General features: G+C 64.9%; 54 protein-coding genes (1 of these 54 running past the window's edge). 28 read left to right on the forward strand and 26 right to left on the reverse strand.

The features are described 5' to 3' along the window. Positions 1-32: 32 nt before the first annotated feature. Positions 33-1094: a 4-hydroxyphenylpyruvate dioxygenase gene (gene hppD / locus SP6_RS04655; RefSeq protein WP_007403220.1), complete on the reverse strand. Its 1062-nt coding sequence runs from the start codon at positions 1092-1094 to the stop codon at positions 33-35. A 63-nt stretch (positions 1095-1157) separates the two neighbouring features. Between hppD and SP6_RS04660 the strand changes: the two genes are divergently transcribed. Next, a complete protein-coding gene (locus tag SP6_RS04660; RefSeq protein WP_007403439.1) occupies positions 1158-1628 on the forward strand; it encodes a MarR family winged helix-turn-helix transcriptional regulator in 471 nt (156 codons plus the stop codon). Here SP6_RS04660 and SP6_RS04665 read toward each other — a convergent pair. The 4 genes from SP6_RS04665 to SP6_RS04680 are packed head-to-tail and all read right to left on the reverse strand — an operon-like array spanning position 1607 to position 5994. Continuing rightward, positions 1607-2614 (reverse strand): glycosyltransferase family 4 protein, encoded by a 1008-nt coding sequence (locus tag SP6_RS04665; protein ID WP_007403339.1) that lies wholly within the window; start codon positions 2612-2614, stop codon positions 1607-1609. The two genes, SP6_RS04660 and SP6_RS04665, sit on opposite strands and share 22 nt — an antisense overlap. Then, positions 2611-4206, reverse strand: a complete 1596-nt coding sequence (locus SP6_RS04670) for an alpha-amylase family glycosyl hydrolase (RefSeq protein WP_007403618.1) — start codon at positions 4204-4206, stop codon at positions 2611-2613. The genes SP6_RS04665 and SP6_RS04670 overlap by 4 nt, the downstream gene beginning before the upstream one ends. Further along, complete coding sequence (locus SP6_RS04675) at positions 4203-5318, reverse strand: glycoside hydrolase family 130 protein (RefSeq protein WP_037567687.1); 1116 nt, start codon at positions 5316-5318, stop codon at positions 4203-4205. The genes SP6_RS04670 and SP6_RS04675 overlap by 4 nt, the downstream gene beginning before the upstream one ends. A gap of 37 nt (positions 5319-5355) precedes the next feature. Then, positions 5356-5994, reverse strand: a complete 639-nt coding sequence (locus tag SP6_RS04680) for a TetR/AcrR family transcriptional regulator (protein WP_042468616.1) — start codon at positions 5992-5994, stop codon at positions 5356-5358. Positions 5995-6123: 129 nt separating this feature from the next. On the opposite strand from SP6_RS04680, the gene SP6_RS04685 reads away from it, so the two are divergent. From SP6_RS04685 to mtnP, 4 genes are all read left to right on the forward strand, one after another. After that, positions 6124-7332 (forward strand): efflux RND transporter periplasmic adaptor subunit, encoded by a 1209-nt coding sequence (locus SP6_RS04685; RefSeq protein WP_007403209.1) that lies wholly within the window; start codon positions 6124-6126, stop codon positions 7330-7332. A 19-nt stretch (positions 7333-7351) separates the two neighbouring features. After that, positions 7352-10579: a multidrug efflux RND transporter permease subunit gene (locus tag SP6_RS04690; RefSeq protein ID WP_007403231.1), complete on the forward strand. Its 3228-nt coding sequence runs from the start codon at positions 7352-7354 to the stop codon at positions 10577-10579. Further along, positions 10572-12032, forward strand: a complete 1461-nt coding sequence (locus SP6_RS04695; protein ID WP_007403302.1) for an efflux transporter outer membrane subunit — start codon at positions 10572-10574, stop codon at positions 12030-12032. Before SP6_RS04690 ends, SP6_RS04695 begins: the two co-directional genes overlap by 8 nt. A 114-nt stretch (positions 12033-12146) precedes the next feature. Continuing rightward, a complete protein-coding gene (gene mtnP / locus SP6_RS04700) occupies positions 12147-13034 on the forward strand; it encodes an S-methyl-5'-thioadenosine phosphorylase (protein ID WP_007403206.1) in 888 nt (295 codons plus the stop codon). Between the two features lie 3 nt (positions 13035-13037). Here the strand turns inward: mtnP and SP6_RS04705 are convergent, their stop codons facing one another. The 4 genes from SP6_RS04705 to SP6_RS04715 form a co-directional block, all read right to left on the reverse strand. Then, positions 13038-14330, reverse strand: a complete 1293-nt coding sequence (locus tag SP6_RS04705) for an MFS transporter (RefSeq protein WP_007403371.1) — start codon at positions 14328-14330, stop codon at positions 13038-13040. A 35-nt stretch (positions 14331-14365) separates the two neighbouring features. Further along, entirely contained in the window at positions 14366-15487 is a 1122-nt protein-coding gene (locus SP6_RS04710; protein WP_369397419.1) for an alginate export family protein, read from the reverse strand. A gap of 9 nt (positions 15488-15496) precedes the next feature. After that, entirely contained in the window at positions 15497-15853 is a 357-nt protein-coding gene (locus SP6_RS21440) for a hypothetical protein (RefSeq protein ID WP_232253980.1), read from the reverse strand. A gap of 109 nt (positions 15854-15962) precedes the next feature. Beyond that, complete coding sequence (locus SP6_RS04715; protein WP_007403546.1) at positions 15963-17285, reverse strand: dicarboxylate/amino acid:cation symporter; 1323 nt, start codon at positions 17283-17285, stop codon at positions 15963-15965. Positions 17286-17491: 206 nt separating this feature from the next. Between SP6_RS04715 and SP6_RS04720 the strand changes: the two genes are divergently transcribed. The 3 genes from SP6_RS04720 (at position 17492) to SP6_RS21210 (ending at position 20920) form a co-directional block, all read left to right on the forward strand. Further along, positions 17492-19282, forward strand: coding sequence for a sensor histidine kinase (locus SP6_RS04720; protein ID WP_042468682.1), 1791 nt, complete (start codon positions 17492-17494; stop codon positions 19280-19282). Beyond that, a complete protein-coding gene (locus tag SP6_RS04725) occupies positions 19279-20622 on the forward strand; it encodes a sigma-54-dependent transcriptional regulator (RefSeq protein WP_007403287.1) in 1344 nt (447 codons plus the stop codon). Before SP6_RS04720 ends, SP6_RS04725 begins: the two co-directional genes overlap by 4 nt. A gap of 130 nt (positions 20623-20752) precedes the next feature. Further along, on the forward strand, positions 20753-20920 hold the full coding sequence (locus SP6_RS21210; protein WP_007403246.1) for a hypothetical protein: 168 nt from the start codon (positions 20753-20755) through the stop codon (positions 20918-20920). 18 nt (positions 20921-20938) lie between these two features. On the opposite strand, the gene SP6_RS04730 is transcribed toward SP6_RS21210, so the two are convergent. Then, positions 20939-22249, reverse strand: a complete 1311-nt coding sequence (locus SP6_RS04730; protein ID WP_007403503.1) for an MFS transporter — start codon at positions 22247-22249, stop codon at positions 20939-20941. A 114-nt stretch (positions 22250-22363) separates the two neighbouring features. Here SP6_RS04730 and pgsA point away from each other — a divergent pair, with 114 nt between their 5' ends. From pgsA to SP6_RS04745, 3 genes are read left to right on the forward strand one after another with little or no spacing between them, the layout of a single operon-like run. Then, the gene (pgsA, locus tag SP6_RS04735; protein ID WP_007403249.1) at positions 22364-22918 is read left to right on the forward strand and encodes a CDP-diacylglycerol--glycerol-3-phosphate 3-phosphatidyltransferase; all 555 of its coding nucleotides are present in this window, start codon (positions 22364-22366) and stop codon (positions 22916-22918) included. Continuing rightward, positions 22919-23176, forward strand: coding sequence for a molybdopterin converting factor subunit 1 (moaD, locus tag SP6_RS04740; RefSeq protein WP_007403245.1), 258 nt, complete (start codon positions 22919-22921; stop codon positions 23174-23176). Beyond that, on the forward strand, positions 23173-23628 hold the full coding sequence (locus tag SP6_RS04745) for a molybdenum cofactor biosynthesis protein MoaE (protein WP_007403432.1): 456 nt from the start codon (positions 23173-23175) through the stop codon (positions 23626-23628). Before moaD ends, SP6_RS04745 begins: the two co-directional genes overlap by 4 nt. Positions 23629-23676: 48 nt before the next feature. Here SP6_RS04745 and SP6_RS04750 read toward each other — a convergent pair whose 3' ends face one another. The 3 genes from SP6_RS04750 to SP6_RS04760 all read right to left on the reverse strand — a co-directional run bounded on the left by SP6_RS04750 (position 23677) and on the right by SP6_RS04760 (position 25996). Continuing rightward, entirely contained in the window at positions 23677-24276 is a 600-nt protein-coding gene (locus SP6_RS04750) for a fasciclin domain-containing protein (RefSeq protein ID WP_007403611.1), read from the reverse strand. Between the two features lie 110 nt (positions 24277-24386). Continuing rightward, on the reverse strand, positions 24387-25022 hold the full coding sequence (locus SP6_RS04755) for a fasciclin domain-containing protein (RefSeq protein ID WP_113667472.1): 636 nt from the start codon (positions 25020-25022) through the stop codon (positions 24387-24389). Between the two features lie 71 nt (positions 25023-25093). Continuing rightward, a complete protein-coding gene (locus SP6_RS04760; protein WP_007403424.1) occupies positions 25094-25996 on the reverse strand; it encodes a hydrogen peroxide-inducible genes activator in 903 nt (300 codons plus the stop codon). Positions 25997-26154: 158 nt separating this feature from the next. On the opposite strand from SP6_RS04760, the gene SP6_RS04765 reads away from it, so the two are divergent. Both SP6_RS04765 and ahpD read left to right on the forward strand, forming a co-directional pair. Continuing rightward, complete coding sequence (locus SP6_RS04765; RefSeq protein WP_007403328.1) at positions 26155-26700, forward strand: peroxiredoxin; 546 nt, start codon at positions 26155-26157, stop codon at positions 26698-26700. 118 nt (positions 26701-26818) lie between these two features. Beyond that, entirely contained in the window at positions 26819-27340 is a 522-nt protein-coding gene (gene ahpD / locus SP6_RS04770; RefSeq protein WP_007403632.1) for an alkylhydroperoxidase, AhpD family, read from the forward strand. 50 nt (positions 27341-27390) lie between these two features. Here the strand turns inward: ahpD and SP6_RS04775 are convergent, their stop codons facing one another. Next, positions 27391-28152, reverse strand: coding sequence for a sulfite exporter TauE/SafE family protein (locus SP6_RS04775; protein WP_007403352.1), 762 nt, complete (start codon positions 28150-28152; stop codon positions 27391-27393). Between the two features lie 167 nt (positions 28153-28319). Between SP6_RS04775 and epsC the strand changes: the two genes are divergently transcribed. Together epsC and SP6_RS04785 are read left to right on the forward strand one after the other, a co-directional pair. After that, positions 28320-29003, forward strand: coding sequence for a serine O-acetyltransferase EpsC (gene epsC / locus SP6_RS04780; RefSeq protein WP_037567678.1), 684 nt, complete (start codon positions 28320-28322; stop codon positions 29001-29003). Further along, entirely contained in the window at positions 29003-29335 is a 333-nt protein-coding gene (locus tag SP6_RS04785; RefSeq protein ID WP_007403532.1) for a DUF2794 domain-containing protein, read from the forward strand. The genes epsC and SP6_RS04785 overlap by 1 nt, the downstream gene beginning before the upstream one ends. A gap of 84 nt (positions 29336-29419) precedes the next feature. Here the strand turns inward: SP6_RS04785 and SP6_RS04790 are convergent, their stop codons facing one another. The 8 genes from SP6_RS04790 to SP6_RS04825 all read right to left on the reverse strand — a co-directional run bounded on the left by SP6_RS04790 (position 29420) and on the right by SP6_RS04825 (position 37088). Further along, a complete protein-coding gene (locus SP6_RS04790) occupies positions 29420-29782 on the reverse strand; it encodes a hypothetical protein (RefSeq protein WP_007403387.1) in 363 nt (120 codons plus the stop codon). 137 nt (positions 29783-29919) lie between these two features. Further along, positions 29920-30612 carry a phosphate regulon transcriptional regulator PhoB gene (gene phoB, locus SP6_RS04795; protein WP_007403353.1) on the reverse strand — a complete coding sequence of 231 codons (693 nt, stop codon included), beginning with the start codon at positions 30610-30612 and terminating at the stop codon, positions 29920-29922. Positions 30613-30625: 13 nt separating this feature from the next. Beyond that, complete coding sequence (phoU, locus tag SP6_RS04800) at positions 30626-31309, reverse strand: phosphate signaling complex protein PhoU (protein WP_007403517.1); 684 nt, start codon at positions 31307-31309, stop codon at positions 30626-30628. An 11-nt stretch (positions 31310-31320) separates the two neighbouring features. Then, on the reverse strand, positions 31321-32082 hold the full coding sequence (gene pstB, locus SP6_RS04805; RefSeq protein ID WP_037567542.1) for a phosphate ABC transporter ATP-binding protein PstB: 762 nt from the start codon (positions 32080-32082) through the stop codon (positions 31321-31323). Continuing rightward, positions 32079-33293 (reverse strand): phosphate ABC transporter permease PstA, encoded by a 1215-nt coding sequence (gene pstA / locus SP6_RS04810; RefSeq protein ID WP_007403634.1) that lies wholly within the window; start codon positions 33291-33293, stop codon positions 32079-32081. Before pstA ends, pstB begins: the two co-directional genes overlap by 4 nt. Before the next feature lie 61 nt (positions 33294-33354). Then, positions 33355-34731: a phosphate ABC transporter permease subunit PstC gene (gene pstC / locus SP6_RS04815; RefSeq protein ID WP_007403376.1), complete on the reverse strand. Its 1377-nt coding sequence runs from the start codon at positions 34729-34731 to the stop codon at positions 33355-33357. Further along, positions 34728-35774 (reverse strand): substrate-binding domain-containing protein, encoded by a 1047-nt coding sequence (locus SP6_RS04820; RefSeq protein WP_007403293.1) that lies wholly within the window; start codon positions 35772-35774, stop codon positions 34728-34730. Before SP6_RS04820 ends, pstC begins: the two co-directional genes overlap by 4 nt. 72 nt (positions 35775-35846) lie before the next feature. Then, a complete protein-coding gene (locus SP6_RS04825) occupies positions 35847-37088 on the reverse strand; it encodes a sensor histidine kinase (RefSeq protein WP_007403526.1) in 1242 nt (413 codons plus the stop codon). Between the two features lie 112 nt (positions 37089-37200). Between SP6_RS04825 and SP6_RS04830 the strand changes: the two genes are divergently transcribed. Genes SP6_RS04830 through SP6_RS04845 form a run of 4 tightly spaced genes read left to right on the forward strand, consistent with a single transcriptional unit; the run spans position 37201 to position 39772 of the window. Then, positions 37201-37635, forward strand: a complete 435-nt coding sequence (locus tag SP6_RS04830; protein ID WP_037567672.1) for a hypothetical protein — start codon at positions 37201-37203, stop codon at positions 37633-37635. Between the two features lie 3 nt (positions 37636-37638). Further along, positions 37639-37917: an HPr-rel-A system PqqD family peptide chaperone gene (locus SP6_RS04835; protein ID WP_007403224.1), complete on the forward strand. Its 279-nt coding sequence runs from the start codon at positions 37639-37641 to the stop codon at positions 37915-37917. An 8-nt stretch (positions 37918-37925) separates the two neighbouring features. After that, on the forward strand, positions 37926-38759 hold the full coding sequence (locus SP6_RS04840) for an HprK-related kinase A (protein WP_007403489.1): 834 nt from the start codon (positions 37926-37928) through the stop codon (positions 38757-38759). After that, positions 38756-39772 carry a nucleotidyltransferase domain-containing protein gene (locus SP6_RS04845; protein WP_082052427.1) on the forward strand — a complete coding sequence of 339 codons (1017 nt, stop codon included), beginning with the start codon at positions 38756-38758 and terminating at the stop codon, positions 39770-39772. The genes SP6_RS04840 and SP6_RS04845 overlap by 4 nt, the downstream gene beginning before the upstream one ends. On the opposite strand, the gene SP6_RS04850 is transcribed toward SP6_RS04845, so the two are convergent. After that, entirely contained in the window at positions 39732-40424 is a 693-nt protein-coding gene (locus tag SP6_RS04850; RefSeq protein WP_007403337.1) for an HAD-IA family hydrolase, read from the reverse strand. The two genes, SP6_RS04845 and SP6_RS04850, sit on opposite strands and share 41 nt — an antisense overlap. 62 nt (positions 40425-40486) lie before the next feature. On the opposite strand from SP6_RS04850, the gene glmU reads away from it, so the two are divergent. The 3 genes from glmU to SP6_RS04865 all read left to right on the forward strand — a co-directional run bounded on the left by glmU (position 40487) and on the right by SP6_RS04865 (position 45599). Beyond that, positions 40487-41851, forward strand: a complete 1365-nt coding sequence (gene glmU / locus SP6_RS04855; protein WP_037567670.1) for a bifunctional UDP-N-acetylglucosamine diphosphorylase/glucosamine-1-phosphate N-acetyltransferase GlmU — start codon at positions 40487-40489, stop codon at positions 41849-41851. A 6-nt stretch (positions 41852-41857) separates the two neighbouring features. Further along, the gene (glmS, locus tag SP6_RS04860) at positions 41858-43681 is read left to right on the forward strand and encodes a glutamine--fructose-6-phosphate transaminase (isomerizing) (RefSeq protein WP_007403370.1); all 1824 of its coding nucleotides are present in this window, start codon (positions 41858-41860) and stop codon (positions 43679-43681) included. 76 nt (positions 43682-43757) lie between these two features. Beyond that, positions 43758-45599: a two-component system response regulator gene (locus SP6_RS04865; RefSeq protein ID WP_007403615.1), complete on the forward strand. Its 1842-nt coding sequence runs from the start codon at positions 43758-43760 to the stop codon at positions 45597-45599. Positions 45600-45632: 33 nt separating this feature from the next. Here the strand turns inward: SP6_RS04865 and dinB are convergent, their stop codons facing one another. Further along, the gene (gene dinB, locus SP6_RS04870; protein ID WP_007403520.1) at positions 45633-46745 is read right to left on the reverse strand and encodes a DNA polymerase IV; all 1113 of its coding nucleotides are present in this window, start codon (positions 46743-46745) and stop codon (positions 45633-45635) included. Between the two features lie 246 nt (positions 46746-46991). Here dinB and SP6_RS19995 point away from each other — a divergent pair, with 246 nt between their 5' ends. Then, positions 46992-50039: a ligand-binding sensor domain-containing diguanylate cyclase gene (locus SP6_RS19995; RefSeq protein WP_053003278.1), complete on the forward strand. Its 3048-nt coding sequence runs from the start codon at positions 46992-46994 to the stop codon at positions 50037-50039. 72 nt (positions 50040-50111) lie between these two features. Next, complete coding sequence (locus SP6_RS04880) at positions 50112-50294, forward strand: DUF5818 domain-containing protein (protein WP_007403405.1); 183 nt, start codon at positions 50112-50114, stop codon at positions 50292-50294. A gap of 15 nt (positions 50295-50309) precedes the next feature. Here the strand turns inward: SP6_RS04880 and SP6_RS04885 are convergent, their stop codons facing one another. Together SP6_RS04885 and SP6_RS04890 are read right to left on the reverse strand one after the other, a co-directional pair. Continuing rightward, positions 50310-51248 (reverse strand): DUF808 domain-containing protein, encoded by a 939-nt coding sequence (locus SP6_RS04885; protein WP_042468625.1) that lies wholly within the window; start codon positions 51246-51248, stop codon positions 50310-50312. 79 nt (positions 51249-51327) lie between these two features. Continuing rightward, complete coding sequence (locus SP6_RS04890; protein ID WP_007403386.1) at positions 51328-52200, reverse strand: LysR family transcriptional regulator; 873 nt, start codon at positions 52198-52200, stop codon at positions 51328-51330. Positions 52201-52299: 99 nt separating this feature from the next. Here SP6_RS04890 and SP6_RS04895 point away from each other — a divergent pair, with 99 nt between their 5' ends. The 4 genes in view from SP6_RS04895 to SP6_RS04910 are tightly spaced (at most 9 nt apart) and all read left to right on the forward strand, a layout consistent with a single transcriptional unit that may run on beyond the window. Continuing rightward, the gene (locus SP6_RS04895) at positions 52300-54405 is read left to right on the forward strand and encodes a malate synthase G (RefSeq protein ID WP_007403407.1); all 2106 of its coding nucleotides are present in this window, start codon (positions 52300-52302) and stop codon (positions 54403-54405) included. Beyond that, positions 54405-54974 carry a gamma carbonic anhydrase family protein gene (locus SP6_RS04900; protein WP_007403608.1) on the forward strand — a complete coding sequence of 190 codons (570 nt, stop codon included), beginning with the start codon at positions 54405-54407 and terminating at the stop codon, positions 54972-54974. The genes SP6_RS04895 and SP6_RS04900 overlap by 1 nt, the downstream gene beginning before the upstream one ends. Positions 54975-54983: 9 nt before the next feature. Next, on the forward strand, positions 54984-55694 hold the full coding sequence (locus SP6_RS04905) for a response regulator (protein WP_007403360.1): 711 nt from the start codon (positions 54984-54986) through the stop codon (positions 55692-55694). Beyond that, positions 55691-56456 carry the 5' portion of an ATP-binding protein gene (locus SP6_RS04910; protein ID WP_042468627.1) on the forward strand. It continues 560 nt past the right edge of the window, so 766 of the gene's 1326 nt are visible here — the first part of the coding sequence; it begins with the start codon at positions 55691-55693; the stop codon falls past the right edge of the window. The genes SP6_RS04905 and SP6_RS04910 overlap by 4 nt, the downstream gene beginning before the upstream one ends.

A 56456-nucleotide genomic window follows, 5' to 3' on the forward strand; every position in this document is an offset into this window, starting at 1 on the left:
GGGGAGGAATAGCTTCCGACCGAACGTGTCGATCAGGCGTCGACCGTGATCACGCCGCGTCGGATTTGATCCAGCTCGATGCTTTCGAACAGGGCTTGGAAATTGCCGTTGCCAAAGCCTTCATTGCCCTTGCGCTGGATGATCTCGAAGAAGATCGGGCCGACCATATTCTCGGTGAAGATCTGGAGCAGGATGCCCTCTTCGCCGACATTGCCGTCGATCAGGATACGGTTGCGCTTCAACCGATCCAGATCCTCGCCATGGCCCGGCACGCGCTTGTCGACCAGTTCGTAATAGGTCTCGATCGTATCCTGCAACCGCACGCCGCGCGCGCGCAGCTTTTCGACCGTCTCGTAAATATTTTCGGTGGTCAGTGCGAGGTGCTGGATGCCTTCGCCATTATATTCGCGAATGAATTCCTCGATCTGGCTCTTCTCGTCCTGGCTCTCGTTAAGGGGGATGCGGATCGCCTTATCGGGGGCGATCATCGCCTGGCTGAACAGGCCGGTCGCCTTGCCCTTGATGTCGAAATACTTCTGCTCCTCGAAGCCGAACAGCTTGGAATAGAAGCCCGACCAGGTCCGCATCTCGCCGCGACGGACATTGTGCGTGAGGTGGTCGAGCAGATCGAGCCCGACATTATTCTCGGCCTCGGCCTGCTGCCAGCCTTGGACCTCGTTCCAGTCGGCAAAAAGGTCGCCGCCCGCCTTGACGAGATAGAGATAACTGCCGCCAATCCCTTCGATGGCCTTGGCATCGGGTGTCAGGCAACCGCGCGTCGCATCGACGGGGCTCGCGCCGCCCATGACCGCGTGATCGAACGCCTCCGCCGGGTCGGCGACGTAAAAGCCCATGCCGCTGGCCGATGGGCCGTGCTCGGCACGGAAATCGGCAGCTTGGCCTTCGGCCTCGGCATTCAGGAGCAGCGTGATACGCCCCTGCTTGTAACGGGTGATGGCTTTCTCGGGATGACGATGGGTGGGGACGAAGCCCATCGCGTCGAACTGTCGGGCTAGCATATCGGGTTCGGGGGTGGTGAACTCGCAAAAGGCGAAGCCGTCCAGGCCCAGCGGATTGTTCGGGGTGGTTGCCATGACGTCCAACTCCTGATCCAGTAACGTTGGTGACTAAATCGCAGACCGGAGAATTGGTGTCAAATGTTACGATCTCGCGAATTGCGGCTTGATGCCTTCCTTCCCTACCGTCTGTCGATTACCTCGAATTTGGTTAGCGACCATATCGCCAGCGCCTATCAAAAGCTTTTCGGGCTTACGATTCCGGAGTGGCGGCTGATCGCGATCGTCGCGGAGGAGGGGGCGGTCGCCCAATCGGCGGCGTGCGAGCGAAGCCGGATGGATAAGGTCACGGTCTCCCGCGCGGCGATCGCCATGGTCGGCCGCGGGCTGATGGCGCGCACGGCGCATGAGGGCGACCGGCGCTCCCATCTGCTTGTCCTGACCGAAGCTGGCCGAGAATTATACGCAGATGTGTCTCCCAAGGCATTAGAACTGGAAGAACAATTGTTCGAGGGTTTCAAGCCGGAGGAGCTGGAGGCCTTTGTCGCGATGCTCCGCCGGATCGATGCCGTTGCGCTGTCGCTCCGCGATCAGCCCAAGATCGAGCGATAAAGCGCGAAATACTCGTCGGCCATCCGATCGACGGAGAAGCGGGTTGCGGCGGCTTTGCGACAGGCGGCACGGTCGATTTCGCCGATACGCTCTATCGCCGCTATGGCCTCATCCACATTGTCGACCAGAAAGCCGGTGACGCCGTCGTCGATCAGCTCCGCCATCGATCCCCGCCGGATCGCGATGACGGGGGTGCCGCATGCCATCGCCTCGACCACCGACAGGCCGAAAGGTTCGTCGAAATTGATGAGGTGGAGCAAGGCGCGGGCCCGACCCAGCGTCGCCGTCCGTTCCGCACCACCGACAGGGCCGCGATAGACGATGCGATCGCCATCGACATAGGGCGCGACCTCTCGCTCCCAATAACCCTGGTCCTGGACGATCCCGGCCATGATCAGCCGCCGTCCGCTGGCCTGCGCGGCCGTGATGGCCTCGGCCGCACCTTTGTCGGGATGGATGCGACCAAAAAAGAGGAGATTATCATGACCTTCTGAATCAAAAGGAAATTGTTCGATCGGGATGCCGTGATGGATCGTGGCCGCATAGCGAAGACGCGGATGGCGGTCGGCATCGGAGATCGCCACATAATGAACCCGATCCTGATAGGGTTCGTACATCGGCATGATCCGTTCCGACGAAAAGCCGTGGATGGTCGTCACCATCGGCGTATCGACCAGCCGGGAAAAGGCGTGGGCCGGAAAATCTGCCTGGTTATGGATCAGATCGAATTCGCCGGCACGTTCGAAGACGGTGGCGAGATGCCGCATCTCCCAGACCTTGGCATCGACCGATGGGTCTTCCGAATAGGCGGCCGGCACCGGACCGGCCAGCGTGGCATTGGTGATGCTGTCCTGCGTTGCGAACAGGGTGACATCGACGCCGCGTGCCACCAACGCTTCGGTCAGCAGGCTGGTGACCAACTCCCAGGGGCCATAGGCGCGGGGCGGGGTCCGCCACGCGATCGGGGCAATCATCGCGATCTTCATGCGGCGGCGTCGACTTTCAGGATCAGCCCCTCATCGGGACGCAGGATGGAAGGAGCGGTGTCAGCCAATGGCCCCGGCAGGGTGGAAAGGAGAGGTCGCGCCACCGGCAGGTCGACCATGGCAGGAGCGTGGCTCAGATTCAGTGCAACGACGAAGCGCTCGCCATCCTGTTCACGCTCATAAGCCAATACGTCACCCTCCACCTCAAGCAGCTTTATGTAGCCAGTGGCCAAGGCGGGGGTCGCACGCCTCAGCGCCAGCAATTGGCGATGAAGCGAAAGTATCGAGGCGGGATCGTCGCGCTCGGCGGCAACGTTTTGATGTTCCCAACCGGCCCCCAAAGGCAGCCAGGGCTCACCTTGGGTAAAGCCGGCCTGTGGGCTATCGTCCCATGGCATCGGCGTGCGGACGGGATCGCGTCCCAAGCCCAAACCCGGCTCCCGCAATTCGCGTGGATCACGGACCCGGTCGAGAGGAATGACCCCATTTTCCAATCCCAGTTCGTCGCCATAATAAAGCGTCGGCGTGCCGCGGAGCGTCAGCAGTAGCATCGCCGCGACACGGGCTTGGGCCGCGCCTCGCTTGGTCGCGCTACGCGGTCGGTCATGGTTGCCCAATACCCAATTGGGCCAGCCGCCGGGGGGCAAGGCCGCTTCATATTCGGCAATCATCCGCGCCAGGCTGCGCGCCTGCCATGGGGCGTCGATCAACTGGAAGTTGAAGGGCAGGTGCACCCCTTCGCCCTCAAGGCCATAATAGCGCATCAGCCGTTCGACCGGCAGGTAGATCTCGCCGATCAGAACCCGCTCATCCCCTTCACGACCAAAGGCATCCGCGATGGCGCGCATATCGGCGGTGATGTCATGCACTTCGGGCTGATCGGTCGAGTGATGCTGAAACACCCGATTCATCTCCCCGGTGGTGGGGTCCCAATCGGGGTTGATCGGATTGTCGGGAAATTCGGCGTGCTTGACGATGTGCCACAGGACGTCGATCCGAAACCCATCCACGCCACGCGCGAACCAGAAGCGCAGCACGTCGAGCATGGCGGCACGCACCTCGGGGTTGCGCCAGTTGAGATCGGGCTGTTCCTTCAGGAAGGCATGGTAATAATATTGGCCGCTGGGCGCGTCATAGGTCCAGGCCGGGCCACCAAAGTCGCTGATCCAATTATTGGGCGGGCCACCATCGGGGGCCGGGTCGCGCCAGATATACCAATCGCGCTTGGAATTCTCACGGGACGAGCGGCTCTCGATAAACCAGGGATGCTGGTCCGAGCTATGGTTGGGAACGAAATCGAGCAGGACTTTCAGGCCGCGCGTATGGGCAGAGGCCAGAAGCGAGCCGAAATCGGCCAGCGTTCCGAAGCGTGGATCGATCCCGCAATAATCCGCCACGTCATAACCGAAATCCGCCATAGGTGACGGAAATATCGGGGATAACCAGATCGCATCCACGCCCAGATCGACCAGATAGTCGAGCCTCGCTTCGATCCCGCGAAGGTCGCCGATGCCGTCGCCATCGCTGTCCTGAAACGACCAGGGATAGATCTGATAGAGCACGGCCGATTGCCACCAGGGCACGGCGCTCATCGGACGCGATCCTTGGGCAAGCGGGTCATCCGGCACGCCAGATCGGCTTCGCCACTGGCGATCAGATAATGATCGCCAAGGTCGACGATGCCGGTGGAGAAGACCACCGGTGTCGGCAGATACATCTGATGGGCGATCGGCGCGGTCAGCGACGGATCGGCCTCCAGCAGGGGATGCTCGTCTTCGATCCGGATGATCTTGGTCGGGTCATCGGCATCGAACAGCGCCCAGAAGCTGCGATAAATGCCGACGGACTCGCGACGCTCGACGCCGTGATACAGGGTCAGCCAGCCCTGATCGGTCAAAATCGGGGGTGTGCCGCCACCGACCTTCATCGCCGACTTCGAAGCCTTGCGGGCGCGGATGCCCGGCGCTTCGAGGGGCTTCCAATGCAGCCCGTCGGGTGAGGTGGCAAAATTGATCGATGGGCCGCCGATAAAGGGGCTGTCGTCCGGATAGGCGAAATAGACTTCACCCAGGGGGCGGGTCAGCGCCATGAAGCGCCCGCCGACCAGCCCTTCGAAGAACAGCATATCCTTGTTCTGATGGTCGAGAATGATCCCTGCCAGCCGATAATCGAGGCCGTTGTCGGATATATGCAATGTGGTCGAGTGGCGCTCGGCCGAGACCGAGCAGGTGGTCATATACCAGCGGTCGCCGATCCGGCTGATCCGGGCATCCTCGACGCCATAATCCTGCCAGGTGGCGGCCGGCTCGATCGCCTTATCATAATGGACCGCGACAATGGCGCTACCGTCGGGCGACAGTTCGACCGGCAGCAACCATGACAGGGAGGTCAGGGCCAGAATGCGGTGCGCCGCGCCCCGGATCGCGAATTGCCGGGGATCGGTCATGTCGACCTGATCGACGGGATAGCGGTCCAGTGTATAGCTTCCGCGATCCCAACGGATCGCACGGACATGGCCGCCGTCGATCGGCTCGGACAGGGCCTCGGCAATGCGGACTATCAATAGCAGATTGCCGTTCGGCAATTGCGTCATGCCGGGATTGAAGGCCCCCAAAACGAAGGTGGGTTGGGCAATGCCCCGGCGAAGCGGCGACCGGGACAGATCGACATCATCGGGGCAGAAGATCAGGTGGTCGTCGGACATCGCCACGCCAACGTCTGCTCTTGCGTCCCGTTCCGCCTCATCGTGCGGTGGCGACCTTCAAGAAGACGGACCAGCGATGCTCGAAGAAACTGTCGGCATCCAGGCCGCCAAAGGGGTCGGGCAAGTCGAACTGCAACCGCCGGCTGGGACCGTCGAGCATATCGGCCAACAGGTTGAACAGGCTCTGCGCCGGTTCGTCGCCCCGCAATTCCCCGGCCTCCTGCGCTTCGCGAACACAGGCGACGATCGGATCGCACAACACCCGGTCCCACGTTGCGAATCGTTCGCGCAATTCTTCGGAAAATACAGACTCGGATGTCATGAATGCCATGAAACGAACGGAGTCCGGCTCTACGCAAAAAAGAAAAAAACGCCGTGCGGCGAAGCGCAGGCGATCCAACGGGCTGTGGCCTGTGCCATCCTCATCCATCGCCTGACGCAGCCGGTCCAGGTCGCGCGTGACGACCGCGTCCAGCAGGGCCATCTTGCCGGTATAGCGCCGATAGATAGTATGCTTGCTAACCCCAACAGATAGCGCGAGTTCTTCCATCGAAGTGCCTTCGATGCCGCGTCGGCAAAAGGCTTCGCGCGCGCCCGATAGGATGATGTCGTCGATATGCTGCGCCTGCTCCCGCGTGGGGCGCCCTGCGCTTCTCTTGATGGTGGTGGTCGCCATGGAGGCCCTTTTGCGGCGTGTAAGGCAGGACGTCAAATTTAATTGGACTTAGTCGTTGCTTTTTTGCAGGTGCGAGCTAGACGAAATGCTGATGACTTAAACGTCATGTGGTTCAGGGAGTTTCTCGGCGTGGCCAAATTTTTCGTTCCTGGGTCGTCGCTTGCGATGGCGCTTGCATTGGCGGCGTGCGGTCAAGGCGATCAGCAGCAACAGGCTGCGCCCCCGCCACCGCTGGTGACGGCAATCACCGTCCAATCCACCGCGGTGCCGAACATCATCGAGCTGCCCGGCCGAATCGAGGCGATTCGCACGGCCGAGGTGCGGGCGCGGACCGATGGTATCGTCGAGGCGCGCTTGTATCGCGAAGGCACCGACGTGGCCGAGGGACAGCCGCTGTTCCGCATCGACCAGCGGGATTACCGCGCGCAGGTGCAGCAGGCACAGGCGGCGCTGGCCCGGGCCGAGGCGGCGCGGGTCAATGCGGCGTCGATCGTCCGCCGTTATCAGCCGCTGGTGTCCGAACGCGCGGTCAGCGCGCAGGAGTTCGATGCGGCGCAGGCCACGCTGCGTCAGGCGGATGCGAGCGTTGCCGATGCGCGCGCCGCCTTGTCGCGTGCGCAGTTGCAGCTCAGCTACACCATCGTCCGGGCGCCGATCGCCGGCCGGGTCGGCCGTGCGCAGGTGACCGAAGGCGCGCTGGTCAGCGCGACCCAGGCGACTCCGCTGACCCAGGTCGACCAGATGTCGCCCATCTATGCGGTCTTCACTCAGTCCAACGCGGCGCTGAGCGAACTGATCAGCCAGGCCCGTTCCGGCGGGTTGGCGCTGCCCAATTTGTCGCAGATCACGGTTCGCCTGACGCTGGAGGACGGGACCGAATATGGGCCGGCGGGGCAGATCGACTTTGCCGGCCAGACCGTCGATCCCACGACCGGCAGCCAGCAGTTGCGGGCTCGCTTCCCGAACCCGAACCGCATGTTGCTGCCCGGCCAGTTCGTGCGTGCGCATGTGACGGCCGGGACGATCCGCGACGGGATTTCGGTGCCGCAGCGCGCGGTGCAGCTAAGCAACCAGGCCGCCTCGGTGATGGTGGTCGACGGATCGGGCACGATCCAGGCACGGCCGATTACCCTGGGCGGCCAGGTGGGCAGCAACTGGGTGGTCCTCTCGGGCCTCAAGCCCGGCGAAAAGGTGGTGACCGAGGGCTGGCAGAAGGTTCAGCCGGGCCAGAAGGTCCGCGTCCAAGGCGCCGATCAGGCCGGCGGCCGGCCGGACGCACCCGCCAATGGGCAACGGGCACAGGGCCAAGCGGGCGGCCAGCCCGCCGCTGGTCGCTGATCGCCGGGGAACGCATCACATGAACCGCTTCTTCGTCTATCACCCGGTCTTCGCCTGGGTGATTGCGCTCTTCATCGCTCTATTCGGCGTGATCGCGCTCCGCCTGCTGCCGATCGAAAGCTATCCCTCGGTCGCGCCGCCCTCGCTCAATCTGGCGATCAGCTATAACGGCGCCGATGCCGAAGTGATGGACCGTTCGGTGACCGCGGTCATCGAGAAGGAACTGAACGGCGTCGACAATTTCCTCTACATGGCGTCGACCAGCCGCTCGAACGGCACGGCGCAGATCACCGTCACCTTCAAGCCTGGCACCAATCTGGACGTCGCACGGACCCAGGTCCAGGATCGCCTAAGCCGTGCCGAACCGCGCCTGCCGCAGGAGGTCCGTGCGCTCGGCATTCAGGTGACCGAGGGCTCGGCGGGCTTCCTCGAAGTCATCACGCTCAGCTCGAAAACCGGCAAGACCAGCCCCGTCGAGATGGGTAACTTCGCCGAGAACAATATCCGCAATGAGCTTCGTCGTATCGATGGCGTCGGCGACGTTCAGCTCTTCGGTTCGCCCTATGCGATGCGCATCTGGCTCGATCCGCAGAAGCTTGCCGGCTACAATCTGTCCGCCTCGGAAGCGCTGGCGGCGGTTCAGGAGCAGAATAGTCAGACGGCGGGCGGCTCGATCGGTGCGCAGCCGCTGAACCGTACGGCAGAGTTCACCGCGCAGATCATCACCCAGAACCGCTTCGCCACGCCCGAGCAGTTCCGCCAGATCATCATCCGCGCCAATCCGGATGGATCGGCGATCCGGCTGGGCGATGTCGCGCGGGTGGAACTGGGCAAGGACAATTATGGATTCCGTCTGACGCTGAACGGCAAGGAGACGGTGGGTCTCGCCGTCCAGTTGGCGAGCGGAGCCAACGCGCTGGCGACGGCGGAGGCGGTATCGGCGCGGATGAAGGCGCTGCAGTCCAGCTTCCCCGCCGATGTGACGTGGAGCGTCCCCTTCACCACCACGCCGTTCATCACGGCGTCGGTCGACAGCGTCATCCACACGCTCGTCGAGGCGATGATCCTCGTCTTCCTCGTGATGTTTCTCTTCCTTCAGAACTGGCGCGCCACGCTGATCCCCGCGATCGTCGTGCCGATCGCACTGGGGGGCGCCTGTATCGGCCTGTTGGCCTTCGGCTTCTCGATCAACACGCTGTCGCTGTTCGGCATGGTGGTGGCGATCGGCATCCTGGTCGACGACGCGATCGTCGTCGTCGAGAATGTCGAGCGCATCATGTCCGAAGAGGGGCTGAGCCCCCGCCGCGCGACCGTAAAGGCGATGGGGCAGATCACCGGCGCGATCATCGGCATCACGCTGGTGCTGGTCGCGGTGTTCATTCCGATGGCCTTCTTCCCGGGCTCGACGGGCGGCATTTACCGCCAATTCTCGGTGACGCTGGCCGTCTCGATCTTCTTCTCGGCGCTGCTCGCGCTGACGCTGACGCCGGCGCTGTGCGCGACGCTGCTGAAGCAGGAGGATGCGCATCTTGAGGATCGTCCCGAGCCCAAGCCGGGCGTGCGGGGCCTGCCGCGCCGCTTCTTCAACTGGTTCAACGACAAGTTCGGCCGGGGCACGGAGAAGTATACCGGCGGCGTCAAGACGATGATGTCGCGCCCGGTGCGCTGGCTGGCGGTGTTCGCCGTGGTCGTCGTCATGACGGGCCTGTTGTTCACCCGCGTGCCCGGTGGTTTCCTGCCGACCGAGGATCAGGGCTATATCTTCGTGTCCTATGACGCGGCGCCCGGCGCCACGCTGGAGCGGACGGGCGAGGCGATCACCAAGGTGGAGAAGTTCCTCCATGCCCAGCCGCAGGTGTCGGACATCGTCTCGGTCGCTGGCTTCAATTTCTTCGGCCAGGGGCAGGCGGCGGGCATCTCCTTCGTCAACCTGAAGCCGTGGGAGGATCGCAAGGGGACCGAGAACAACTCGACGACGCTGGTCGGCAAGACCATGGGCTTCGTCCAGTCGATCCCGGAAGCGACCATCTTCGCGCTCGACCCGCCGCCGATCCAGGCGCTGGGCAACGCGACCGGCTTCTCGATGAAGATCGAGGATCGCTCGGGCCTGGGTGAGGCGGCGTTGCAGCAGGCACAGGGTGCCATTCTCGCCAAGGCGTCGCAGAACAAGGCGCTAATGGGGGTTCGTCCGGAAGGTCTGGGGCCGGCGCCGCAGCTCTATGTGGATATAGACCGCATCCAGGCACGGGCACTCGGTCTCCAGATCGCCGACGTCAACCAGACACTGTCGATCGCTTTCGGTTCGGCCTATGCCAATGACTTCGTTCGCGAAGGCAATGTGCTGCGCGTCTATCTGCAGGCCGATGCGCCGCAGCGCATGTCGCCCGACGACGTGCTGGCGCTGCGTGTCCGCAATCAGCAGGGCAATATGGTGCCCTTCTCGGCCTTCACGAAGGTGCGTTGGCAGAATGGTCCGCAGCAGTTGGAGCGGTATAACGGCTATCCGTCGCTGACCGTCTCCGGCATGGCTGCGCCCGGCCAGTCGACCGGGACCGCGCTCAACGCGATGGAGCAGATCGCACGCGAAGTCCTGCCCCCGGGCATGAGCTTCGAGTGGACCGGCACCGCCTTCGAGGAAAAGCAGGCCGGTGGCCAGATCGGGTTGCTGCTCGGCCTGTCGCTGATCGTCGTCTTCCTGCTGCTGGCCGCGCTCTATGAAAGCTGGGCGATCCCGCTGGCGGTGTTGCTGGTGGTGCCGTTCGGTGTGCTCGGCGCGGTGCTGCTGACCATTCTACGCGGCTTCTCGGCGGACGTATATTTCAACGTCGGGTTGATCACCATCATTGGTCTCGCGGCGAAGAACGCGATCCTGATCGTCGAATTTGCCATCGAGGACCAGCAGGCCGGCCGCACGCCCTTCGAGGCGACGGTGGAGGCGGCGCGGCAGCGTCTGCGCCCGATCCTGATGACCAGCCTGGCCTTCATCCTGGGCATGGTGCCGCTGTTCATCGCCAGTGGCGCGGGTGCGGCGAGCCGTCGTGCGGTGGGTACGGGCGTGATGGGCGGCATGATCGCTGCCACGGCGTTCGGCATCTTCTTCACGCCGGTCTTCTACATCGCGGCGAAGAAGTGGCTGGCGCGTGAGCACGACCATGAAGCCGAGGATGCCGAGGAGGAGGCACGTGAGCGTGAAGCGCGCGACGCCCACAACCCAAATGGCCATGAGGAGGGCCCGGCCCATGCATAAGGGCTTTTCCCGTGCGGCCGCCACGCTGGCGCTGACCAGCGCACTGACCGCCTGCAATCTGGCGCCGCAATATCGCCAGCCGGTCGCCCCCGTGTCCGCCACCTATCCCGAGGCGGGCGCGGGAACGCGGACGGCGGCCGAGATCGGATGGCGGGAGTTTTTCGCGGACGAACAGCTCAAGGCCTATATCGCGGCCGCCTTGGCGAATAACCGCGATCTGGCGCAGGCGGTGGCGCGCGTCGCCCAGGCGCGGGCGCAATATCGCATCCAGGATGCGCAGCGCCTTCCGCCGCTTGACCTGTCGGCCAGCGCTTCGCGGACGCGGATTCCCCTCAATTCGCTCGGTTTTGGCAATGCGCTTCCCGGTGGTGGCGACGCGCAGAACCCAACCTCGATCACCTATAACCAGTTCGCGCTGGGCGCCCGGGTATCGAGCTTCGAGCTCGATTTCTGGGGCCGCGTGCGCAATCTGGCCGAGGCGCAACGGCGGCAATATCTGGCGACGGTCGAGGCGGAGCGCGCCTTCCGCCTGTCGCTGGTCGGGCAGGTCGCCGCGACCTATCTCCAGATCCGCGCCGCCGAGGAGCAAATCGCGCTTGCCGAGCGGACCGTTGCCAGCCGCCGCGAGGGGCTGGGCATCGCCAAGCGGCGGATGGATGCCGGCGTCACCTCCAGCGTCGATTACGATCAGGCGGCGGCGCTGTTGACCCAGGCGGAGACCCAGTTGGCCGAGCTCCGCCGCACCGTGGCGCAGTCGCAAAATCTGCTGACGGTCCTTGTCGGCGGTCCCATCACGGGGCCGCTGCCGGCCGGGCGTCGCCTCGGCGATCAGAACCAGTTCGCCGCGATCGAACCGGGCCTGCCTTCGGCCCTGCTGGTGAACCGGCCGGACGTGCTTCAGGCGGAGCAGCAATTGCTGGCGGCCAATGCCAATATCGGCGCGGCGCGCGCGGCCTTCCTGCCCAGCATCTCGCTGACCGGTCTGGCGGGTTTCGTCTCGCCGGCCCTCAGGAACCTGATCGATGGCAATTCGCAGCAATATCAGGTGCAGGGTGCCGCATTGCTGCCGATCTTCGACTGGGGACGTCGCAACGCGCAGCTTCGGCTGAGCCGGGCGCAAGCCGACGAACTGACCGCCGCCTATCAGCGGACGGTGCAGGGCGCGTTCCGCGAAGTGGCCGATGCGCTGGTCGCGCGGCGTCGCTTCGCCGAGCAGATCGAGGCGCAGACGCGCGCGGTGGAGGCGCAGCGGCGCCTCGCCCGTACGGCGCGGCTGCGCTACAATAACGGCATCTCCATCTACCTAGAGGTGCTGGATGCCGAGCGGAATCTGTTTTCCGCCGAGCAGCAATTGCTGACCTTGCGCAGCTCCGCGCTTCAGAACGACGTGACCCTCTACGTCGCGCTGGGTGGTGGGCTGCGTGAGACAGGCGGGACGCCGGCGGCCGGTTGACCCCACTCCCCGGCCGGTACGCAGGGCGCGAGGGGCGCGGCGGAGATATTCGCCGCGCCCCTTTGACAATAGGGGCTTTCGGCGTAGCGCCGCTGGACCAATGGGGGACGATATATGACGCAGCCAAGCCAGTGGACGATCGGGATCATCGGCGGATCGGGGCTCTATGCGATCGACGCGTTGGAGGATGTCGAACGACTGGTGATCGACACCCCCTGGGGTGCGCCATCGGATACGTTGGTGCGCGGGCGGATCGGGGCGACGAACTTCGTCTTCCTGCCACGTCACGGACGGGGCCATCGCTTGTCGCCGACCGAGGTCAATGCCCGGGCCAATATCCATGCGTTGAAGCTCGCCGGCTGCACCGACGTGCTCGCCATCTCCGCGATCGGATCCTTGCGCGAGGAACTGCCGCCCGGCCGCTTCGTCGCGGTTGATCAGTTCATCGACCGGACCGTGCACCGGGATACCAGCTTCTTCGGTGCCGGCCTCGTCGCCCATGTCTCGATGGCCGATCCGGTATGTCCCCGCTTGTCGGTCTTCGCGGCCGAGGCGGCGGAGCGGGCGGGGGCGTCGGTGGCGCGTGGGGGGACCTATCTGGCGATGGAGGGGCCGCAATTCTCGACACGCGCCGAAAGCTATCTCTATCGCCAATGGGGCGCCGACGTCATCGGCATGACCGCCATGCCCGAGGCCAAGCTCGCGCGTGAGGCGGAGCTTCCCTATGCGCTGATCGGCATGGTCACCGACTATGACTGCTGGCGCGAGGACGAGGCGCATGTCGAGGTCGATGCGGTGCTCGCCCAACTCAGCGCCAACGCGGCGACCGCGCGGGAACTCGTGACCCAGCTTGCCGCCCTGCTGCCGCCCCAGCGCACGCCCTCGCCGATCGACACGGTGCTGGATCAGGCGCTGATCACCCATATCTCGCATGTGGATCGGGCCAAGGCGGAAAGCCTCGGCCCGATCGTGTCGCGGGTGCTTGCCGGACGGGGTGGTTGAGGATCAGTCCTCGATGATCTGACTGTTCTTGCGGGTGTCGCGCATCCGCAGATACACGATCAGCGAGATACCGATCATCGCCGTGACGTACCAATAGAAGCCCTGTTCGAAGCCAGACCGCTTGAACAGCAGCGCGACCGACTCCGCCGTGCCGCCGAAGATGGTATTGGCCAGCGCATAGGGCAGGGCGACGCCCAGCGCGCGGATATGCGCGGGGAACAGCTCGGCCTTCACCACCGCGTTGATCGAGGTGTAGCCGGTGACGATGATCAGGGCGACCATCACCAATGCGCCCGCCACCAACGGATCGCGCGTCGTCTCCAGCGTCGAGAAGATCGGATAGGTGAACAGCACGCCCGCAATGCCGAACGCGACCATCAGCGGCTTGCGCCCGATCCGGTCGGACAATCCGCCCGCGACCGGCTGAAGCAGCATGAAGATGAACAGGGTGACGGCGTTGATCTGGCTGGCGACCTCACGGCTGAAGCCGCTCGTGTTCACCAGGAATTTCTGCATGTAGATCGAATAGGCATAGAAGGCGAGGGTGCCGCCGGCGGTCAGCAGCATGACCGTCAGCGTCTCGCGCGGATGTTTGGTGAAGAGCTGGACCAGCCCCGACTGGGGCGCGCCATCCTTCTTGGTGTTCTCGAAGCTCTGCGTCTCGGCCAGGCCACGCCGGATGTAGAAGACGACGATGGCGAGCACCGCGCCCAGCGCGAAGGGGATGCGCCAGCCCCATTCGTCCAGCGCCGCCTCGGTCATGGTCGCCTGAAGGATCAAGAGGACGCAGATGGCGAGAAGCTGTCCGGAGATCAGCGTGACATATTGGAAGGACGAGAAGAAGCCGCGGCGATCCTTGCCCGCCATCTCGGAGAGATAGGTCGCGCTGGCGCCATATTCGCCCCCGACCGACAGGCCCTGCATCAGGCGCGCGATCACCAGCAGCGCCGGCGCCGCCAGGCCGATGGTGGAATAGCTGGGCGTCGCCGCGATAATCAGCGAGCCCATGCACATCAGCGTCACCGACAGGGTAAGCCCCGCCTTGCGCCCCTTGCGATCGGCATAGATGCCCATGATCCAGGCGCCGATCGGTCGCATGATGAAGCCGACCGCGAACACCGCCGCCGCGCTCAGCAACTGGGCGGTGCGGTTCTCCGAGGGGAAGAAGTGTGGCGCGAAGTAGAGGGTGAAGGCGGAGTAGACATACCAGTCGAACCATTCGACGAGATTGCCGGTCGATCCGCCGATGATGGATTTCAGGCGGTGCCGTCCGGGATCGGCGATGGTGGCTGACATATCTACTCCCCTTGGTCGTTTCTGATGTGTGGCGTTTAGAAGCGGAAGCTGAGCCAGCCGGCCCAGAAATCCGAGCTCTTCAAATTCGCACGCTTCAAGACGGTGTCCGCCTGGAAATGTTCGTAACGGCCGGTAAACGAAAGACGCGGCGTAATGGTCCACACCGCCTGCAGGCGGGCGACCTCGGCCACCTTCTTGCCGCGGACATTCTGCGTGCCGGCCCAGGGCGCGCCGCTGGCGCGATAGACGGCATCGAACTCGTCGGGGCGCCAGGCAAAGCCATATTCCGCGGCTAACCGCACGCCCTTCAGCGGCGTGAAGGTGAAGTTCGGCGCGGCGTACAGCAGGTTGGTCGGCGTCAGGAACAGGCCGTAGCTGTAATAGATGTTGTTCCCGAACAGGCCATTGGTCGTATTCAAGGCGCCCGTGCGGTTATAAGAGCCGCCGCCCGATCCATAGTCGAAGTGGACGCCGACGCGTGGCGCATCGGACGCCTTGCCCAACTTGTAGGTCTGCGCCACGAATGCCTGCCAGGCCGAGATCGGACGGTTGCCAAAGGTGCCGCGCTGGTGATTGACGGTCCAGTCGAGATTGATCGGACCGATATCACCATAGCTATGCAGACCGAGGAAATAACGTTCCTCGAGATCTGTCACGCCACCCCATGATCCCCGGCGATTGCGCAGCCGCCAGATGAAGGGATCGAGGTACAGCTTGGACCCGCCGAACAGCTTGGGTGAAAGACGAAAGCCGAAGGTCGCGCCCGAGAAGCGCACATCCGGATTGGTCTTGTCGTCGCTGATCCCCCCGAAACCATAATTGACATAATTCAGGTCGAAGACGTCCACCCGCGCATTCTTACCGCGCGCATAGGCACGCACGCCGTCGAGGACGAAGTACAATGTATTGTTGTCACGCCCGACGGTCAGGAGCTGCGGCCCGTCGAAGAACTCCTGGCGACCCGCGCGCACGCCGACGTCGAGGCCCAGTGCCTTGCCCTTCACCTCCGCAAAAAGCTGCTGCACCGCCAATTGGTTGCGCAGATTGCCGCCGGGCGTGCCCAGGTTGATGCCCTGCAACTCCGCGCGGCCCAGTTCGCCGAATACCCGGAAATGGTCGCCCAGATGAACATCGGCGCCACCGACGATACGGGCGATGTCCTGACGCTACTGCTGGACTTCGCGCAGATTGGGGTTGGTGGTCAGGTTGACGCGAGTGCGCAGCTCCCCTGAAAAGGTGACATAGGACTTGCCGTCCTCGGTCAGCTTCACGCATTTCAGCGCATCGATGAAATCGTCCCGCTTGGCGGGATCGCACAGCTTGCTCCAGTCTTCGGCCCAACGCGACTGGTTGTAGCCATTGACCGTATTGCCGTCGCCGGCGGCTGAGGTGGGATAGGCGGTGCTGGCCGGGCTGGCCGGCTCGGCGGCCGCCTTGGGCGTGACGGCCTGCGCGCTGGCGATGCTTGGGGCCAGACCCGCCGCCAGGATGGCGGCGGAGCCGACGAGCCAAACGAATTTCATGATAATAGTCCCCTCAATCGTACCGGTCTGTCGTCACATCGGCTGCACTAGCGTTGCAACGTTAAGGAAAAGTCCGGCCGGTTCGCGCGGCGGGACTTTTCCGCGCAGGTCAGGCGATGGCCGGCTGTGCGGCCGGCAATACCGACTTGTTGTTCAAGGCCGCGTCCAGCGCGTCCTTGTCCAGTGCTCCCTCCCAGCGGGCGACGACCACTGTGGCCACCGCGTTGCCGATGAAGTTGGTCAGGCTGCGGCACTCCGACATGAAGCGGTCGATGCCGAGGATCAGCGCCATGCCTGCCACGGGCACGTCCGGCACGATCGACAGGGTGGCGGCCAGGGTGATGAAGCCGGCCCCGGTGACACCCGCCGCACCTTTCGAGCTCAGCATGGCGACGAGCAGGAGCGCCAGTTGCTGACCCAGCGAAAGATCGACGCCGCAGGCCTGGGCGATGAACAGCGCGGCCAGCGTCATGTAGATGTTGGTGCCGTCCAGATTGAACGAATAACCGGTGGGGACGACCAGGCCGACCACCGACTTCTCGCAACCGGCCTTTTCCATCTTCTGAAGCAGGCTGGGCAGTGCGGCTTCGGACGAGGAGGTGCCGAGCACCAGTAGCAATTCGGCCTTCAGATAACGGATCAGCTTCAGGACCGAGAAGCCATTGGCACGGGCGATGGTGCCGAGCACGACGACGACGAACAGGATCGAGGTGAAGTAGAAGGTCGCGACCAGGGCACCGAGATTGACGAGGCTGCCGACGCCGTATTTGCCGATGGTGAAGGCGATGGCACCAAAGGCCCCGATCGGGGCGGCACGCATCAGGATGCCGACCATCCGGAAGACGACAATGCTGATCCGTTCCAGGCTGTTCAGCAGCGGGCGGGCCGGTTCGCCAACCAGCGCCATCGAGATGCCGAACAAAATGGCGACCATCAGGACCTGCAGGATGTTGCCCTGGGTGAAGGCGCTGACCAGCGTGTCGGGAATGATGCCCAGCAGGAAGCCGGTGACGGTCGTGTCATGCGCCTTGGCGGTATATTCCGCGATCGAGCCCGCATTCAACGAGGCCGGGTCGATGTTCATCCCCGCGCCCGGCTGAACGACGTTGGCGACGATCAGGCCGACGACCAGAGCGAAGCTCGACACGGTAATGAAGTAGAAAAAGGCCTTGCCGGCCACGCGGCCGACCGAACCCAGTTCGCGCATCCCGGCGATGCCGGTGACGACCGTCAGGAAGATGACGGGAGCGATGATCATCTTCACCAATTTGATGAAGGCATCGCCGATGGGCTTGAGCGATTCGCCGAAGGACGGCCAGAAATGGCCGATGATCGCGCCCAGTGCGATCGCGACCAATACCTGTACATAGAGATGCGACCAGACCCGAGCGCGCTTGGGCGCTTCGGCGACGGCATAATCTTGGGCGATCACGGCTTTCATCATCCTCTACAAAAAGGAACGGACGCGGTGGGCCGCGCTCCGGGTTGCCGAGAGTGTGCGGGATTGCGCCTGCGAATTCAAAGTGATGGCCTTCGCGATATAAAACCTTGATAAATAACGATAAATAATCTCCCTTTCACATCTGTCGGGCGAAATTCCGCATGGTGTTGATGCCACGCTTGCGATATTCCGCACATATGGCACGCCTCATTGCCCTGATCCGCCTTTATCGGCGTCATGCGATTCCGCTGGTGGGTGTGCTGTTGCTGACGCTGGCGGCGGCTTTGATGTTGCGGGTCTATGCCCATCGTCAGGCAGTGGCCGATCTGCGCGCCGATGCCACCCGGATCGCGCGGCAGCAGGAGCGGCTCCTCAACAGCGAGCTTCAGCGTTTCCGGCTGCTGCCCATCGTGCTGGTCGAATATCCCGACCTGGGCAATGCGTTGCGCAATGGATCGCGCCGGGCGGCGGAGCGGCTGAACGAGAAGCTGCGCGGCTTGGCCGAGCGGACGGGCGCTCCGGTCATCTATGCGATCGATCGGCAGGGGCGAACCGTCTCCGCCTCCAATGCGGGGCAACCGGACAGCTTTGTCGGCCGCAACTACAATTTCCGGCCCTATTTCCGCCAGGCACTGGCGCACGGGACGTCGGAATATTTCGCGTTGGGCAATACCAGCCACCGCGCCGGCCTGTTCCTTGCCCGTCGGATCGGTCCCGCCGATGCCCCCGATGGCGTGATCGTCGTGAAGGTGGAGTTCGGACGGATCGCCCAGGCCTGGGCAAGTGATCCGGGGCAGAGCCTGTTGACCGACGATCATGGCGTGGTCGTCGTGACCTCTGATCCGGGTGCGCTGTTCACGACGATGAAGCCACTGACACGCGGCGCTCGGGGCGAGATCGACGATGCGCAGCAGTTCGGCGGCGTTCGCTTGCGGCCTGCGCCCTATCGCTTGGTGCCGGGCGGCTGGGCGATCGATCGCGAGGGCAATCGCCATGTCGTCGCGCGGGTGGCGGTGCCGTTGCCGGGCTGGCGATTGATCCACCTGTTGCCCTCCCGCTCCGCCTTCCGCGCGGCAGATAGCTGGGTTCGATCGGTTACCGCGCTGATCGGTGCGGGGCTTCTGGCGCTGGCGTTGATCGGCATCTGGCGGCGCACCCGCGCCGAACGCGTGGCAGAGGCGCGCGAGGCTTTGGAGGCAGAAGTCGCCAGGCGGACCGCCGAGCTTCGCGCGACCAATGACCGGCTGACGATCGAGATCGCGGAGCGTATCCGCGCCGACCAACGCTTTCGCGCCGCGCGCGAGGAATTGGCGCAAGCCAATCGGCTGGGGTCGCTGGGCTCGATCACCGCCGGCGTCGCCCATGAGATCAACCAGCCGGTGGCGGCGATCCGTACGCTGGCGGAGAATGCCCGGACCTTTTTGAGCCGGGCCGCACCCGACAAGGCGGCGGGCAATCTCGCCACCATCGTCGACCTGACCGAGCGGATCAGCTCGATCGTTCAGGAGATGCGGCGCTTCGTCCGGCGGGGCACGCATGGTATCGGGCCGGTGGCGCTGGATGCGGTGCTCGATGGCACCATGTTGCTGATCGGCGATCGGTTTCGCAGCGCGGGCGTCGTGCTGGAACGGCCGACGGACGAGCCATTGCCCGTGGTGATCGCGGGCCGTGTCCGCCTGGAGCAGGTGCTGGTCAACCTTCTCCAGAACGCGCTGGATGCGGTGGCGGACCGTCCCAACCCACGCGTGCGGATGAGCGTTCGCGAGGAGCAGGACAGCGTGGAACTGACCGTCGAGGATAACGGCCCCGGCCTCGATCCCGAGATCGCGCCGGAGATCTTCACCCCCTTCGTCACCGGCAAGCCCGATGGTCTGGGGCTGGGGTTGGGCATTGCCAGGGATATCATGCGGGAGTTTGGCGGCATGTTGGATACCATTCCTTCCTCGCTGGGCGGGGCGGGCTTCATTATCCGGTTGCGCCGGGCATGAGCGAGGGCGATGCGAATGGCGGCCTGCGGGTCTTGCTGGTCGATGACGACACGGTGCTGCGCCAGGCGCTGGCCCAGTCCTTCGAGCTGGCGGGGATCGATGTCGAGGCGCATGGTGATCCGCTGGCCGCACTTGCAGCGATTACGCCGGACTTTCCGGGAATGGTCGTGTCGGACATTCGTATGCCGGGGATCGACGGCATCGAACTGGCCCGCCGGGTGGCGGCGATCGATGCCGAAATTCCCGTCATCCTGATGACCGGGCATGGCGATGTGCCGATGGCGGTCGCGGCGCTGAAACAGGGCGTGTTCGATTTCGTCGCCAAGCCCTTTGCCGCCGATCATCTGATCGCGAGCGCGGGCCGTGCACTGGAGATGCGGCGGCTGGTCCTCGACAATCGCCGACTGCGGACGGCGGCGGAGGAAGCGCAGGGCGCCTATCCGCTGATCGGCGAAACCCCGGTCATGATGCGGCTTCGCGAGACGGTGCGGCAGGTGGCACAGGCCGATGTCGATGTGCTGGTCGAGGGCGAGACGGGCACCGGCAAGGAACTGGTCGCACTGCTTCTTCACCGTTGGAGCGCACGGCGGACACGCCCCTTCATCGCGGTCGACTGCGCCGCGCTGCCCGAGGCGATCGCCGAGGATGAGTTGTTCGGCCATGCTCATGGCCGGACGACGGGCCGCATCGCCGCGGCCAACCGTGGCACCCTGTTTCTCGACGAGGTCGACAGCATGGCGCCGGCGCTGCAGGGCCGGATGCTGCGCGTCGTCGAGGAGCGTGAGGTGCGGGCGATCGGGTCGGAGGATCCGCAACTGCTCGACCTGCGGATCGTCGCGGCCGCCAAGTCCGATCTGGCGCGCGCGGTGGAGGAGGGGCGGTTCCGCGCCGATCTCCTTTACCGGCTCGATGCCGTGCGTCTGCGCGTCCCGCCCTTGCGTGAGCGGCGTGCCGATGTCCCGCTGCTCTTCGCGCATTTCCTGCGCGAGGCGGCCGAACGCTTCGGCCGACCGGTGCCGATGATCGATGGCGGCGTCCAGGCGCGGCTTTTGTCGCATGACTGGCCGGGCAATGTCCGGGAGGTGCGCAACTATGCCAACCGTGTCGCCCTGGGGCTGGTGGGCGGATTGGCGAGCGAGGGGCAGGAGGCGGGGGATTCGCTATCACTGCCCGAGCGCGTCGAACGGTTCGAGGGGGCGACGATCCGCGCTGTCCTGGAGGAGGTGGCCGGCGATGTCCGCGCGGCGCTCGCCATCCTCGCCATTCCGCGTAAGACCTTTTACGACAAGGTCGCCCGGCACGGCATCGATCTGAATGCCTATCGCCCCAATCGCGCCTGACGCATCGGGCCATGTCTACATATCACTAGCGGAGGTTCCAAAACCTCGCTGTCTCTTATCGGGGCAGGGGGGACAGGGTCTGGGAATTGCTCAGCGGCGAAGAAGTTAACGGCGCGTTAAGAGGTTCGCCATGAGACGCCGCCTTGTCCTGACCAACGAAGCAGCCCGTCATCCTTTTCGACGCAGCCTGCCACCGCCCCCGCCAGCCCGGAGCCGGCGCGACGATGATCAGGATTTGCGCCTGTTCGTCCTGAGCTTCACCGCTTTCTTTATCAGCATCTACAGCTTTCTGCTCTGATCCCGACCGAGCGCCGGTTCACGCGACGTTGGGGCAGCCATCGGCACACGCCCGGTGAAGCCGTAGCGCCAGCCAGGCGGAGACCAGGCACATGCCCGCGACGACGAAGAGCATGTCCTCGGGCGTCACGCCCATGGCGCTGATCCCGAAGACGCAGACGGATCCGATCGTCATGGCGAAGCAGTTGACGATATTGTTCGCGGCCACGGTCCGCGCGGTCTGATCCTTCTCCACGGTCGTGGTCAGAAAGGCATAGAGCGGCACGACGAACATGCCCCCCGTCGTCGCAATGGCGAGCAGCGTCGCCAAGATGCCGATCGCACGCGGCTCGGCCAGGAAGCTCTGCCAGCTATAGAGCGTACCGGCGGGTGCCGGCGTCCAGTTGCGGCAGAGGAACGAGAACAGCACCACGAACGCCCCCATGGCGATGACCGAGATGGGGGAGTAGCGTGCCGAAATCTCGCCCTTCAGCATGGTATTGATCACCACCGATCCGATCGCGACGCCGACGGAGAAGATGGCGATGGCCAGGCTCGCCACCTCCTTGTCCGCGGTCAGCACATTCTTCACCAGCGGCGGAAAGACGATGATGAGGACCGAGCCGATCGTCCAGAAGAAGCTGATCGCGATGATCGCCAGGAACAGCCGGCGGATGTGGAGCGTCGCCGCGATCAACCGCCAGGACGCGGTGAACGGGTTGTAATTGAGCTTGAGCGGCGGCCCTTCGCGCGGGGCGGGGGGCACCATGCGCCCGCTGAACCAGCCCAGGCCGGCGACGACGAGCACGCCGATCGCCGCGGCCTCGACCGGTATCCACCCCGCGGCCACCGTGCCGAGCAGGATCGCCAGATAGGTTCCCGCCTCGACCAGACCGGTACCGCCCAGTACGTCGCCGGGCTCCAGATGCTGGGGCAGGATCGCGTATTTGATCGGGCCGAAAAAGGTCGAGTGGACGCCTAGCGCCAGTACCGTACCCAGCATCAATGCGAGGCCGATCGTCGTATAGCCCATCTTGGCGATCATCAGGCCGAGCGCGCCGACCAGCATGATGCCGATCTCCACCGTCTTGACGATGCGGATGATCCGCGCCTTGTCATGACTGTCCGCCAATTGGCCCGACAGCGCCGACAGGAAGACGAAGGGCAGGATGGCCGCGCCGGTCGCGGCGGCGTTAAAATAGGACTCGGAGACCGGATCGGTGAAGATCGTGTAGGTGGCGAACAACACCATCGACGTCTTGAACAGATTGTCGTTGAAAGCGCCGAGGAACTGGGTGGTGAACAGCGGCAGGAAGCGGCGCCGCTTGAGAAGCCCGAGGGCATTGAGCATGACGAAAAATGGCCCGATCGTGGCAACAGGATGACGGCAACATAACTATGCGATGGCCCATCGCCAACTGCTTAAAGCGGTTTGTCATGCGCGGCCTTGTCGCTAGAAGGCGTTATGCTGACGTTGCCCAACCTGTTGACGCTCTCGCGAATCCTGGCCGTGCCGTTGCTGGCGGGGCTGTTGTGGCAACCGCAATGGGCGCTGGGATACGGCATCGCCTTCATCCTCTATTGTCTGATGGGCATCACCGATTATTTCGACGGCTATCTGGCGCGGGCGAACGGCGCGGTGTCGAAACTCGGCATCTTCCTTGATCCCATCGCAGACAAGATCATGGTGGCCGCCGTCATCCTGGTGCTGGTTGCGGTACAGGTGATCAACGGGGCGAGCGTCATCGCCGGCCTCATCATCCTGCTGCGCGAAATCGCCGTGTCGGGGTTGCGTGAGTTTCTGGCGCAGTTGCAGGTTTCCGTCCCCGTCTCGCGGCTGGCGAAATGGAAGACGACGTTGCAGCTCGTCGCGCTGGGCGGTCTGATCCTGGGCGGGGCGCTGCCCGGCTGGCCCTGGGTGCAGATGGCGGCGTTGGCCGCCTTGTGGGGGGCCGCCGCGCTGACGCTGGTCACCGGCTGGGATTATTTGCGCGTCGGCCTCAAGCATATGGATAGCTGAATGCGCCTGACCATCCTCTATTTCGCCTGGGTCCGGGAACGGATCGGGCAGGCCGAAGACGTCGTGACCATCCCCCCCGAATTGGTGACCATTGCCGATCTGATCACTTGGCTCGCCGCACGGGGCGGGGGCTATGCCGAGGCGATGGCCGCGCCGGAGAGATTGCGGGCGGCGATCGACCAGAATTTCGTCGGTCTCGACGCATTGCTGGCCGGGGCGCGGGAAGTCGCGATCTTTCCGCCGGTGACGGGCGGATGATCCGCGTTCGGGTTTCGGTCGATCCGATCGATGTCGCGGCGGAGATGGCATTGGCCGAACGTCCGGAGGCTGGTGCCGTCGCCAGTTTTTGCGGGCTGGTCCGGGCGGATGACGGCGTCGACAAGCTCGAGCTGGAACATTATCCCGGCGCGACGGAAGCGGCGCTGGAGCGGATCGCCGCCCATGCCGTGACTCGCTGGTCGCTTCAGGCGGCGACGATCGTCCACCGGGTGGGCCCGATGCATCCGGGCGAGCGGATCGTCTTCGTCGCGGCCGCCGCCCCGCATCGCGGCGATGCGCTTGATGCCTGCGCCTATCTGATAGATCGTCTCAAGACCGACGCGCCCTTCTGGAAACGTGAGACCCGCGCAGGTCAGTCCAGTTGGGTCGAAGCGCGAGAGAGTGATGCGGCGGCAGCCGAGCGGTGGCAGGAAGACGAACGCCAGCCATAAAAAAGGCGGGGCCGAAACCCCGCCTCTTCGTCTCACCTGCGACCGACCTTAGCCGATCTTAGGCACGCTGATGCCATTGGTCAGGTGGATCACACCATTGGTCGCGGGCACATCGGCCTTGTCCACATAAGCCTTTTGGCCGTTGACGTCGGTCAGCATGACATTGCCGTTCGGGCCAAGCTGCGCGGTCAGCGGCTGACCGGCCAACGTGGTCAGCGTCGCGGTGCCGTTGCCGGCGGTGATCTGCTGCTTGAGCTGTTCGGCGGTCACCTTGCCCGAGACGACGTGGTATTTCAGGATGGTCGCCAGCGCGGCCTTGTTTTCCGGCTTGCTCAGATTGTCGAGCGCACCAGCCGGCATCCGGCTGAACGCTTCGTCGCTGGGCGCGAAGACGGTGAACGGTCCTGGGCCCGAAAGATCGGCGGTCAGGCCGGCGGTGGTGACCAGCTTGGCCAGGGTGCTCCGGTCGGGCGTTGCCGCCAGAACCTGCACGACCGTACCGGCCGCAACCGGCGTAGCCTGGGCCGGAGCCGGAGTGGCAGGTGCGGGCAGGGTCTGGGCGGGGGGAGTCTGGGCCGGGGCGGTCTGAGCCTGGGCGACGCCGGCCAGCATGGTGGCCGAGGCGAAAATGGCGACAGTCTTCATCATTAAAAGCTTACTCCTACTATTGGTGGCGGAGCGCGTGCGCATCACACCACGAATGAAGAGACGAATGCCCGATCCGGTCACGAAGCGGGCATTCCGGAGAAGTAACGTTCTTAATCCAGTTTTGGTACCAGCACGCCGTTCACAATGTGGATCATGCCATTGGCCTGACGTTGGTCGCCCGCTTCGATATAGCTCTTGTTGCCGCTCGCATCGCTCAGAGTGATGATCGATTGTGTCATGCTGAGCGTCAGTGGCTCGCCCTGGACGGTCATGATCGTTGCGGTCCCACCGCCCGCCGCGATTCGCTGCTGCAGGTCGGAGATGGTGACGACCCCGGGCAGCATATGGAAACGCAGCAGCCGCACCAGCGAGCCGTGATTGGCGGGCTGCAGCAACTGTTCCTGCACTCCAGGTGCCAGGCGTGCAAAGGCGGCATTGGAGGGGGCAAAGAGCGTGTACGGCCCGGGGCCGGCGAGCGTGGTCGACAATGAAGCGGCCCGGATCGCTGCGACCAGCGAGGACAGGGACGGCGTGGCGGCCGCATTGTCCAGGATCGTACGCGTCGGAGCCATGGGCTGGTCGGCGCTGACGGGCGGCGTCGTGCCGCCGTCGGGGGCGGCCGGTGCGGTCGTGGAGGAGGGGGTCGCCGGAACCTCCCGTGCATCGCGTCCGCGCCCGCAGGCGCCGAGCATCACCAAAGCGGTGAGCGGCAACAGGGTCATCAACGGCCGTATGTTCCGGGTCATGGGCCAGTCTCCTTGGAAGATGAAGGGCGATATCGAGGGCAAAGACGCCGCAGCGGCGCGACGGTTGCGCGTCAGGCGGCTTCCGCCAGCACCTGCGCCAGCAGACGGAAGTCCTTCTCGCGCGGGCTGGCCCGGCGCCACACCAGAGCGATCTTGCGCATGGCATTTTCGGCATCGAGGGGGCGCGCGGTGATATGGGTGTTGTCGAGAATACCCGAGCGCAGCGCCATTTCGGGCAGCATCGTCATGCCCAGCCCATTGTCGACCATCTGCACGATCGTGTGGAGCGAGGTGCCCAGCATCGTCGCCTCGGCACGCAGTTCGGGGCGATTGCAGGCGGCGAGCGCATGATCCTTCAGGCAGTGGCCGTCCTCGAGCAGCAGCAGCCGATTTTCGTCGATCGCGGCCGCCGGAATGGCCGAGGGCGGTGCATTGTCTTCGTCGGTGGGAAAGGCGACGAACAGTCGGTCGTCGAACAAGGGTTCCGCTGTTACCTCACCGCAGGCGAAGGGCAGGGCGAGGAGGACGCAGTCGGTGCGGCCATTGTGGAGGCGCTCGCAGGCCGGCGCACTCGGCTCCTCGCGCAAGAAAAGCTTCAGGTCCGGATAGTCGTGGCGCAGCCGAGGCAGGATGCGCGGCAGCATGAACGGGGCGATGGTCGGGATGACCGACATCCGCATCTCACCCGACAAGGGCCGGCCGGCGGCGCGGGCCATGTCGCCCAGTTCGTCCGCCTCGCGCAGCACACGCCGGGCCTTGTCGGCGATCCGCTCGCCCAGCGGCGTGAAGCGCACCACGCGCCGCGTCCGCTCGACCAGCGTCACGCCAATCAATGTTTCCAACTCGCGCAGGCCCGCCGACAAGGTCGATTGCGTGACGAAGCACGCATCGGCCGCGCGCCCGAAATGGCCATGGTCCTGCAGGGCCACGAGATATTGAAGCTGTTTCAGTGTCGGTAGGTAGGTCGCGGCCATTGATCGTCTCAGTCGATTGCGATTTGACAAATAGCTTGTTGGATCAACGGCGCCAGTCCCCATATCCGTCACTGCAACGAATACAGGCGGGATAGCCGCCGATCGTTGCAGAGGATGGCCTGAAGCCGAATTTTGGGAAGAGAAGGAGGCACATTGCCATGTTGACCGTTGGAGACAAGCTCCCCGCATTCACCGTTCCCGTCCAGCAGGGTACCAACGCGCTGCCCGCTGGCGAGACGATCAGCGATACCTCGTACGAGGGCAAGTGGAAGGTCCTGTTTTACTGGCCGAAGGATTTCACCTTCGTGTGCCCGACCGAGATCGTCGGCTATGCGCAGTTGAAGGACGATTTCGCCGATCGTGACGCCGTGCTGATCGGCGCGTCGACCGACACCGCGCATGTCCACCTGGCATGGCGCAAGTCGGATCCCGATCTGGCCGCGGCCGATTTTCCCTGGATCGCGGACAATGGCCGCGTCCTTGCCGACGCGCTGGGCATCGTCGACAAGAATGAGCATGTCGCTTACCGCGCGACCTTCATCATCGATCCCGACAATGTCATCCAGCACGTCACCATCAACGGCCTGAACGTCGGTCGTAACCCGCAGGAAACCCTGCGTGTTCTCGACGCGCTGCAGACCGACGAGCTCTGCCCGTGCAACTGGAACAAGGGCGACGACGTCCTCCAGCTCGCGGCCGAATAATCTTCGCGTCGGGGGGCGGCAGCGTCCCCCCGGCCTGTCTTTTCGATGCCCCGGCGAGGGTTGTCGGTCTTCCCGATCGACAGTCCGGACTGGGGCATCGTGTATCTGGAGCATGAATATGTCGCTCAAGGAATTTGCCGGGCAATTGCCCGATTTCGCCAAGGACATCCGCCTGAATGTCGGCTCGCTGCTGAACGAAGCGGTGCTGAACGACCAGCGCAAATACGGCCTGCTGCTCACCTGCGCCCATGGCTCGGGCTATAAGCCGCTGGTCGAGGCCGCCGAAGCCGAATGCGCGCCCAAGCTGTCGCCCGAGGCGGCGACCGCGGCACGTGCGGCGGCAGCGGTGATGGCGATGAACAATGTCTATTATCGCTTCACCCATCTGGCCGGGAACCAGGAATATCGCAACATGCCGGCCAAGCTGCGCATGAACGTGATCGGCGCGCCCGGCATCGACAAGATCGATTTCGAGCTGTTCAGCCTGGCGGTGTCGGCGATGAACGGCTGCGGCATGTGCATCGACGCGCATGAGGCCGTACTGAAGAAGTCGGGCGTCTCGGCCGAGATCATCCAGACGGCGGTCCGGATCGCGGCGGTGATGCAGGCGGTGGCGACGACGCACTCGGCCGTCGCCTGATCCTGTCGCGGACGCCCCGCCCATGGTGGGGCAGGGCGTCCGGACAAAACTTACTTGAACGCGTTGTAGAGACCCCAAAGGCTGGTCAGGGTCACGATGATCCCGACCATCAGCAACAGCTTTTGCGGCGGCACCCGCTTGGCGAGCATTGCGCCGAAGGGGGCGGCGAAGATCCCGCCGATCAGCAGGCCGACCGTCGCCATGGTGAAAGCGGCCCAGCCCATCTGCGTGATGAACGTCGCCGAGATGGTGGCGGTCAGGAAGAACTCGGCGGTGTTGACCGTACCGATCGTCAGGCGCGGTGCCGCGCCCTGTGCCAGCAGGTTGGACGTGACCACGGGGCCCCAGCCGCCGCCGCCCGCCGCATCCAGAAAGCCGCCGATCAGGCCGAGCGGCTCGACGATCTTGGGCTCGCGGACATTCGGGCGATGCCGGAGCGCGCGGATCAGCAGATAGACGCCGATACCCGCCAGATACATCAGGATGAACGGCTTCACGACGGCTGCATCGATGTTGGACAGGACATAGGCGCCAAGCGCACCACCGATCACGCCGGGGATCATCAACCGCAGGAAGAGCTTCCAGTCGACATTGCGGTGAACCGCATGGCTGATCCCCGATACCGCGGTGGTGAAGGTCTCGACGCTGTGCACGCCGGCCGATGCTGCGGCGGGCGGGACGCCGAGGCTCATCAGCAAGGTATTGGAAATCACCCCGAAGGCCATGCCCAGAGCGCCATCGACGACCTGCGCGGCAAAGCCGACGGCGACGAACGGCAGGATATGAATCAGGTCGAAGCTGCTCAGGTCCATTGTATCTCCTTGCCCTTTGCCCGAAAGGGCGGTGACGCCGGACATGCCGTTTGCCGCTATATCCTGCAACAAAGATAGACTTTAGGGGTGTGGTCCGGTTCCCGTGTTTGGCTGGAATTTGTCGAATGCTGTGCCTAAATGCCGGTATCGCATATGGGGACATGCTCATGCCGAGCCGATTGGCCGCTTATCTCGATTCGATCCGGGCCCGTGATCCCGCACCACATTCACGCGCGGAAATCCTGCTCTATCCGGGTGTCTGGGCCTTGGCGGGGCATAAGGTCGCGCACCGGCTGTACCGGGCACGGGCCTTCTTCCTCGCGCGGCTGGTCAACCATTTCACCCGCTTCCTGACCGCGATCGACATTCATCCCGGCGCCAAGATCGGACGCAATTTCTTCATCGATCACGGCTTCGTCGTCATTGGTGAGACGGCCGAGATCGGCGATGACGTGACCATTTATCAGTGCGTGACGCTGGGGGGCACCAGCCCGGACAATGGCGTGGCGGGCAAGCGCCACCCCACGCTGATGGACGGCGCGATCGTCGGATCTGGCGCGCAGGTTCTCGGCCCGATCACGGTCGGACCGCGCGCGCGGGTCGGCGCCAATGCCGTGGTGACTCGCGATGTGCCCGAAGGTGCGGTGATGGTCGGCATCCCGGCGCGCCCGACCATGGTCGAGGGCGGCGCGGCGCCCGAAAAGCGCTTCGTCCCCTATGGAACGCCCTGTTCCGAGCTGTTCGATCCGCAGACCCAGAAGGTCGAAAAGCTACGCTGTGAACTCGATACGCTGCGCCGCCAACTCGACATGCTGCTCGCCGAGCAGGAAGAGAAGCGCGACCGCGCCTGATGGGGATCGTGCCCTTTCCCCGCGCGCCTAGCCAGGTCGGGTTCGAGCGGGCCGAACTGACGCGCATTCTGGACTTGTACGGGCGAATGGTCGCGGCCGGTCATTGGCGGGACTATGCGATGGATTTGGGCCGGGACGCCGCGATCTTTTCGGCCTTTCGCCGTACGGCGGAGCGGCCTGAATATCGCATCGAAAAACGCCCCGCGCTCCGCAATCGACAGGGCATGTGGGCGCTGATCGGCGAGGGTGGCATGGTATTAAAACGGGGCCACGAACTGGGCCCGGTCCTCGCCCCCGTCGAGCGACGGCTGCTGAAACTGGTGGACGAATAGGTCCCCCGGCCTGTCATGAGAAAAGCGCCGGCCCTCCTGTGAGAGCCGGCGCCTTCTTTATCCTAACCGTTCAGTATCGGACGATTACTTGCCGCCGCGCTGACGGCACTGGTCATACTGACCCTTCTTGCAGATCGGATAGCTTTCGCGGGCGGCGGGCGGCGGGAAAGCCTGTTCGGGGCTCGGCGCCTGCTTGAACACGATCGGAGCACCCGCCTGCGGCGTACCGGCGAGGGCGGGCTGGGCGGGCTGATAGCCTCCGGCCGTCTCGGTGCCGGCCGATGCGCTCATACCGGCCTGCGCCGACATGGTACCATCGGTGGTCGAGGTCGTCGTGCTGGCCTGACCCTGAGCCTGGGTCTGAGCGGCCGCGTCCGCCTGGGTGGTATCCTGAGCGAAGACGGGCGCGGCGATCAGGGCCGTGGCCGCCAGAAAAACGAGCTTCATGCGAATCTCCTATTCAGAAGCGCAAGTGCGTTAGCGCGGGATGAGGAACGCCCCACCCGGCACTTGGCTCCCTTGTTTCGCTTCCGACCCGATTACAGATGCATTTTTCATCCATTTTCGGATCGAATGCGGGGAGATCAGACGCCGGCGTCCAGCGAATAGCCCGCCGAGCGGACAGTGCGGATGATATCGGGCCGATCGCCAATGTTGATCGCCTTACGCAAGCGGCGGATATGCACGTCGACGGTGCGGCTTTCGATATCCGAATCATGGCCCCAGACCGCATCGAGCAACCGCTCGCGCGAGAAGACCCAGCCCGGATGCTCCAGGAAATGCTTGAGCAGGCGGAATTCGGTGGGCCCGAGCGAGACGACCTCGCCCGCGCGGCGGACCTTGTGACCCACCGTATCCATCTCGATGTCCGCATAGACCAAGGCTTCGCCGGCCAAGGCAGGGCGGACGCGGCGAAGGACGGCACCGACGCGCGCGACCAGCTCGCGCGGCGAGAAGGGCTTGGTCACATAATCGTCCGCGCCCGTCTCCAGCCCGCGCACGCGGTCCTCTTCCTCACCGCGCGCGGTCAGCATGATGATCGGCACATTGGCGGTCTCCGGCGCGCGGCGCAGGCGGCGACACACCTCGATCCCCGAAATCCCCTCGACCATCCAGTCGAGCAGGACGATGTCCGGCGTGTTCTCGCGCGCCAGCAGCAGCGCCTCCTCGCCATCGGGGGTGTGGACGACCTCGAAATCCTCGCGCTTGAAATGGAAGACGAGCAGTTCCGCCAGCGCGGCGTCGTCTTCGACCAGCAACATCTTTACCCGTGCCATGGTGCCTGTTCCCTCAAGAAGGCAGAGTGCCGCTGCGGTCACGCTCGCCCATTTGCGTGCCCGTGGCGGCGAAATAGACCATCTCCGCGACGTTCGTCGCATGATCCCCGATCCGTTCGAGATTCTTGGCGATGAACAGCAGGTGCGCGACCTGTCCGATCGTCTTGGGATTCTCGACCATATGGGTGACGAGCGTGCGGAAGATGGAATCGTAGAAATCGTCGAGCGCGGTGTCGCTGTCGCGCACGCGGATCGCCGCCTCGGCATCGCGCGCGGCGAAGGCATCAAGCACGTCATGCACCATCGCCGAGGCGATCTTGGCCATGGCGGGCAGGATCGAGATCGGCTCGATCCGATCCTCGCTCTCCAGCATGGGCACGCGCTTGGCGATGTTCTTGGCATAGTCGCCGATACGTTCGACGACGCTGGCGATCTTGAGCGCGGCGACGACCTCGCGCAGGTCGTTGGCCATGGGGGCCCGGAGGGCGATCGTGCGCACGGCCAGTCGCTCGACCTCGGCCTCGATCAGGTCGATCGCCTTGTCGTCCTCGCGCACCTTGCGCGCCAGTTCCAGATCGGAGCGCTGCAGCGCCTTGATCGCATTGGCGATCGCTTCCTCGGCCAATCCGCCCATCTGGCTGATCAGTCCGCGCAAGCGGCCGATATCGTTGTCAAAGGCTTTTACGGTGTGGTCCATGATCCTCGTCCTCAGCCGTAACGGCCGGTAATATAGTCCTTGGTCCGCTCTTCCTTCGGGTTCGTGAAGATGTCGGACGTCTTTCCATACTCGACCAAGGTGCCGAGATGGAAAAAGGCGGTACGCTGCGAAACGCGGGCCGCCTGTTGCATGTTGTGCGTGACGATGGCGATGGCATAGCGGCCGCGCAGGTCGTGGATCAGTTCCTCGATCTTGGCGGTGGCGATCGGGTCCAGCGCGCTGCACGGCTCGTCCATCAGGATGACTTCCGGATCGACCGCGATGGCGCGTGCGATGCACAGACGCTGCTGCTGGCCGCCCGACAATGCGGTGCCGCTTTCGGAGAGGCGATCCTTCACTTCGTTCCAAAGGCCGGCGCGGGTCAGCGAACGCTCGACGATCATGTCGAGCTCGCCGCGCGAATTGGCCAGGCCATGGATGCGCGGGCCATAGGCCACATTCTCGTAGATCGACTTGGGGAAGGGATTGGGCTTCTGGAACACCATGCCGACCCGTGCGCGCAACTGCACCACATCCATCTCTGGCGCGTAGATATCTTGCCCGTCGAGGCGCACGTCACCCGACACCCGCGCCGAGGGGATGGTGTCGTTCATCCGGTTGAGCGTGCGTAGGAAGGTCGATTTGCCGCAGCCCGACGGGCCGATAAAGGCGATGACATGGTCCATGTCGACATCGATCGAAATGTCGTGGATCGCCTGTTTGGCGCCATAGGACACGCTGACGTTGCGCGCAGTTATCTTGGGGGTGCTCACCAGCGTGTCTCAAAGCGATTGCGGAGGTAGATGGCCAGCCCGTTCATCGCGAGCAGGAAGACCAGAAGGACGATGATCGCGGCCGAGGTCTTTTCGATGAAGCCCCGATCGACCTGATCGGACCAGAGGAAGATCTGGACCGGCAGCACGGTCGACGGATCGGTCAGCCCGCGCGGCGGTGCCGCGATGAAGGCGCGCATGCCGATCATCAGCAGCGGCGCGGTCTCGCCCAGCGCGCGGGCCATGCCGATGATCGTGCCGGTTAAGATGCCGGGCAGCGCGAGCGGCAGGACATGGTGAAAGATCACCTGCACCCGTGAAGCCCCAATCGCCAGCGCGGCATCGCGGATCGAGGGCGGCACCGACTTGATCGCGTTACGCCCGGCGATGACGATGACCGGCATCGTCATCAGCGCGAGCGTCAGACCGCCGACCAGGGGGGCAGAGCGTGGCAGGCCGAAGGTGTTGAGGAACACCGCCAGCCCCAACAGGCCGAAGATGATCGACGGCACCGCCGCCAGATTGTTGATCGACACCTCGATCAGGTCGGTCCAGCGGTTCTTGGGCGCATATTCTTCCAGATAGAGAGCCGCCAGCACCCCGATCGGGAAAGCGAGCGCGAGCGTGACCAGCATGGTCAGCAGCGAGCCTTTGGCCGCGCCCCAGATACCCACGCGCGTCGGGTCGGTCGCATCGGCATCGGTCAGGAAATTCCAGTTCCATCCTGTCGACAGTACCCGCTGTTGCCGGAGACGTGCGACCACCCCTTCCGCATCGGGGGTGCCTTCGCCCTTGGCGGCGACATCATAGGGGCTGGCGACCGGCAGGGTGAAGGTGACCGTGCGGTGGAGGATCGACGGATCGCCCTTGATCGCATCGCGCACGATCAGCCATGCGCCGGGCGACAAGAGGTTCGCGCCGTCGCGACCGAACCGCATGGTGGCGGCCGTCGCGACCGCATCCTCCAAGCCGGCACCAGCCAGGGCAAGATCGGCGCTGCGCCCCTTCACCCGCGACGGCTCGATCGGCAGATCGGCATGGGCGAGATTGACCGGCAGCGTGACCTTCGTCTCGGTAAAGCCGCGAATGCCCTGCGCGACCATCGTGATCAGCAGAAAGGCCAGGAAGGCAGCCGACAGCGCCACCGCCGCCAGGCCCAGAAGCCGGAAGCGCCGCTCGGCCGCATAACGCCGGCGCAGTCGCCGCGCCATGGCCGGGCTGTCCCAGAGGGTGGGGCGGACGGGCGCATCGTCCGCAGGGGAGGACGGCCGATTATTCATAGGTTTCCCGGTAACGCTTCACGACCGTCAGCGCGACGATGTTGAGCAGCAGCGTAATGATGAACAGCGTAAGGCCGAGCGCGAAGGCTGCCAGGGTCTTGGGGCTGTCGAACTCCGCCTCGCCGGTCAGCAGATCGACGATCTGACGCGTCACGGTGGTCGTGCTGGCAAAGGGATTGGCGGTCAGTGTGGCGACGCCGCTGGCCGCCATGACGACGATCATCGTCTCGCCGATCGCGCGACTGACCGCCAGCAGGACGCCGCCCACCACGCCGGGCAGCGCCGCAGGCAGCATGACGCGGGTGATCGTCTCCGACGGGGTCGCGCCCATCGCCAGGCTGCCGTCGCGCATCGCATTGGGCACGGCGGCCAAGCTGTCATCGGCCATGGACGATACGAAGGGAATGATCATCACGCCCATGACCAGCCCGGCGGCCAACGCGCTTTCGGACGACGCCCAGTCGATCCCGATCGCAACCGCGAATTGCCGCACGGCCGGCGCGACGGTCAGCGCCGCGAAATAGCCATAGACGACGGTCGGAATGCCCGCGAGCACCTCCAGCACCGGCTTCATGATGCGGCGCGCGCGCGGGGCGGCATATTGGGTCAGATAGATTGCACTCAACAGGCCGAAGGGAATGGCGACCGCCATCGCGATCACCGCACCGATGAAGAAGGTCCCCCAGAACAAGGGCACCGCGCCCAGCGATGCTCCGGGATCGCGCGGGTCGATGACCTGCGGGCTCCAATGCGTGCCGAACAGGAAATCGGTGATCGGCACGACCGAGAAAAAGCGTCCCGCTTCGTAGAGCAGTGAGGCGACGATGCCGGCGGTCGTCAAAATCGCGATCAGCGAGGCGCCGAGCAGCAGCCCCAGAATGACGCGCTCGATCCGGGTTCTCGCCGAGAAATCGGGCCGCACGCGCAAATAGGCATAGGCGCCGCCGGCCAGCGCCAGCATCAACACGACGACCGTCGCGATCCAGTCGATGCGGGTTTGCGCCGCGTCATAAGCCGGAGCCAGCACGCGCGAGAGCGGGTGGAAGGCGCCGTAAGCCCGGCCCGCCGCCAATGCCCGCGCCTCCGACAGGATCGCGGCACGCTCGAAGCCGGGCGCCGGGAGCTGCGCGGCGCCGGGGGTCCCCAGCACCATATCGGTGACGAGCGCGGGTGAGGTCGCGGCCCAGATGGCGAGAAACAGCAGCGGTGGCGCGGCCGTCCAAAGGGCGACATACCAGCCATGATGATGCGGCAGCGAACTGATCCGTGTGCCCGTCCGCCGCCGAAAGCCCAGCGCGCGCATCCGAGTGGTCGCCCAGGCGATCAGGCCGAGCCCGACGATCAGGATCAAAAGGACGACGCCGGTCATGACGGCAGGGCCGCAGGGTCGAGCGTGACCTCGCCGGCGATGATCGCCCGCGAGCGCGCCTGGATCGCAGGCGGGGATGCGATCAGCCCGCGGCGCACCAGGGGCCCCTTCTGCCCCCAATTGTCCGCATAGAGGATCAGGAACTGGCGAAGACCGGGAATGGCGTCGAGATGCGCCTTCTTCACATAGACATAAAGCGGTCGCGAACCCGGATAGCGATCCTCGGCGATCGCCTGATAGCTGGGCGCAACGCCGTTGATCGCTACGCCATCGACGATGTGACGGTTTTCCTCGAGATAGGAATAGCCGAAGATGCCGATCGCATTGGGATTGGACTGCAGCTTCTGAACGATCAGATTGTCGTTCTCGCCTGCGTCGATATAGGCTCCGTTCTCGCGAACGCGCGTGCACATCAGGTGATGCGCTTCCGGATCGCGCTTGGCCAGTTCGGCGGCTTCGGGTTCGACCGCGTCGCAGCCATGCGCCATGATCAGCTCGGCCAGCGCGTCGCGCGTGCCGCTGGTGGCGGGTGGGCCATAGACCTGGATCGGAATGGCGGGCAGCGCAGGGTTCACATCGCGCCAGGTGCGTGCGTTATTCGGCTGTCCGCCGGGCCGTGCCGCGAGCGCCCGGTATATGTCGGCGGTGGTCAGCGCCATGCGCGGCCCACGCTTCGACACTGCAAAGGCGATGCCGTCGATGCCGATCTGCACTTCGAGCAGCGCCTTGACGCCATGCGAAGCGCAATCGCGATATTCGCTGGCCTTCATGCGGCGAGAGGCATTCTCGATGTCCGGATGTCCGGCACCGATGCCGGCGCAGAACAGCTTCATGCCGGCGCCCGTGCCGGTCGACTCGATCACCGGCGCCTTGGCCTCTGGATCGGCAGCGACAAAGCGTTCGGCGATGATGGTGGTAAAGGGATAGACCGTCGAAGAGCCCACCGCCGTGATCTGGTCGCGCACGCCCGCGCCGCCGCCATTGGCCTGATCGTGACAGGCCGCCAGCGCGAACATCGCGGCGAATAGGCAGGGCAGGCGCATCGATTTCCTTGAGCCACCGGAACAGGTGCGGGACTGGCGCTGCCATGCCCGCCATACTCCCGTGTGACATTTCTATTGCTCTTTTGTGACACCGACCTCGGAAACGACTTTTATGTTGGTCTTCAATGGCGGTAGCCGCACCGTGACCGTCGTTCCCATGCCCACTTCACTGGTGATTTCCAGCCGCCCGCGATGCCGCTCCACGATATGCTTGACGATGGCAAGACCCAGGCCGGTGCCGCCGATGCTGCGGCTGCGCCCCGAATCGACACGATAAAAACGCTCGGTCAGGCGCGGGATATGGCCGGCGGCGATTCCCTCGCCACGGTCGGCGACGCTCAGGCGAAGCATCTCGCCATCCCGGTTGAGCGACACGCGGATCGGCGTTTCGACGCGCCCATATTTCATCGCATTGCCGATCAGATTGTGCAGCATCTGAGACAGTTGGGCCCGATCACCGGCGATAGGCGGCAGGTCCTCGGCCAGATCACAGGCGATATCTTCGGCGCGAGGCGAGCCGGAGTCGAGAAACTCCTCCCAGACATCGTTGACCAGGTCGGCCAGGTCCATGGACTGGGCCGGCTGGCGATATTTGTCCGCCTCGATCCGGCTGAGCGAGATCAAATCCTCGACCAGCCGTTGCATCCGGCGCGCCTCGTCGAACATGACCTTCAGGAAGCGGGCGCGGATTTCGGGATCGTCGCCAGCCTCGTCGCCCAGTGTCTCGATGAAACCGAGGATCGAGGCGAGGGGGGTGCGAAGCTCGTGGCTGGCATTGGCGACGAAGTCGACGCGCATCCGCTCGGCCGCGTCATGGCCGGTCTGATCGATCAGATGGACGACACGTTGGCCATTGGTGACATCCGCCACCCGCATCTCCCAGCGATGATCGAGCGATCCCAGGCCGACCAGCGAGATGGGCTGTTCGAGTTCGACCGATCCGGGCGCCATCAGGCGTTCGGCAGCCGCCGGGTGGCGGATCGCGATGCGGGCATCTTCACCCACGATATGGGCACCCAGCAACGTGCGGGCCGCGCGATTGGCCAGGATGACCCGGCCACCCTCGATCAGCAGCACCGGCTCGATAATGGCATCCAGCGCCTCGGCGAGCAGGGGAGATAGCGTCGTGCCTTGCTCCTCGCCGCTATCCTCATCATCCTCGCCCGCCTGTTCGCCTTCGCTCGCAACCAGTGCGGCGGCGATCCCGCCGACCAGGGTGATGATCGCGGGACCAGGCCCGGCCAACAGGACGACGACGACGGCCGCGACGACCGCCACGATGATGGCCCACAAGGTGCGAATGCCGAATCCCATGGCGCATCGATGTAGCGGGCGCGGGGCACCCTGTCTTCCTCCCAGCTTGGAGCAGATGAGCGCCCCCCAGGCGCTTGTCCCACCGCATCGAATGTGGGAAATCACCAAGGACATGGACGAAATGCCGCCAACGCCCTCGGAAAGCGAGGAACTGATCCCGGGAACCGACGCTTCCGAAGCGGGCGTGACCAGCCGGCGTGCGCTGATGCTGGGCGCTTTGGGGGCGAGCACGGTGGTGGCGATCCGCCCGGCTCTGGCGCAGACGACGGGGTCGGTGCTGACCTGCGAAATCCCGATCCCGGATCAGGCACGCGCGGGCAGCTATATCGCGCTCGACGGATCGACGGTACCGGCGCGCACCCTGTTCGCCTTCGCGCCGCCCAGCCGACCCTATACCGGCGAAGAGGTGAAGCGGGCTTTGCAGGGCGGCATGCTGCCCAACACCAATTATTTCAGCAACCAGGCCTATCTGAATTATATCCGGCGGTTGCAGCGCGGACAGGGCGGCTTCACTTGCTATGCCTCACTCCAGATGCCGGGCGGCTGATCGGTGGCGGAGCCGCGCTATCGCACGGTCGCGGCGGAACTGATCCTGGTCGAGCCGCTCGACATTTTCACTGCGGTCTTTCACCGCCCCTCGGGCATCACCCATCTGCTGACCGAGCCGGCGCCGCAAGTCATGGAGGCACTGGCCGGGGACCCGCTCACGCTGGAAGCACTGATGGCGCGGCTGATGCGGGATTACGATCTGGACGCCACCGACGCCGCAGCGACTTTGCAGGCGCGGCTGGACGAACTGGAGGCCGCCGGGCTGGTCGATCGTCCGTGAGGCATTCGATGACCCTGCGCGTCGGGCCGGTCGGCTTCCGCATCGGCTCGGATTGGCGGGCGCCGATCGCGGCGGTCGCGGATTTGTACCAGGATTATCCATGTGCCGAATTCGCCGACTATACGGTGCGGCTGGAAGCCGAGCATGTCTGGCGGCGCTGGATACGCCCGTCGATCCGGATCAGCGGCGATTATCGTTTGCCCGAAGCGGCGCCGTTGCCGTTGTGGCAGGGCTTGCTGGCGGCCGAACTCGGCATGAATTTGCAGATGGCGCTGGGGCATCGCCGCCATCTGCTTCTGCACGCTGCCGTGGTCGAACGCGACGGCCGCGCCGTCATCATGAGCGGCATATCGGGGGCCGGCAAATCGACACTCGCTTTGCTCCTCGCCCAGCGTGGTTGGCGCTTTCTGAGCGATGAATTTGCGTTGATCGAACCGGCAAGCGGCATGGTCGTGCCCTTTCCAAGACCGGTCAGCCTCAAGAATGAAAGCCTTTCGTCCATTTCCATGGGCAGCAGGGTCGGGCCGCTTCTCACCGGAACACCCAAGGGGGATATTCGCCACGTTGCCCCCGATCCCGCAGCACTGGCGGCCATGGATCGACCGGCAAAACCGGCTTTGCTGCTCTTCCCGCGTTTCGGTTTTCCGGAGGCGACACGCGTCCTTCCCCCGGCGGAGAGTTTCGTCCGGCTGACCCAGGCGTCGACCAATTACGTTGCACTCGGTGAAGCCGGCTTTCACGCGCTCACGCGGCTGCGTGCGACGATACCGGCGATCGCCTTTGACTATCCCGACGGTCCGGCGGGTGTCGCGGCGGTCGAGAAACTATGGGCGGCGCTATGACGCCATCGGCCAGACTGGTTTCGCTATTGCGTGATCCGAGTGAGGGGCTGGCACTCAGCCTTGCCGAGTGGATGAACGTGCTGACCGTGGCCCGCGCCGAATTGCTGCTTGCCAGCCTGGCGCACCGGTTGGATGGCCTGGCTCTGCCGGCCGCGGTCATGACAGTGCTGGACGATGCCCGTGCCGAGGCGCGGGAAGGGCGTCGTATTGCCCTTTGGGAGGCCAACCGGGTGGCCCATGCGCTGACCGAGCTGAATTGCCCCGTTATCCTGCTGAAGGGCACCGCATTCGTTGCGGCGGGGCTTGCCGCAGGCCAGGGACGGTCGATCGGCGATTGCGACATCCTGCTACCCAAAGCCCTGCTCCCTGAAGCGGAGGCGCTATTGGTACGCGGCGGCTGGGAATGGGTGAAACCCAATCCCTATGACGATCTCTATTATCGTCGCTGGATGCACGAATTGCCGCCGCTGATCCATCGCGAGCGCGATCGGATGCTCGACGTGCATCACACCATCCTTCCTCCGACCGCGCGGCCGACACCCGATGCCGAAGCGATGATCGCCGATGCCGTTCCGTTGGACGGCGGGCTATCCGTCCTGTCGCATAACGACATGATCATTCATGCCGCCGCTCACCTCTTCGCCGATGGTGACCTTTCGGGCGGTTTGCGCAATCTCTGGGACATTCATGCACTGGTCGTAGAGGGCGGCGCGGAGGGATTGGAGGCCCGGGCGGCGCATCATGGTCTGGCGACGGCCGTCGGTCGTGCAATGCGTTTGAGCCATGCCTTTTACGCGACGCCGGTAGCGCCATGCTGGCAGCGTCTCACGATCATCGATCGGTTATTCCGTCGCCGTATGCTGTCCCGCGATGGCTGGGGGCGGGGGCGGCATCCCGTCACGCGGCTGGGCTTCTACATCCGGTCACACCTGATCCGGATGCCGCTGCCGCTGCTGCTCCGTCACCTTTGGATCAAGTGGCGGAAGGGCCAAGTCGCTCCAGCGTCGGAATGAGCGTGTCATAGCCGTCGATGATCGCATCGGCGCCCAGCGTCTCAACCGGCTGGCTGAGAAAGCCGAAGCGGCAGGCGACGACCGGCAGGCCCGCGGCGCGGGCCGCCTGAACGTCGAAGATCGAATCGCCGATAAAGGCCGCCTTGCCGCCCCCGCACTGATCGACCAACGCCTGGATGGGAACGGGCGAGGGCTTAGCCACGCCCAGCGTATCGCCGCCGATTATCGCCGCGAACCGATCGGTCAGGCCGAGCGCGCCCAGGATCGCTCGGGCGAAACGCTCCAGCTTGTTGGTCATGATGCCCATCGTCACGCCGCGCTCGGCCAGCGCATCGAGCGCCTGGATGGCGCCGGGAAAGGGGGCGGTATGAACGGCCAGGTTCGCTTCGTAATAGTCGAGTAGCCGGCGATGCAGCGTATCCAGCGTTTCGTCGTCACAGCCGCCGGTCGCATCTAGTCCATGGCGCAGCATGGCACGCGCGCCCCCGCCGATCATCGGCTTGACCGCCTCGACGCTCAGCGGATCGCGCCCGATCGAGGCCAGCGCATGGTTGACGGCGGCGGCGAGATCGCCGCTGGTGTCCAGCAGCGTGCCGTCCAGATCGAACCCGACGATGGAGAAGGGAAAACCGTGCGGTGAATTGACGTCCATGATCGGTCCCGATGCAGTCTCCGGCTGGCTTTGGCCGGAAATCCATGGCAGGCGCAACCGTCATGACGAGACCAGTCGCCGCCATCATTCTCGCCGCGGGTAAGGGCACCCGCATGAAATCGGACCTGCACAAGGTCCTCCACCCCATCGCTGGGCGGCCGATGCTGCTCCATCTGATCGACAGCGTTGGGCAATTGTCGCCCGAGCGCGTGGTCGTCGTGACGGGCGCGGGCCGCGAACAGGTGGAGGCGGCGGTCGCGCCGTTGGGCGTCGGCACCGCGCTCCAGGCCGAACAGCTCGGCACCGGCCATGCGGTAGCGCAGGCGCGCGAGGCGCTGGCGGGCTTTGAAGGCGATGTCCTCATTCTTTACGGCGATGTACCGCTGGTCGAAACCGCAACGATGCGGCGGATGATCGATCGGTTGGGCCAAGGTGATTGCCCCGCAGCCGTGGTGCTGGGCTTCCGCCCGAGTGACCCGGCCGCTTATGGCCGGGTCATCGCCGATGCCGATGGCCGGATCGATCGCATGGTCGAGTTCAAGGATGCCAGCATCGAAGAGCGCGCCGTAACCCTCTGCAATTCCGGGTTGATGGCGGTGCGCTCGGAGGATTTGTTCGGCCTGCTCGACCGTGTCGGCAACGACAATGCGGCGGGCGAATATTATCTGCCCGATATCGTGATGCTTGCCGCCAGCGATGGCCGCCATTCGGCGGTGATCGAGACCGAGGCGGGCGAGGTCGCCGGCGTCAACAGCCGGGGCGAATTGGCGGTGGTCGAGGGCGATTGGCAGCAGCGTCGCCGCACTCGCGCCATGGTCGAAGGGGCGACGCTGATCGCGCCCGATACCGTCTGGTTCTCTCACGACACGAAGATCGGCCGCGATGTCGTGATCGAGCCGCATGTCGTCTTCGGTCCCGGCGTCCAGGTCGCTGACGGCGTCACCATCCATGCTTTCAGCCATCTGGAAGGCGCAAAGGTCTCGAGTGGCGCGGATATCGGGCCTTATGCCCGGCTTCGTCCCGGTGCCGATGTGCGGGAAGGCGCACGGGTCGGCAATTTCGTCGAGATGAAGAAGGCGGTGCTCGGCCCTGGCGCCAAGGCCAACCACTTGACCTATCTGGGTGATGCCGAGGTCGGGGCCGGTGCCAATATCGGCGCGGGCACGATCACCTGCAATTATGACGGCTTCCTCAAATATCGCACCGTGATCGGTGAGGGAGCGTTTATCGGTTCCAACTCCGCGCTGGTCGCACCGGTCACGATCGGGGCGGGCGCCATTGTCGGGGCCGGCGCGGTGGTGACGAGCGATGTCGAGGCCGATGCGCTGGCGTTGGTCAGGGCCGAACGGCAGACCAAGGCCGGCTGGGCCAAGCGTTTCCGCGAAATGATGACGGCCAAGAAGGCCGCGAAGAAGGCTGGGGAGTAAAAGAGTATGTGCGGTATCGTAGGAATTCTGGGCGGCGAGGATGTCGCCGAGCGTCTGCTCGATGGCTTACGCCGTCTGGAATATCGCGGTTATGACTCGGCGGGGATCGCGACGATCGACCATGGTTCGATCGAACGGCGCCGCGCCTCGGGCAAGCTGATCAATCTGGCGCGCGAACTGGCCGCGCATCCGCTGCCCGGCACGATCGGTATCGCGCATACCCGTTGGGCGACGCATGGCGGCCCGACGACCAACAACGCTCACCCGCACGCCACCGATCATGTCGCGGTTGTCCACAACGGGATCATCGAGAATTTCAAGGCACTGCGCGAAGAACTGACGGCACGCGGCCGTGTCTTCACCAGCGAGACCGATACCGAGGTCGTCGCGCATCTGGTCAGCGAGAAGGTCGAACAAGGGCTCGACCCGGTTGCGGCGGTCCGCGAGGTTTTGCCGCGCCTGCACGGCGCCTTTGCGCTTGCCATCCTCTTCCGTGACCAGCCCGATCTGCTGATCGGCGCGCGGCTCGGCTCGCCGCTGGTCGTCGGGTACGGCGATGACGAGACCTATCTAGGCTCGGACGCGCTGGCGCTCGCGCCGCTGACCCAGCGTATCGCCTATCTGGACGAGGGCGACTGGGTCGTCTGCACCCGGGAAGGCGCGCAGGTCTATGACCGCGACAACAACCCGGTCGAACGCCCCGTGACGATCTCGGGCGTGACCGGCGCGCTGATCGACAAGGGCAACCATCGCCACTTCATGCAGAAGGAAATCTACGAGCAGCCGATCGTCGTCGCCCAGACGCTGCGCTCCTATCTCCAACGGCTGGAGGGCAAGATCGCATTGCCCATTCCCGATTTTGACCTGTCAGGGATCAAGCGCGTCACGATCGTCGCCTGTGGCACCAGCTTCTATGCCGGCATGGTCGCCAAATATTGGTTCGAGCAGTTTGCGCGCGTGCCGGTCGATATCGATGTCGCGTCCGAATTCCGCTATCGCACGCCGGTGATGGAGCCGGGCGGGCTGATGATCGTCATCAGCCAGTCGGGCGAAACCGCCGACACGCTGGCGGCGCTACGCCATGCCAAGAGCGAGGGGCAGACGATCGCGGCGGTGGTCAACGTCCCCACCAGTTCGATGGCGCGCGAAGCCGACCTGCTGCTGCCCACCCATGCCGGGCCGGAGATCGGCGTCGCCTCGACCAAGGCCTTTACCTGCCAGTTGAGCGTGCTCGCCGCGCTGGCCGCCAATCTCGCCAAGGCCAAGGGCCGCCTGACGGCGGACGAAGAAAAGCAGATCGTCCGCCACCTCGCCGAGGCGCCCGCCGCGATCAACGGCGCGCTGGCCTATGACGAGGCGATCGAGGGCATGGCGGGCGCTATCGCCGGGGCGCGCGACGTCCTGTATTTGGGCCGCGGCACCGACTATCCGCTGGCGCTGGAAGGCGCGCTGAAGCTGAAGGAAATCAGCTATATCCATGCCGAGGGCTATGCCGCTGGCGAGATGAAGCATGGCCCTATCGCTCTCATCGACGAATCAGTGCCGGTCATCGTCATCGCACCGTCGGGCCCGCTGTTCGAAAAGACCGTGTCGAACATGCAGGAAGTGCAGGCGCGCGGTGGCAAGGTCGTGCTGATCTCCGACTATGACGGGATCGAGGCGGCGGGCGAGGGTTGTATCGCGACGATCACCATGCCCAAGGTGCACCCGCTGATCGCGCCGATCGTCTATGCGGTGCCGGTCCAGTTGCTCGCCTATCATGTCGCGGTGGCCAAGGGCACCGATGTCGACCAGCCGCGTAACCTGGCCAAGAGCGTCACCGTCGAATAACTGTCCATTTACGTCAGATTAAACGTCTTTGGTTACCGTCATTTTTGTAAATTAGCGTGAGAGTGATGGTAACCGGATGCGTATTCTGATCGTCGACGACGAAGCGGCCGTTCACGCCAATTATGACCGGTGTTTTTCGTCAGCGGGCGCGGAGGCCAATGGGCCTGTTGGCGCCGAGCCGGAGCCGCTTGGCGACGTCCGCCACTGCTTTCAGGGTGAGGAGGCGGTGGCGCAGGTCGAACAAGCGCTAGGGGCAGGTGAGCCCTTCGCGGTCGCCTTCATCGATATCCGCATGCCGCCCGGCATCGATGGCCGCGAAACGGCGCGGCGTATCCGGGCGCTCGATCCCGATATCCACCTGGTGATCGTGACCGGCTATACCGATTTCACGCCGGCCGAGATCAGCCAGGTTGCCGGGCCCGCCGACAAGATCTTCTACATCGCCAAGCCCTTTGCCCCAGCGGAGGTGTCGCAGACCGCCATCGCGCTGTGCCATCGGTGGCAGAATGACCGTGAACTGGCCCAAGCCCGTGCGCAACTGGCGGCGCAGGTCATCGCGCTGGAGGAAAAGTCGGCCGAACTCGAAGCCAATGAAAGCCGCGCGATGCACATCGCGATGCACGATCCGCTGACCGATGCCCCCAACCGAGCCGCTTTCCTGCGCGGGCTGACCGAACGCGGACGGATGCCCGGCCGGTTCGTGACGGCGATGATCGATCTCGATCGCTTCAAGCTGGTGAACGACACGCTGGGGCATCTGGCCGGGGACGAACTGATCCGCGAGGTCTGCACGACCTTGCAGCAGTACGCGCCCGCCGGGGCTTTGGTCGCACGTCTGGGCGGTGACGAGTTCGGGATCATCTTCGATAGTGCAGACGAAGGCGTGGCCGTCGCCGCTTGCGAGCGGATCGTGACGGCCTGTGCCAAGACCTTCAGCATCCTGGGGCATTCCGTACGCTGCGGGGCGTCCTGCGGCCTGGTGATGAGCGACGAAGCGAGTGAGCGCGATCCGACCGATCTGGTGCGCCGGGCCGACATGGCGCTGAACGACTCCAAGCGGTCCGGCCGGGGCATGGTGCGGGTATTCGACGAGCGGATGGACGAGGGCATTCGCGTCCGGCGCCTGGTCGAGGCTGGCCTGGCCGAGGCGATCGTCCGCGACGAACTCACCCTGGTCTTTCAGCCGATCGTGGGGCGCGGCGATCTGGGCATTGCGGGTTTCGAGGCCCTGGTCCGCTGGCGCAATCCGGACCATGGCGTCGTCAGCCCGGCGATCTTCATTCCGATCGCCGAGGAAAGCAATCTGATCCACCAGTTGGGCGACTGGGTGCTCGACGAAGCGCTGGCGCAGGTGCGGCATTGGCCCGATCAATATGTCTCGGTCAATTTCAGCCCGATCCAGTTCCGTCGATCGCATTTCGTCGGCCATATCCTGGACAGTGTCCGCCGCGCCGGGGTCGACCCCGCCCGCGTCCAGATCGAGATCACCGAAACCGCCATCTTCGACGATGCCGAACGCGCGGCGGAAACCTTGTGCGAGTTGCGTCGGCTGGGCTTCCGGATCGCTCTGGACGATTTCGGCACCGGCTATTCCAGCCTCTACAATATCCGCAAATTCGCGCTCGATTGTCTGAAGATCGACCGGAGCTTCATCGACGGCATGGGCCGTGAGCGGGAGTCTGCCGCGATCGTCCATTCGATCATCCATCTCGGCCGGGCCCTGGGCCTGGGCGTGGTGGCCGAAGGGGTCGAGACTGAAGCACAGGCGCAGGCGCTGCGGGTGGCCGGGGCAAGCCATTTGCAGGGCTTTCTCTTTTCCCGCCCCGTTGCTCCGGGCGAAGCGCGCAAACTGGCCGCGCGGCGGGCCCTGCCGATGATCCCCGTCGCCGAAGATGCTCCGATCAGCGCCTTTGCATGATCGGGGTAAGTTGATCGGGACATGGCCTGACCATCACAGCGGTAGCTCCACCTGCACCGGACCACTGGCTGTCATGCCTTCGTCCTGATCCGCCGCGCTCAGACCCGACAAGGTCAGCCCCAGCAATCGCACGCCGCCCTCGATCGGCAGTTGCTGATCGAGCAGCGCCAGCCCCATGGCCAGGAAGCTCGCGCGGTCGGTGACGCCTTGACTGGACGATCGCGCACGGGTGATCGTCCGAAAGTCGCTATAGCGCAGCTTGAGCGTCACGGTTCGGCCGATCGCGCCACTGCGCTCGATACGGATCCAGGCCGCCTCGACCACCTTTTCCAGGGCCGCATGGAGCGCATCCCGCTCGGACAGGTCCGTCTCGAAGGTCCGCTCGGCGCCGACCGACTTGGCCACGCGCTGTGCCCGGACCGGGCGATGGTCGATGCCCCGGGCCGCGCCGTACAGATACTCGGCGTAGCTGCCGAAATGCCGGTGAAGGAAATCGCGGGGCTGATCGCGCAGGTCGGCCCCCGTCAGAATGCCCAACGCCTCCATCTTGCGCGCGGTCACGGGGCCGACACCGTGGAAGCGCTTGACCGGCAGCGCGGCGACGAAGCCCGGTCCATGATGTGGCGGGATGACGCAGATGCCGTCGGGTTTGTTCTGGTCCGATGCCAGCTTGGCGATGAACTTGTTGTAGCTGACGCCGGCAGACGCGGTGAGCCCGGTCTCGGCCAGGATCGCGGCACGGATCGCCTCGGCGATGGCGGTGGCCGAACCCAGGCCGGCGCGGTCCTCGGTCACGTCCAGATACGCCTCGTCGAGGGAAAGCGGTTCGATCAGGTCGGTGTAGCGCGCGAAGATCGCCCGAATCTGCTGCGAGATCGAACGATAGACGTCGAAGCGCGGCGGCACGAAGATCAGGTCGGGGCATCGTCGCAGCGCCGTGACCGACGGCATGGCCGACCGAACGCCAAAGGACCGCGCTTCATAGCTCGCCGCCGCGACCACGCCCCGCGCCCGCGACCCGCCCACCGCCACGGGACGTCCGCGCAACCCCGGATCATCGCGCTGCTCGACCGACGCATAGAAGGCGTCCATGTCGACATGGATAATCTTGCGGTTGATCAGAGGCGTGTCAGGTTCGTCGCTCAATGGGGTAGTGCTCGTCCACCAACCGGCCGTCGGGAGCCGGACAGCGTCGCTTGATCCCCCGATATTAGCGCGCAATCCTGCTCCGCGCGAGCAAAGAATGGAACAAAAGAAAAACAGTCTGCCCGTTGGCCCCATCGGACAGGGCAGGCCTGGATTGCTCCGTTTTGGAGAGGACGGCTAGCTGAGGGCTTGTGATTAACCTGCTTTTATCGATCTCAAAGCTAGGGGCGATGTCGGGATGACGGCATGACGCTATTGAGATCGGTGGGCGTGGCCGCCTTGTTCTTGACGACAGTCGCCTTGCCACGGGCAAGCGCCGAAACCCCAGATTCCTGGGCGGATTGGCGATCGGCATCGTTCACGAGCCTGGGCGATGCCACCGGGCTTCCGCATATCACCACCACCGCCATTGTGCGGGCGAAGGACGGGACGATGTGGATCGGGACGCGCGGCGGCCTGACCCGTTATGACGGCCAGCGTGTGCGGGCGTTCAAGCAGGTATCGACCGATCGTGGGAGCCTGCCCGACAATTATGTCCGGGCGCTGCTGCCCCTCGACGATGGCGGTATCCTGATCGGAACGAATGTGGGTGGTGTCGCCCGCTTCGATCCTCGGACGGGGCGCTTCGTCCGGTTGAGCCCGGCGCACGGCCATATCGGATGGCGCATATCGGGGTTTGCACCCGATGGCGCGGGCGGCGCCTTCATCGCCTCGGAAGAGGGCATCCATCATTACGTTCGATCGGACGATCGTATCGATCCCATGAGCGAGGCGGCGATTCCGACCAAGGAGGGCGATCGTCATCAGGGCGCCTTCGCCATCTATCGCGACCGCGACGGTACCCTATGGGCGGGATGCGAACAGGGGTTATGGGCGATGCGTCCCGGGGCTCGGCGGTTCGTCAGGGTCATTGTGGACGGCGCACATCCCGTCGGCGATGTCTGGTCGATCCTGCGCGACCGCGCGGGTCGCCTATGGGTGGGCACCGGCTCCAGAGGCGTTTACGTCTCGACCGGTGGTGGCCCCCGACCGGCGTTCATCCATCCGCCCTCGCTGGCCGAATCCGCGCCGCTGATCGCGCACCGGACCATTCGCGCCCTCATCGAGGACGATCATGGCCGCATCTGGATCGGCACGGACGGCGCCGGGATCGTGCTGGTCGAGCCCAATCGGGGCTTCATCGCCAGCGGGCTCCGTCGTGTGGCGGCCAACCCCACATCGCTGGCGGGCGATACCGTGCGTGCGCTGGCGCTGGATGGCAGCGGAGGAATCTGGGCCGCGACGGAACTCGGCGCGTCGCGAACCAAGGGGCCGAGTGACAAGGTCGTGCGTATAGGGTCGGCCATGCCACGTCCCGAAATGTCGCTGGCCGACGATAACGTCCGCAGCATCCTGGTCGATCGTCGCGATCGGCTGTGGCTGGGACTAAGCGACGGGTCGGTCGATCAGCTCGACCGGCGGGCAGGCCGCGTCCGGCATGTGAAGCTGAACGGCAGTCATGCTGGACAGGACATCAAGGCGTTGCTGGAAGCGCGGGACGGCACGATCCTGGTCGGTGCCCGCGGGATCATCGCCATCGATCCGGCCACCTTGAAGCAGCGCGATATCCCGGTCGCGTTGATCGGTAACCTGCCCATCATCTCGCTGGGCGAAACGGCGGCCGAGCTGCTTATCGGAACGTACAAGGGCCTGTTCATCCTAGACCGCGCAACCGGTGTGGTGACGCATTATCAACATGATGCCGCCGATCCCCAAAGCCTGCCCAACAACGAGGTGATCAATATCGTCGTCTTGCGGGATGGCGACGTGTTGCTCGCAACACCGGCGGGCATGGGGCGGATGAAGCTCGGCACTCGGCGCTTCGTGACCTATGCAAACAATGTACGCGATCCCGACAGTCTGCCCCAGGACTATGTCGGATCGATCATCCCGGATGGCGGTAATCTATGGGTCGGTACCTATCGTGGTGTCGCCTTTGGCCGCCCCAGGGCGGGAGGCTGGCGGTTTCGGGCGATGACCGAGGCGCAGGGGCTGGCTGGCGACAATGTCGCCTCGCTGGTGCTGGATGGCCGCAAGCGCGTCTGGGCCGCCGGCGCGGGCGGCATCTCGGTCATCGATCCCACGCAACGCTCGATCCACGAGATGAGCCGGCGCGACGGGCTGACCATCAACGCCTTCAACCAGCGGGCGGCAGCGCGCAGTGCCGACGGATCGTTGCTGTTCGGATCACCGGACGGGCTGATCGTCCTCAGCCCCGACGCCCTGCTGGGACGGCGCGGCCAGAAAGGGACGGCGCAACTGATCGTCAGCGAGGCGGATATCGACGGCCGGCCGCTGGCGATCGACTCGGCCGCGCCTCACCCTGTGCTCGAACTGGGGCGTGAGGGGCAGACGTTGCGGCTCGGTTTTTCCCTGACCGATTATGATGCGCCCGAGGATATCCGCTACAGCTATTGGCTGGAGGGGTTCGATCGCGGATGGATGGCCGTGCCTGCGGGGACGCCGGCCAGCGCGACCTATACCAACCTGCCGCCGGGGGAATATTGGCTTCAACTTCGCGCAGAGGTGCCGGGACTCGCTACCCAGACGGTGACCCACCGTGTCCGCATTATCGTCGCGCCGAAATGGTATGAGACATGGCCGGCTTGGCTGCTCGGCGTGCTGCTGGGCGTTGCCGCCCTGGGCGGCGCGTTCTGGCTGGTGACGGCGGTCGTCCGGCGGCGCGCCCGCATGCTGGAGGCGATGGTCGAGCGGCGCACGAGCGAGCTGCGCGTCGCCAATGAGCAGCTCGACCGGCTGGCCAGCACCGACCCGCTGACCAATCTGGCCAATCGCCGCACGTTGATGGCCAAGATCGAAACCATCGCCCAATGCGCGCAGAAGAGGGGGGAGCAATTTGTCTTCGCCTTGCTCGACGTCGATCATTTCAAGCGGATCAACGACCAGCACGGCCATGGTGCGGGCGACGAGATCTTGGTGGCGATCGCCGCCGCCATTCGTTCGGGCGTTCGGGCCCAGGATTGTGTCGCCCGCTATGGTGGCGAGGAGATCGCCATCCTCTTTCCCAGGACCGCGAAGAGCGAAGCGCTGGGAATCGTCGAGCGCGTACGGTCGATGATCGCATCCTCACCCATGATGGCGGAGGGGCAGCCGATTGGCGTCACGCTCAGCGCCGGCGTCGCGGCTTGGCGGCCGGGTCGAGACATCGCCGACATGATCCGGCGGGCGGACGAGGCGCTTTACCGGGCCAAGCGGGGCGGCCGGAACCGGGTGGAGATGACGCTTGACGACTGAGCCGCGGAACCCCGGCTCGATCCGCACCGTTGCTCAGGAATGACAGAGGAAATTTGGGAGCCGGGTGGACCCGTGACACTGACCGGGCGGCTCGTGCGGCGCGACGGCGCGTTCATCCTTCAGCGTGATCACGGCGGCACACTGGAATTACGCCTGCCGCGTGTTCCCGTGGATCATGTCGGCAAGTCGGTTGCGGTGATCGGACACATGATCGGGCCCGATCTTTTCGAGGCGGAAGGAGTGCGGAGCGCCTGAGCGCCCCGCCGACGCTCAATGGGCAGCCTTGCGTCCGGGCAAAAAGTGCAGCACGCCCACCAGCGCCGCACCGATGATCAACCCTATGATCGCCGATCCTATCGCGCTGACGATCCAGTTCACGGCACCGGCGGCAAAGGGAAGCGCCTCGGCAGCGTGATGTGCCGTGTCATGGATCAGATGGGGCACGGTGGTCAGCCCGAACTCCTCCATCCCATGGACGATGATGCCCCCGCCGACCCAGACCATCGCGGCCGTGCCGACGATCGCCAGCACGCGCAGCAGGACCGGCATCGCCTTGACCAGACCGCGCCCGATCGCTTGCACGACGCTGTTGTCGCGCTGTGCCAGATGCAGGCCGATATCGTCCATCTTCACGATTGCCGCGACCAGCCCGTAGACACCGGCGGTGATCGCAATGCCGACCAGGACGAGCGCAATGGCCTGGGTCCAAATCGACATGTCGGGCAGTTCGGATAATGCGATTGCCATGATCTCGGCCGACAGGATCAGGTCGGTACGGATCGCGCCCGACACCTGCCGGTCCTCCAGCACCTTCGGATCGGTGACCGCGACATCCTCCGCCGCCGCATGGCCACCGGCCAGCATCTCGACGATCTTCTCACTCGCCTCGAAACACAGAAAGGCGCCGCCCAGCATCAGGATCGGGGTGATCGCCCAAGGCGCAAAGGCGCTGAGCAGCAAGGCGGCGGGCAACAGGAACAGCAGCTTGTTGCGCAACGACCCGAGCGCAATCTTGCCGATGATCGGCAGTTCGCGCTGCGGCGCCAGGCCAACCACGTAACGCGGCGTGACGGCGGTATCGTCGATGACGACGCCCGCCGCCTTGGCACCGGCACGGGCCGATGCGCCCGCTACATCATCGAGCGACGCCGCTGCCAGCTTGGCGATCGCCGCCACATCGTCCAGCAACGCAACCAGACCCCCTGCCATTGAAATGCCCTGCTTTCTGTTTGACTGCCGCCTGCCTAGAAGCTGTCGACCAGCGATGCACGGAAAAATGACGCGGTTGTCATTTCATCCAGGCGGCGTCTCGCCAAGCCTCTGCCAGATGCGCGATAAGGGCCGGGACGGCGGCCGGTGCGCCGATCGGGGCATGGAGACCCAGAATGCCGACCGCCACCGATCCCTCATAGCGCGGAAGCACGCGGACCAGCCGTCCGTCCGCCAGCGCATCGGCGACATCCCATAAAGAGCGTAAGGCAATCCCGGCGCCGGCCAACGCCATCTCGCGCACGACCTCGCTCGAATTGGTCTCGATCAAGCTATCGCCCGTCACCGTCGCCCCGGTGAGCCGCCAGGGCAGTTGGCCGTTCGCCGCCAGCAACCGATGATCGGCGAGTGCCGCGATGCCGGTCGGCGTGCCGGCCTGTGCGAGATAGGAGGGGCTGGCGCAGAGCACCCGACGATTGTCCGCGAAGCGATGCACGGCCAATCCGCTGGGCGGGGCCGCCGTGATCCTTATCGCCAGATCGACCCGCTCCCCCATCACATCGACGAAATCATCGGTCAGGTCGAGTGAGAGGCGTATCGCCGGATAGCGTGCCAGAAAGCCCGGCAGATAGGGCGCGACCCATAGGCGGCCGAAGGAGGTCGGTGCCGTCACACGCAAGGGGCCGGTGGGTCCCGCCGCGATATGCGAGACCCGCGCCTCCGCCGCCCGCAGGCCCGCCACCAGCGGGGCGACTTCGCCATGAAAGGCCGCGCCCGCCTCGGTCATGGTCAGCCGCCGGGTGGTGCGGTGGAGCAACCGGACGCCCAATCGAGCCTCCAGACGGGCGATCCGTTTCGAAACCATCGCGGGCGACAGCCGCCATGTTCTGGCCCCACCGGCCAGACTACCGGCCTGTACCACATCGACGAACAGCGCGATATCGGGATCCATTCGTTCCTCTGGCGATCGACAGGCGTGCGATTATGCCATCTATCGATGCGAGTGGCGATGCCCTATTCTATGTCGGAAGAGAGGAATGGGAGAGTTGCTATGATCGACCGTCACGGCCTGTCCGTCGCCCCGGCACTGGTCCGCTTTCTGGAGGATCGTGCCCTGCCCGGTAGCGGGGTGGACGTTGATCGCTTCTGGTCGGGGATGGCGGACGTCTTGGCACGCTTCGCCCCTGAAAACGCCGCCTTGCTGGCGAAGCGCGATGCTCTGCAGGCGCAGATCGACGATTGGTATCGTAAGGGCGGCGCGCATGACGGTGCGGCGCAGCGCGGTTTCCTGACCGAGATCGGCTATCTGACGCCCGAGCCCGCACCTTTCACGATTGCGCCGTCCCATGTCGATGACGAAGTCGCGCGGCTGGCCGGGCCGCAGCTCGTCGTGCCGATGCTCAATGCACGCTTCCTCCTGAACGCGGCCAATGCGCGCTGGGGCAGCCTATATGATGCCCTGTACGGGACCGACGCCATCCTGCTCCCCAGCAGTGCGCGGGGATATGACCGGGATCGCGGTGATGCCGTCATTCGCTGGGTCCGCGATTTTCTGGACGATGCCCTGCCCATTGCCGGCAATTGGCATGACGTGACCGATGTCGAGGCGGCCGCCGCCACTTTGCGCGATGCGAGCCAGTTCATCGGCCGGAGCGAGACCGGCCTGTTGTTCCGGCATCACGGCCTGCATATCGAGATCATCGTCGACCGCACCCACCCGATCGGCCAGACCGATGCGGCGGGGATTGCCGATGTTCTGCTCGAATCCGCGCTGACGACGATATGCGACCTGGAGGACTCGGTCGCGGCGGTCGATGCGGAGGACAAGGTCGCCGGCTATGCCAATTGGCTTGGCCTGATCGACGGCAGCCTGTCCGCCAGCTTCGACAAGGGGGGCCGCACGCAGACCCGCACGCTGGCCGAGGATCGACATTATCATGCTCTGGACGGCACGCCCTTCACGCTACCGGGGCGCAGCCTGTTGTTCGTGCGTAATGTGGGTCACTTGATGACCACGCCGGCGATCCGCCTGCCGAACGGCAACGAGGCACCCGAAGGCATTGTCGATGCGATCATCACCAGTCTGATCGCCCAGCGTGATGGGCGGGACGGTAGGCCTATGCGCAATGGTCGGTCGGGATCGATCTATATCGTCAAGCCCAAGATGCACGGGCCGGACGAAGCGGCCTTCGCCAACCGCCTGTTCGATGCGGTCGAGGATATGCTGGGCCTCGACCGGCATCGGATCAAGATCGGGGTGATGGACGAGGAACGCCGCACGTCGGCCAATCTGGCGGCGTGCATCCATGCCGTGAAGGACCGCATCGTGTTCATCAACACCGGCTTTCTCGACCGCACGGGCGACGAGATCCACACCGCGATGCAGGCGGGCCCGATGGTCCGCAAGGCCGATATGAAGGCCAGCGACTGGATCGCGGCCTATGAGGATCGCAATGTCCAGATCGGGCTGGCCTGCGGTTTCGCGGGCCGGGCGCAGATCGGCAAGGGCATGTGGGCCGCGCCCGACCGGATGGCGGACATGCTCGCACAGAAGAGCGCGCATCCCATGGCCGGCGCCTCGACCGCCTGGGTGCCGTCACCGACCGCGGCCACCCTGCACGCGACCCATTACCACCGCGTCGACGTTACCGCCCGCCAGCAAGCCCGCGCTGCTGAAGCGGTGGCGCCGCTCGAGCGGTTGCTGACGCCTCCGATCGCATCCTCGCCGCAATGGAGCGCGGAGGAGATCACCGCCGAACTCGACAATAATGCGCAAGGGCTGCTCGGCTATGTCGTGCGCTGGATCGATCAGGGCATCGGCTGTTCCAAGGTCCCCGACATCCATGACATCGGCCTGATGGAGGACCGCGCCACGCTGCGCATCTCGGCGCAGCATATGGCCAATTGGCTGCTCCACGGAATCGTGACGCCGGCCCAGATCGATGCGGCGCTGTCGCGTATGGGTGAGAAGGTCGACGCGCAAAATGCCGGTGATCCCGCCTATCGGCCGATGAGCGGGCTGGGCCGCAACGGGTTGGCGTTCCAGGCGGCACGCGCGCTGATCTTCGAGGGAACGGCGCAGCCCAATGGCTATACCGAACCGCTGCTCCACCGCTATCGTCAACTGGCCAAGAATGATCGGAAGGACGCCGCCTGATGCCTCTTTACGCCCTAGACGACCGCCGGCCCAGCGTGCACCCCAGCGCCTGGGTCGCGCCCTCGGCCGATGTGATTGGCGAGGCGATCCTCGACGAACAGGCCAGCCTGTGGTTTGGGGCGGTCGTCCGGGCGGACAATACCCCCATCCATATCGGCACGCGCAGCAATGTGCAGGACGGAGCGGTGCTGCATTCCGATCCCGGCAGTCCGCTGACCATCGGGGCGGATTGTACCGTGGGCCATCATGCGGTGCTGCACGGCTGCACGATCGAGGATGGCTGCCTGATCGGCATGGGGGCGACGATCCTGAACGATGCGGTGATCGGCGCGGGTTCGTTAGTCGGGGCGGGCGCACTGGTTACTGAGGGCAAGACCTTCCCGCCTGCCAGCCTGATCGTCGGCGTGCCGGCCAAGGCGATCCGTACCTTGGGGCCCGACGATCTGGAAAAGCTGCGTCGATCCGCGCTGGGTTATGCGGAGCGCGCCGGTCGCTATGCCGCCACGCTGCAACGAGTTGATGAAGATCGGTCCGAAGCGGCCGTTGACGCCGAGCCTGCACCTGCCTAGCCAGAGGGAGTGACGCCGCCCACTATCCTGATCGTCGAGGACGATCCCGCCCTTCGGACCCTGACCGCCCGCGCGCTCCAAGAAAACGGGTTCGCGGTGAAACTCGCCAATGCCGCCCCCGAAATGTGGCAGGCCCTGGAAGTCGGACAGATCGACCTCATCCTGCTCGACATTATGCTGCCCGGGACCAGTGGCATCGATCTGTGCCGACAGGTCCGCCAGAGGAACGCGGTCCCGATCATCTTCATCAGCGCCAAGGGCAGCGAGGTCGACCGTGTCGTCGGCCTGGAACTCGGCGCGGACGATTATCTGCCCAAGCCGTTCAGCACGCGCGAACTCGTGGCCCGCATCCGCGCCGTCCTGCGCCGGGGCGGGCTGGAGAATGCCCCGGGCGAGCGGGAGGCGGGGATATTGGGCTTTGACGGCTGGACCGCCAATCTGCCGCGGCGCGAGCTGATGTCGCCCTCGGGCGCGCAAGTGGAACTGACGGGGGCGGAATTCGACCTGCTCGTCGCCTTTCTGGACAATGCCCAGCGCGTGGTGGCACGCGAGCGGCTGATCGAGCTGTCGCGCGCGCGCATCGGTGACAGTTCGGATCGCAGCATTGACGTGCTGGTCAGCCGCCTGCGCCGCAAGCTGTCGGGCGCCGGCGGTGCGGCCCCGATCGTGACGGTGCGCGGCGTCGGATATATGCTGAACGTACCGGTCGAACGCCGGTGATCCGCCCCTCGGTCGGTCTGCTGGGGCGGATCGTCGCGATTCTGTTGCTGGCGGTCACGATCGAATTCGCCGTCTCGACCTATCTTTATGAGCGGGCCAGCCATGTCTCGGTACGCGACGACGAAGCGCGGCGGCTGGCCGAGCATCTGATCGTCGCGCGGCGTGTGCTCAGCGAACGCCCTCCCTCCGAACGGGTCGAGGTATCGGAGGAGCTGACCACAGACCGCTATATCGTCAGTTGGTCGCCCGAAACGCCGCCCCGTCCACCGATCGCCCCAGCCATGGATGGCATGCGCCGCCAGATCGTCGAGTGGGAGCCGACGCTGGCTGATACCGATATCCATTTGCGGCTGACCTCGCCGGGGCGGACTTCGGTGGTGAGCGGCGATCTGCGGTTGCAGGATGGGTCGATCCTGACCTTCCGGATGCGTGAGGGCGTGCGGACGCTCGACCTGGCGTTCGGGCGCGTGCTGCTGGCGCTGATCCCGGCCATTGCATTGATGCTGCTGAGCGGGGCGTTGATCGGCCGCATCCTGCACCCGCTGCGGATGCTCGCACGGGCCGCCGACAAGCTGGGCCGGGGGCAGGGCGGGCAGGGCGCCCTGATCGTGCCCGAGCGTGGACCGGGAGAGGTTCGCCATGTGACCCGCGCGTTCAACCGGATGCAGGCGCGTATCGGCCGACTGATCGACGAACAGACCCGGGCGCTTGCTGCCGTCGGGCATGATCTGAGGACACCCCTCGCCCGCCTGCGCCTGCGCG

This window comes from Sphingomonas paucimobilis NBRC 13935, from assembly GCF_000739895.2.
Taxonomy (GTDB): Bacteria; Pseudomonadota; Alphaproteobacteria; order Sphingomonadales; family Sphingomonadaceae; genus Sphingomonas; species Sphingomonas paucimobilis.

Excerpts from the sequence above, each read along its gene's own strand:
- hppD (WP_007403220.1), bottom strand. The coding sequence starts at position 1,094 with ATGGCAACCACCCCGAACAATCCGCTGGGCCTGGACGGCTTCGCCTTT.
- SP6_RS04660 (WP_007403439.1), top strand. The coding sequence starts at position 1,158 with ATGTTACGATCTCGCGAATTGCGGCTTGATGCCTTCCTTCCCTACCGT.
- SP6_RS04665 (WP_007403339.1), bottom strand. The coding sequence starts at position 2,614 with ATGAAGATCGCGATGATTGCCCCGATCGCGTGGCGGACCCCGCCCCGC.
- SP6_RS04670 (WP_007403618.1), bottom strand. The coding sequence starts at position 4,206 with ATGAGCGCCGTGCCCTGGTGGCAATCGGCCGTGCTCTATCAGATCTAT.
- SP6_RS04675 (WP_037567687.1), bottom strand. The coding sequence starts at position 5,318 with ATGTCCGACGACCACCTGATCTTCTGCCCCGATGATGTCGATCTGTCC.
- SP6_RS04680 (WP_042468616.1), bottom strand. The coding sequence starts at position 5,994 with ATGGCGACCACCACCATCAAGAGAAGCGCAGGGCGCCCCACGCGGGAG.
- SP6_RS04690 (WP_007403231.1), top strand. The coding sequence starts at position 7,352 with ATGAACCGCTTCTTCGTCTATCACCCGGTCTTCGCCTGGGTGATTGCG.
- SP6_RS04695 (WP_007403302.1), top strand. The coding sequence starts at position 10,572 with ATGCATAAGGGCTTTTCCCGTGCGGCCGCCACGCTGGCGCTGACCAGC.
- mtnP (WP_007403206.1), top strand. The coding sequence starts at position 12,147 with ATGACGCAGCCAAGCCAGTGGACGATCGGGATCATCGGCGGATCGGGG.
- SP6_RS04705 (WP_007403371.1), bottom strand. The coding sequence starts at position 14,330 with ATGTCAGCCACCATCGCCGATCCCGGACGGCACCGCCTGAAATCCATC.
- SP6_RS21440 (WP_232253980.1), bottom strand. The coding sequence starts at position 15,853 with ATGAAATTCGTTTGGCTCGTCGGCTCCGCCGCCATCCTGGCGGCGGGT.
- SP6_RS04720 (WP_042468682.1), top strand. The coding sequence starts at position 17,492 with ATGGCACGCCTCATTGCCCTGATCCGCCTTTATCGGCGTCATGCGATT.
- SP6_RS04725 (WP_007403287.1), top strand. The coding sequence starts at position 19,279 with ATGAGCGAGGGCGATGCGAATGGCGGCCTGCGGGTCTTGCTGGTCGAT.
- SP6_RS21210 (WP_007403246.1), top strand. The coding sequence starts at position 20,753 with ATGAGACGCCGCCTTGTCCTGACCAACGAAGCAGCCCGTCATCCTTTT.
- SP6_RS04730 (WP_007403503.1), bottom strand. The coding sequence starts at position 22,249 with ATGCTCAATGCCCTCGGGCTTCTCAAGCGGCGCCGCTTCCTGCCGCTG.
- pgsA (WP_007403249.1), top strand. The coding sequence starts at position 22,364 with ATGCTGACGTTGCCCAACCTGTTGACGCTCTCGCGAATCCTGGCCGTG.
- moaD (WP_007403245.1), top strand. The coding sequence starts at position 22,919 with ATGCGCCTGACCATCCTCTATTTCGCCTGGGTCCGGGAACGGATCGGG.
- SP6_RS04745 (WP_007403432.1), top strand. The coding sequence starts at position 23,173 with ATGATCCGCGTTCGGGTTTCGGTCGATCCGATCGATGTCGCGGCGGAG.
- SP6_RS04750 (WP_007403611.1), bottom strand. The coding sequence starts at position 24,276 with ATGATGAAGACTGTCGCCATTTTCGCCTCGGCCACCATGCTGGCCGGC.
- SP6_RS04755 (WP_113667472.1), bottom strand. The coding sequence starts at position 25,022 with ATGACCCGGAACATACGGCCGTTGATGACCCTGTTGCCGCTCACCGCT.
- SP6_RS04760 (WP_007403424.1), bottom strand. The coding sequence starts at position 25,996 with ATGGCCGCGACCTACCTACCGACACTGAAACAGCTTCAATATCTCGTG.
- SP6_RS04765 (WP_007403328.1), top strand. The coding sequence starts at position 26,155 with ATGTTGACCGTTGGAGACAAGCTCCCCGCATTCACCGTTCCCGTCCAG.
- ahpD (WP_007403632.1), top strand. The coding sequence starts at position 26,819 with ATGTCGCTCAAGGAATTTGCCGGGCAATTGCCCGATTTCGCCAAGGAC.
- SP6_RS04775 (WP_007403352.1), bottom strand. The coding sequence starts at position 28,152 with ATGGACCTGAGCAGCTTCGACCTGATTCATATCCTGCCGTTCGTCGCC.
- epsC (WP_037567678.1), top strand. The coding sequence starts at position 28,320 with ATGCCGAGCCGATTGGCCGCTTATCTCGATTCGATCCGGGCCCGTGAT.
- SP6_RS04785 (WP_007403532.1), top strand. The coding sequence starts at position 29,003 with ATGGGGATCGTGCCCTTTCCCCGCGCGCCTAGCCAGGTCGGGTTCGAG.
- SP6_RS04790 (WP_007403387.1), bottom strand. The coding sequence starts at position 29,782 with ATGAAGCTCGTTTTTCTGGCGGCCACGGCCCTGATCGCCGCGCCCGTC.
- phoB (WP_007403353.1), bottom strand. The coding sequence starts at position 30,612 with ATGGCACGGGTAAAGATGTTGCTGGTCGAAGACGACGCCGCGCTGGCG.
- phoU (WP_007403517.1), bottom strand. The coding sequence starts at position 31,309 with ATGGACCACACCGTAAAAGCCTTTGACAACGATATCGGCCGCTTGCGC.
- pstA (WP_007403634.1), bottom strand. The coding sequence starts at position 33,293 with ATGGCGCGGCGACTGCGCCGGCGTTATGCGGCCGAGCGGCGCTTCCGG.
- pstC (WP_007403376.1), bottom strand. The coding sequence starts at position 34,731 with ATGACCGGCGTCGTCCTTTTGATCCTGATCGTCGGGCTCGGCCTGATC.
- SP6_RS04820 (WP_007403293.1), bottom strand. The coding sequence starts at position 35,774 with ATGCGCCTGCCCTGCCTATTCGCCGCGATGTTCGCGCTGGCGGCCTGT.
- SP6_RS04825 (WP_007403526.1), bottom strand. The coding sequence starts at position 37,088 with ATGGGATTCGGCATTCGCACCTTGTGGGCCATCATCGTGGCGGTCGTC.
- SP6_RS04830 (WP_037567672.1), top strand. The coding sequence starts at position 37,201 with ATGGACGAAATGCCGCCAACGCCCTCGGAAAGCGAGGAACTGATCCCG.
- SP6_RS04840 (WP_007403489.1), top strand. The coding sequence starts at position 37,926 with ATGACCCTGCGCGTCGGGCCGGTCGGCTTCCGCATCGGCTCGGATTGG.
- SP6_RS04845 (WP_082052427.1), top strand. The coding sequence starts at position 38,756 with ATGACGCCATCGGCCAGACTGGTTTCGCTATTGCGTGATCCGAGTGAG.
- SP6_RS04850 (WP_007403337.1), bottom strand. The coding sequence starts at position 40,424 with ATGGACGTCAATTCACCGCACGGTTTTCCCTTCTCCATCGTCGGGTTC.
- glmU (WP_037567670.1), top strand. The coding sequence starts at position 40,487 with ATGACGAGACCAGTCGCCGCCATCATTCTCGCCGCGGGTAAGGGCACC.
- glmS (WP_007403370.1), top strand. The coding sequence starts at position 41,858 with ATGTGCGGTATCGTAGGAATTCTGGGCGGCGAGGATGTCGCCGAGCGT.
- SP6_RS04865 (WP_007403615.1), top strand. The coding sequence starts at position 43,758 with ATGCGTATTCTGATCGTCGACGACGAAGCGGCCGTTCACGCCAATTAT.
- SP6_RS19995 (WP_053003278.1), top strand. The coding sequence starts at position 46,992 with ATGACGCTATTGAGATCGGTGGGCGTGGCCGCCTTGTTCTTGACGACA.
- SP6_RS04885 (WP_042468625.1), bottom strand. The coding sequence starts at position 51,248 with ATGGCAGGGGGTCTGGTTGCGTTGCTGGACGATGTGGCGGCGATCGCC.
- SP6_RS04890 (WP_007403386.1), bottom strand. The coding sequence starts at position 52,200 with ATGGATCCCGATATCGCGCTGTTCGTCGATGTGGTACAGGCCGGTAGT.
- SP6_RS04895 (WP_007403407.1), top strand. The coding sequence starts at position 52,300 with ATGATCGACCGTCACGGCCTGTCCGTCGCCCCGGCACTGGTCCGCTTT.
- SP6_RS04900 (WP_007403608.1), top strand. The coding sequence starts at position 54,405 with ATGCCTCTTTACGCCCTAGACGACCGCCGGCCCAGCGTGCACCCCAGC.